This is a genomic window from Actinomyces sp. 565 (assembly GCF_010365615.1).
In the GTDB taxonomy this organism is placed as follows: Bacteria; Actinomycetota; Actinomycetes; order Actinomycetales; family Actinomycetaceae; genus Actinomyces.
In genome coordinates this window covers 135,449-192,465 of record NZ_PIZD01000022.1, presented here as the reverse complement: position 1 = coordinate 192,465, position 57,017 = coordinate 135,449, and the positions used below count along the sequence as shown (strand labels likewise).

The window sequence follows — 57,017 nt, the reverse complement described above, 5'->3', positions numbered from 1 at the left end:
ACGCTGCTAGAGGTCGGGTTGGCGCAGGTGATCGTCACCCAGTCCCCGCGCCCCATCGTCGAGGCGGTCGCCCACGCGCTCGGGGACGTGTTCGCCGGCCTGATAACTGGCGACGACGGCCTGCCCGGCAAGCCCGACCAGGCGCCCTACGCCGCCGGCATGCGCCTGCTGGGGCTGAGCGCGGACCAGTGCGTCGTCGTCGAGGACTCCGCCACCGGCGCCGCCTCCGCCCGCGCCAACGACCTGCGGGTGATCCAGATCGGCGGGCACAAGCACTTCCCGGCCGATCCCGGGCTCGTCGTCGTCCCGGACCTGAAGGCCGTCACGCCGCACCTGCTGCTGTGGGCCGAGCCCTGAGCGCCGCCGCGCCCCGGACCGACCGCGGGGTCACTCCCCGGAGAAGCGGTACACGTTCGTCTCGCGCAGCTTGAAACCGGCCCGGCGGTACAGGCGGTTGGCCGCCTCCCGGGAGGGACGCGAGGTGAGGTCGACGGTGCGGGCACCCAGTGACTGGGCGTACTCGACCGCCGCCTCCACCAGTGCCTGGCCGGCACCGTGGCCACGGGCATCGCCGTCGACGACGACGTCCTCCACCCAGGCGCGCAGACCGGTGGGGATGGTGAAGGTCGCCAGGGTCAGCATCCCCAGAATGGGGGTGGTGCCGTCTGCGAGCGGGGCGTCGGGGCGGAAGGCGAACAGGTACACGCCGGGCTGGTCGACCAGGGCCTCGCACTGCGCGGCGGTCAGGGCCGGGGCGCTGCGGGAGAGCTGGGGGATGAGGCGCTCCATTGCCTCGACCAGCTCGGGGGTGGACTGGGTGACGACGTCGACGCTCACGGGTACTCCTTACAGTCGTGGGAGGGGCTGCCGGGTAAGAGCGTAACCGTTCGGGTGGCCCTCGGGAGGCGCACGGCGGCGTGGTCCGGGTGGGAATTACCCGGTGGTCGCGGTCGGGTCCATGATGACGCCCTCGATCAGCACCAGGCCGGTCAACTGGTCGAGGATGCGGACCACGAACGGGTGGTCGACGATAAAGCTGACTGGGTTGTCTTCTTCGTCGGGTACGGCACTTTCGGTTATGGACACTTCGGTTAGGGCTCCAGCGACGGTGCCTTCTTCTTTGACCATGAGGCGGACCTGCTGGACCGCCTGGTCAACCTCCAGGTTCTCGCCGATGTGCTCCAGAGAGTCCAGTGTTATGCCCTGGGCCGTGAGGAAGGCGAGCAGATTCACGGGGCCGGGCGCTAGGTCGAAGGTGGGCAGGGCCAGCCGGACCTCGGCCATACGCTGCTGTCCATACGCGTTGGCGTCAAGCGCCGCCGAGGCCTCGGCCCAGGTGCCCTCGGGCAGGTCAGATGGGTTGGTGCCGACCTCGGGCAGGAACACGTCCATTACGGTGCGGCCGCTGCCCTCGGCGTACTGCAGGCGCACGGCCTGCCAGCCCTGGCCCTGCGCATAGGGGAGGCGGAGCTTGTCGCGCATGAGCCGGGCAGTGACTACCGTGCCGTCGGAAAGGGTGAAGTCCTCGTCGGCGGTGTCATTCGCGTCGAAGGGCCAGGCCCACCCGGCGGCGAACAGCAGGGCGTTTTGCAGGACGAGCCGCGTGTCCTCGGTGATCTCGATACCGGAGGACTTGATCAGCCCGCCAGTGTGTCTCTGCGCCCACGCGTCAAGGGTCGCCTTGGCATCGCTTAGGGCGGCGTGCTCGGTGGTAGCCGCGTACCACTGGCGGGCGGCATCCAGGTAGGCCTGGTCCACCGCCGGGTTGTCCCCGACCAGCAGCACCCGGTTGGCGATGTGCAGCAACGGAATCTCCGGGATCGCTTTGGGGTTGAAGTTCTCCAGCTGTGCCTCAGTGGGCTCGTAGATCAGCAGGCTGTTCTGCAGCGCCGACCAGGTCTGGTCACGGGCGTCATCCGCAGCGGCGCCCGAGCCATCGGCCGATGATGCCACTCCGAGCAGCTCCTCCACACCGTCGGCGGGAGCGTCGGAGCCCGCGTACAGCAGGGCTATGGTCAGGGCGGTTCCGACCGGGCAGGTCAAGGCGTTGGCCGCGGGGTTCTCACCCAGGCGGAAGCGCAATAGGGATTCGCTCAGGGCGGCGCAGGCGGCCGCGGCCTCCGCTGCCACGGGGGCGTCCTCCAGCGAGATCTCGCGGTGGACGGCGTCGGTGTCGTAGGCCTGTGCCCGCGCGGAGCCGCCGAACACTCCGCACCCGCCGAGGGCCACCAGCGCGGCGATGGCGGGCGGGAGCGCCAGCGCCCGGCGGCGGGACAGGCCGCGAGTCCCACGTCTCCGGGGCAGACTGCCCGGGGCCGTGGGGGCCGCGGGGCAGGTAGACGCGGAGGGAGTGGATGAAGAGGGACCGGGTGCGCCGTTGCTCGCCATGCGTCGAGGCTACGTGACGTGGCGGCGCCGATCTATGGGCCGTCGTGCCCAGAAGCGCCATATCAACCGGTCTCGATGCGTCACTAGTGCCGGTTTGGCTGTGTCACTAGTGCCGGTTTGGGTGTGTCACTAGTGCCGGTTTGGGTGTGTCACTAGTGCCGGTTTGGGTGTGTCATTCGGTCTCGGCGGAGGTCTACTAGGACCTCGGCGTGGTCGGTGTGGGGGAACATGTCGAACAGGCGCGCCCGCCCCGCCCGCAGCGATGGCATTCGCTCCAGGTCGCTCGCCAGGCTGACGGGGTTGCACGAGGAGTACAGCACCCGCTCCACCCCCGAGGCCTCGATGCGCGCGGCCAGCTCCGCGCCAATGCCACGCCGCGGCGGGTTGACCACCAGCAGGTCCGGCACGGCCCCGGCCCCCGGGTCCAGCACGGAGGCGTCGCCCGCCTCAAAGCGCACGGCGCCCTCCGGCAGCCGCATGAGTCGGGCCGCGGCTCGGGCGCCGTCGATCGCCGACGCCGACACCTCCACGCCCAGCACGCGCCGGCCCGGCCCGGCCAGCGTCAGGGCGAAGCCGCCGACGCCGCAGAACAGGTCCCACACCAGCCGCTCCCTTCCCACCGCCGCGCCGGGGGCGGCATCGGCCCAGTCGCGGGCGGTCGCGTACAACTGCTCGGCAATGGCCGTGTTGGTCTGGAAGAAGGAGCGCGTGGGCACGAACAGCGGCAGCTCCCGCATGCGCCTGCGGGCCATGCCCTCCTGGACGCCACCTACTGCGGCGCCGGGCGGCTCCGGCAGCTGTAGCCGCATGAGTAGGCGGTCCTCCTCGGTGAGCACGATCTCCTCCGGGCCCTCAATGATCGCCTGGTGCACCGGCTGAATGTTGGCGCTGAGCACCGCCAGCGTCGGCAGCCGCCGCTGCAGGTCGGGCAGGGCGGCTCGCAGGGCGGCGACGTGGCGGCGGCTGCGTAGCACGAAGCGCACCATCAGGTCCCCGTCCGGGGAGGCCGTCACCAGCAAGTACTTGAGCTCACCGCGCCTGGCTGAGACGTCGTAGGGCGTCAACCCGAGCTCCGTGATTGTGTGCGCGAGCACCGGCAGCGCAGCCGCGACCTGGGGCACGTGCAGGGGGCAGGAGCGCAGGTCGACGCCGCGTCCGCCCGGCCCGAGGATGATGCCCAGCAGCGGCTCCGCCGCCGTCCCGGAGACCACCATCTTGGCCTTGTTGCGGAATCGTTCCGGCGCGCTCGCCGCCGGCTCCTCCCACGCCCGCGGCGGCACGGGGTTCGCGCCGTCGGCCAGTAGCCGGGTGACACGCGCCTGCTTGCGTGCCAGCTGTGCGGTCAGCGGTGCTGACAGGTGCGGGCAGGACCGGCAGGTGCCGACGTCGTGCAGCGCGCACAGCGACGCCGCCATCCCCGGTGCGGTGGGGAGGTCGCTCATGTGCGTGCCTGCGCAAACCACAGGCGGCATTGTCTGATCCCGGCCCGCCCCCGCGTCAAGGCGGCTGGCAGGCGCAGCCGCTCAGGGTGCCTGGACGGCCCTGAATGGCGTCACGGCATACTTGATCCGGCGATCCGACGCGCGGGGGAACAGGAGGATGCATGGGTAACGGGCGGGTATACGGCAGACTGTCGCGCATGAGTGATGAACCTGAGACCGATGCCAGCACGCAGCGCACTGCCCGCCACTCCGCCGGCACCGCCACATTCACCGAGGCCGATGCTGCCGCCTATCGCGCGCAGATCGCCCAGTGGACGCCCCGCACGGGCATCGGCACCGATGTACACGCCTTCGCCGACGCCGATTCCGGCACCGAGCTGAACCTGGCGTGCCTGAACTGGCCGGACGAGGTTGGCCTGGAGGGGCACTCCGACGGTGACGTGGTGGCCCACGCCTGCTGCGACGCCCTGCTGTCTGCCGCTGGTCTGGGCGATCTCGGCACCAACTTCGGCACCGACGACCCCCAGTGGAAGGACGCCGCCGGGGCGGCGCTACTGACCGAGACCGCGGGGCGGGTGCGTGAAGCCGGATTCGAGATCGGGAATGTCGCCGTCCAGCTGATCGGCGCGCGCCCCCGCGTGGCCGACAGGCTTCAGGAGGCGACCGCGGCGTTGAGCGAGGCCGTCGGCGCTAATGTCGCCTTCTCCGCAACCACGACCGACGGCCTGGGCTTCCTCGGCCGTAAGGAGGGTCTGGCGGCCGTCGCCACCGCCCTGGTCTGGCCGGTGCCGCAGCCGTGACAGTAGCCGCCCGGGCGGTGCTGCAGCCGTGACGGCTGGCGCCCGGGCGGTGCGGGACTTGCCTCACCCGCTAGGCTGCGGGGGTGAGCACCTCCGTGAATGATGCGCGTCCCGCGCTGAACCTGCGCCTGTATGACACGGCGGCCCGCGCTGTTGTGCCCCTGGCGCCAACTGTCACCCCCGGCACGGTGACGATCTACCTGTGTGGTGCCACGGTCCAGGGCTCCCCGCACATCGGCCACATGCGCAGTGCCATCGCCTTCGACGTGCTGCGCCGCTGGCTGACCCGCTGCGGGCAGGACGTCGTACTGATCCGCAACGTAACCGACATCGATGACAAGATTCTGACCAAGTCCGCGGCGGCCGACCCGCCGGTGCCCTGGTGGGCGTGGGCGCAGCGCTATGAGCGCGAGTTCGACGCGGCCTACCGCGCCCTCGGCGTGCAGGCCCCCACCTACGAGCCGAGGGCCACCGGTCACATCCCGGCGATGATCGACCTGGTGCGCAGGCTGCTGGAGGCCGGGCACGCCTACACCGGCGAGTCGGGCAACGTCTACTTCGATGTGCGCTCCCTGCCGGATTACGGCTCGCTGACCAACCAGAACGTGGACGACCTGGCCACCACCGAGGACGACTCCCAGCTCGACGCCGAGGTGGAGGCGGACAAGCACGACCCGCGTGACTTCGCCCTGTGGAAGGCTGCCAAGCCGAGCGAGCCCGCGGACGCCTCCTGGGACGCGCCCTGGGGCAGGGGCCGTCCCGGCTGGCACCTGGAGTGCTCGGCCATGGCCCGGCGCTACCTCGGGGAGTCCTTCGACATTCACGGCGGCGGCATCGACCTGCGCTTCCCGCACCATGAGAACGAGCAGGCCCAGTCCCACGGCGCGGGCTGGGGCTTCGCCCGCCACTGGGTGCACAACGCCTGGGTGACCATTAAGGGCGAGAAGATGAGCAAGTCCCTGGGCAACTCGCTGGTGGTCTCCGAGCTGCTGAGGTCCTACGACCCGGCGGTGCTGCGCCTGGCGCTGGGGACCGTCCACCACCGCTCCACCGTGGAGTTCTCCGCGGAGACCCTGGCCGACGCCGCCTCCCTGTGGGAGCGGCTGTCCGGGGCGGTTCTGCGGGCGCTTGAGGTCACCGCGCCGGCCGACGGCGGCACTAGCCCGGTTGATGCTGGTGCCGCGGTGCTCAGGGACCGGGCCCTGCCTGCGCAGTACGTCGGCGCCATGGACGATGACCTGAACCTCGCGGGCGCGATGGCGGTGGTTCACGCCACCCTCAAGCGGCTCAACACCGCCCTGGCCGCCCCCGTTACTGACGCCGACGCCGTCGCGGCGGCCGCCCTGGATCTACGCGCCCAGCTGGATGTGCTTGGCCTCGACCCGCTCGCGGAACCGTGGCGCGCTCGGGTGATCGGCGCGGGGAGCGGTGCGGACGACGCCGCCATGCGTGCCCTGGACCGACTGGTCACGGGGCTGCTGGAGCAGCGCGCCCAGGCCCGCGCCGCCAAGGACTGGGCGCGGGCGGACGCGCTGCGTGAGGAGCTGGCCGCCGCCGGGGTCGTCGTCGAGGACGGCGCCGCGGGCTCGGGCGGCGGGGCCCGCTGGCACCTGGCCTGAGACCCCGTGCCCGGCGGACCGAAGCCGTATAGCAGGACACTTGTAACCGCGACCAAGCGGGACCAACGGACGCTAACCGAGGAACAGGATCTACACGATGCCAGGAAACGACCAGCGGCACGGCGCAATGCGCAAGTCGAGCAAGAAGAAGGGCCCGCTCAAGGGCTCCGGCGGGGTGCGCCGTCGGGGGCTGGAGGGACGGGGGCCCACGCCCAAGGCGGAGGACCGGGTCGGCCACCCCAAGGCGCGTGCGAAGGCCATTGCCGAGTCCCGCGCGGCCCAGCCCACCCACGCTGGGCGCCTGGAGGAGGCCAGGCGCCGCTTCGGGGTGCCGGCGGGCCACGAGATCGTCTGTGGCCGTAACGCAGTTGCGGAGGCGGCCCGTGCGCGTGTGCCCATCACCCGCGTGTTCATGGCCTCCTCCGCGCAGGACGACGACCGCCTGAACGCCGTGGTGCGCCGGGCGGCCCTCGTGGGGGCGCCCGTGGTGGAGGCCACCAGGCTCGACCTGGAGGCACTCACCGAGGGTGCCGTTCACCAGGGCATTGCCATTGAGGTACCCGCCTACGACTACGTCCTGGCCCGCGACCTGCTGGACCGCGCTCGCGAGGCCGGGCACACGCCGCTGCTGGTGGCGCTCGACCAGGTCACCGACCCGCACAACCTCGGCGCCGTGCTGCGCTCAGCCGGGGCCTTCGGTGCCGACGGCGTGATCATTCCGGAGCGCCGCTCGGCGGGCGTGAGTGCTGCCGCCTGGAAGGTTTCCGCGGGTGCCGCCGCGCGGGTGCCGGTGGCCCGGGAGACGAATCTTGTGCGGGCCCTGCAGGCGCTGAAGAAGGAGGGGTGCTTCGTCGTCGGCCTGGATGGGCGGGCGGATACGCCGGTGGAGGAGTTGAACCTGGCGGACTCCCCGCTGGTCGTGGTCACGGGCGCGGAGGGCAGTGGGCTGTCGCGGCTTGTGCGTGATACCTGCGACCTGCTGGTCTCCATTCCGATTGCCGGAACGGTGGAGTCCCTTAATGCCGCCGTCGCCACGGGCATCGCACTGTACGAGGTGGACCGGCTGCGTCGCCTGGCGGGTGCGGCCCGGTAGGCGACGGCAGCCGCGCTGCTGCTCGCGTATCGGGATCAGCGCGGCGCACGGGGCTGACCGGGAGGCTCTATGCTGACACAATGGTCGTGTACCCGCCCGTCGTGCGGACGGGTCGGCGGACAACGGTCGTCACCATCCGACTAGGAGGCCTCTATGGCTCAGGACCACGCACAGCGCTGGAACCGCACCGAGGGTGTGCTAGTCGTGCCCGGAACCCAGCCGGACGCGGTTGCCGCGCGCCTTGAGGCGGATCGCGTCGTCGCCCGCCTCGAGTGGTACCCGGCTACGCCCCACCTGCTGTCCCTAACCCTGCTGGCAGACGCCGACGGGCGCGTGGCGGTCACCCCGCCGTCGCGCGGCGGCGCGATCGCCGGGATCCGCATCAGTGAGCTGGTGGAGTCCCTAGCCCGCGAGTTCTCCGGTGATGTCACCATCGGGCCGGCCTCCTTCAACGCCCTGCCGGACGGTGTGGCGCTGCCGAGTGTGTCGGAGCAGACACCGGATGCCTCCCGCACCGTGGTTGTCTCCCCGCTCAGCGCCTACATGGTGCCGCTGCAGGCAACCCTGCTGGAGCGTCCGCTTGCGGTTGTCTCCTTGCCCGCCCTGGACCGGCGCGTCGTCATGTACGCCGGGGAGGGCAATGAGCTGGGCACCTTCGGCTGGGATGAGGAGTCCCTGCCGGCCCTGGTAATGAGCGTGGACACGCGTGATATCGCGGTGCGCGCCGTGGTCACCGGGGAGAGTGAGGATGACGCCGTCTTCTCCTGGGGCATGAGCTCGAAGTACGTGTGGGGCGGCGTGGCCACCCCGGGGCCGGCGCTGCGGCACCTGGTGGATGAGCTGCTGAAGGACTCCACCGACGTGTCACTGGTTGCCCAGACCGTGCCTGGCGCAGACGCGCAGGCCGTGGCCGAGGCCTTCTCCACCCCTGGGCTGGATGGCTTGGTGGCACTGGTGGACGCGCTCGGTATGCCCGACTGGGTGGCCTCGGTGCTGACTGGCCGGCTGGCGCCCGCAGAGGCGCCCGGGGCGGTGGTGCATGAGCCGCGCGGGTTGTCCAATGCCGTGGGGCGCTCGGTCGGGCTGATGCTGCAGGACCCTTCCGCGCCGGGTTCGGTGTTCTGGCAGACCTACATTGATACCGTCACTGAGCGGCCTTGGATCATGCGCGCCGGCGCACTACTGGAAGCGGGGATCGGCGGGGTGCTGATTGGGGCGGCGGTGCGCCGTCGCGGTCGCACCGGGTTGACTTCCCGCGGGCTGCTGGGCACAGGAGTGGTGCTGCTGGTGGACGCCGTGGCCGAGGTCTCGCTTGCGTCTTGGACCCGGCATCGTGAGCTGCGGCGCCGCGCGGATGAGGAGATGGCGCTGGTGGCCGAGGAACTCGGGGCCTGAGGCGGTCTGGCAGCTGTACGCTGCAAAACGCCCTGACACGGGCGCCCGTAACTGACGACTCGCTGCCTCGCTTGGCAGGCGCTTGGGAATTGCTGCCGCGCTCACAGGCGTGTTGGGGCCATCGCGCCCTAATCCTTTAGGAGGACCGCATGCATCGCAGTGCGGTGATGTCAACTGCGGTATCTCTTGCCCTCGTGTTTTTGTCGTTGCATTCGGCCGCGAGTGCTGCGGACTCGTCAACCGACAGTCAACTGAATTCTGCACAGGACTACATTCTTGCGGCGTCGAACGAAAACGCTCCGGGAGAAGAACTTCTAAGTGTCGAGTCCACCGGTGATTCGGCTGTCTGCATTGATGACGATGTCAGTACTTCTTTGCCGCTGGATCCCGGCGGCGCATTTCAGCTGACCGCTGGCGATGACCAACTGTCGATCAGATTACCAAATGAGAGTCAAATCGACATTCCAAATAAAGTGGTTGCGGCAACAAGGACTTTAATTTGCAAACCGTAAACCACTCGTCGCTATTGACACTCGAGATCGGCGTGCTCGGGCACCGCGAGGGCACAGCGGCCGGGGCGGCCAACCGTTCTGACGACGTAGCCTACGGTGCCCTGATCGGCGAGGCGGCGATCAGGGGTCTGAACCTGGTGCCTCCGGCCGACTGTGTGGGCCTGGCTATTGAGGAGGGCCGGTGGGACCCGCCACGCGGCGCAGCCGACGACTTCGTCGATGACGGCGCCGTCGGCTGGTTCCAGGTGGGGGTGTCGCGGGAGCTGACACCCGCCACCACCAGCCTGATCTGCGAATGCGCCTACGCCGCCTGCCGGGACGCCGGACCGTTCACGTTTCAGGGGCTGGCGCTGAGACTGCCCTCGGAGCGGGTCGCCTACGACCATTCCCTCGCCACTCATATTGCGGAGCGACTGCCGGTGCGCGGTGAGGTCTCATCGCGTTCGGTGGTTATCGCCGTGGAGGTGCGTGACGGCAGTCCCGGTGAGGTAGCGCGTGCCGTATTCGAAACTGCCGACGGCCTGCTGTCGCTGGTCGCCGGTGCCGCGGGTTGGGAGGCGCACCACTAGGCGGTGCGCCGCGCGTATCCGCGGGGCGAGCGCGTGCATGCGCGTGCCCTACTGGTCGCACACCATGGCGGCTTTTCTGTGCGCGCTGGTGCTGGCGGCTGACGACGTCGGAGTGCTCACCGGCGTGCGCGTGCAGCTGGGAGGCTGTTGCGGGGCACCAAGGCCGTGATTCGGCAGAAGCCTTATGGAGCCCTCGGTACAGTGTCAAAATCGATGACAAACGCCTTGCCGACACCCAGGGGTGAGCTCACGGGTTGTTGGAATTGCGCCGTTTCATGCAGCGCGGATCGCGGGCTGAGCGTCGTTTGTCATCAATCTGGACACTTGGCGCTACTCACCGGCCGCGTGGTGGCGCACCTGGTCGAGAAGGGCGGCTTGCAACGTGATCCGCGACGGCGCGCTGGCTACGCGCCATCCCGACGCCGACGGCCGCGACGCCGCGCCTCCCCGCTGATGGCGCGCCACTGCTTAGGATGCAGCGGGTGATCGGTGGGAAGAGTCTTCCAGGTGTTCCAGTTGGATGGCTTGGCCGGCCCCGCCAGCAGCAGGCCCGCTGCGTGCAGGGGCTCGGTCAAGCCCTCCATAACGTCAATGGTGAAGTGCTTGGGACGGTTCCACGGGGTTCCGGAATTGCGGGAGAAGTGCCAGCAGATGAGTTCGCTGGCCGCGCGGTCGCGCAGTGGGCGGGCCAGCACCGCCAGGCGCACGCGCCCGTGCTGGCGGCGTACCCAGGGGAGAATGAGCGCGAACGGAAATGCCTCGGCAAGGTACTCCGCCAAAAAGCTTCCGGCCTCACTGCCCTCGCGCAGGACCACGCCGGTCCACGGCCCTCGTGCGGCCAGCACGGAGTCCAGGTCCCAGGTCTCCAGGGAGAAGCCCCGCGGCCTCAGCTGATCAATGACGAAGCGCACTGCGTCCCGCGGCGGCGCCGCCACCTCGAAGCGGCGCATGGGCTGAGTCTCTAGCCATCCCATGGTCAGGGTCCTTGATGTCAATAATGCCGACGATGCTGCGCGCTCGTCGATGGTTTCCGGGGCGCTACTCGCCCTTGAACTTCATGCCGGCGGTGAAGCCCATGGGGTTGAGCTCGAAGGCGGCGGCGGTGGCCTCGTCGAGGGCGGCGAACTCCTCGTCGTCGGCGGGCACGGGCTCGTCGTCGCTGAAGATGGCCTCCATCTCCTGGGTGTCGCCCAGCGACAGGTACGCCTGCTCGTCCGGGCGCTGCGGCAGAACCGTGTTGACGTAGTCCGCCACGGCCTCCTCGGTGGTGACATCGCGCCTGCTCTGCTCGGACATGTACCAGCGGTGCTCGAGCACCTCGTGGAAGATCTCCGCCGGCTCCAGCTTGCGCCGTAGTTCCATCGGGACGGCGGAGATAGTGGGTTCGAACACCTCCGACAACCAGGCGTGCGCCACCTGCTCCACAGGCTCATCCTTACGGCCGGTGACCGTACGGAAGGTCTCCAGGTCGTTGAGCATCCGCTGACCCTGGCGCTCCTGTACATCCAGACCGGTCAGACGCATGATCCGGCGGTGGTAGTAGCCGGCGTCCACAACCTTCGGCTGAATGACCATGCGCGTGCCGGAGCCGTCCGCCTCGGTCTTCATGGTCAGCTCGCCGACGTCGAATCCCAACTTGTTCAGCTTCTCAATGCGTGAGCGCACTCGCCACCGCTCACCCAGGTCAAAGGCCTCCTCCGCAGTCAGCACGTCCCACAGCTCCGTGTACCGGCTGACGATCCGGTCACCCACCTCAATGGTGTCCACGCTGGGCTCCAGCAGGGCGCCGGCCTGCAAGTCCATGAGCTCGCCGATGATGTTTGTGCGGGCGATATCGATGTCGTACAACCGCTTGCCCTCGGTCAGGCCCTCGGTGTGCAGCTCACCGGTCTCGGCGTCCACCAGATAGGCGGCAAACGCGCCCGCATCACGGCGGAAAAGCGTGTTGGACAAGGACACGTCCCCCCAGTAGAAGCCCAGTAGGTGCAGGCGCACCAGCAGTACGGCGAGGGCGTCAATCAGGCGGGTGGCGGTCTCCGGGCGCATGTACTGGCTGAACAGCGCCCGGTAGGGCAGCGAGTAGGACAGGTGCTCGGTGACCAGCACCGAGTTGAGGATGGAGCCGTCCAGGCCCTTGCGTCCGGTGATGACCGCCGTCGGCGTCACGCAGGGCGCCCCGAGCCTGACCAGGTCCCGCAGCAGCTCGTACTCGCGGTAAGCGACCTCCTCGCCGATCTCCTTGACGGCGATGACCCGCTCGGACAGGTTCACGAAGCGCACAATGTGGCGCGACAGCCCCCGCGGGAGGGCGGCAAGCACGTCGGTCGGCCACTCCTCCAATGGGATTTCCCACGGGAGATCAAGCAGCGCCGGGTCAATCGTGGCCGCAGTGATCTGCATGGACTGGGGCATGAGCGCATTCTCTCAGGTCCGCCGTGGAGCGCTCCGCGACGGCGCCGGGTCGTTGCAGGCGAGGCCGCTCGCCTTGTGGTCATCGGATCATGGCGAACGATACATGTGGTTTCGTTGAAAACCGCCCCGTCAGGGAAGGCAGGCGGGTCGGACGGTGCCGGAGCGGTTGGACCCCGCCCCTCGCGCGGAGGAACGGGGCCCAACCGGTTGGTCTTCCCGCGCCTGCGGACGCGAACGCAACCCGCAGGCGGCCGGGCCGGCTCAGGCGGGCAGACGCTTGCCGGTGGAGGCGGAGAAGATGTGCTCCTCGCCCGGCTTGATGCGCACGTACACCGTCTCACCAGGCTCCGGCGCGGTACGCGGAGGCACGCGGACGATGATCTGGCTGGAGTCCTCGCCGGAACCGAGCTTGTCCTCTGAGCCCTCGGCGCCGACCAGCTCGCCGTAGATGTAGGCGTCGCTGCCCAGCTCCTCAACGAAGGACAGGCGCACCGGGATGGAGTGCTGGTCCTCAGCGGAGACAACCTCGAGGGACTCGGGGCGGAAGCCGATGACGACCTTGTTGTTGTCCTCCGGGACGAGGGCGTCGAGCGTGGCCCGGGATAGCGGGACGCGCGCGGCGCCGATGGAGGCAACGCCGTCGCTGACCGTGAACCGGCCCAGGTTCATGGCGGGGGAGCCGATGAAGCCCGCCACGAAGTCGTTGGCCGGCTTGTCGTACATCTCGCGCGGAGTGCCGACCTGCTGGAGCACGCCGTCCTTGAGGACCGCGATGCGGTCACCCATGGTCAGCGCCTCCGTCTGGTCGTGGGTGACGTAGACGGTGGTGACGCCGAGCGAGCGCTGCAGGGACGCGATCTGCGTACGCGTCTGCACGCGCAGCTTGGCGTCCAGGTTGGACAGCGGCTCGTCCATCAGGAAGACCTTGGGCTTGCGCACGATGGCGCGGCCCATGGCCACACGCTGGCGCTGACCACCGGACAGTGCCTTCGGCTTGCGGTCCAGGTACTCGGTCAGGCCGAGGATCTTGGCGGCCTCCTTGACGCGCCGGTCGATCTCATCCTTGGGAGTACCGGCGATCTTGAGGGCGAAGCCCATGTTGTCGTGCACAGACATGTGCGGGTACAGGGCGTAGTTCTGGAAGACCATGGCGATGTCACGGTCCTTGGGCTGGACGTCGGTCACGTCGCGGTCGCCGATGAGGATGCGGCCGGAGTTGACGTCCTCGAGCCCTGCGAGCATGCGCAGGGAGGTCGACTTTCCGCAGCCCGAGGGGCCTACGAGAACCAGGAACTCGCCGTCGGCGATCTCAAGGTTCAGGCTGTCCACCGACGGGGTGTCGTTCCCCGGGTAGATACGGGTGGCATGATCAAAAGTGACAGTTGCCATAAGGGGTATCCCTTCACCGGCAGGTACGTGCCGGACGATCCGTGGTGAAAGGTGCCGATGCGTGTCCGCATTGACACGGGCCGGGAGCGGTTTGCCCCCGGGCAGGACCAACTCTGTCATACGACGGCGCACTCCAGGTAGCCCGCGGCAGCTCAGAAAACTCTGAAAGGGCTGTGAATCCCCTCACGTCCGTGGTGGTTGTGGCGGCTGCCGGTACTGTGGCGCCATGACGCACAGCCCCGACAGCGCAACGCCCGCCTCCCTGGCAGGACTGCGCGCGGGAGCCGACGTCGGCGGTTACCGGCTCCTGCGCCGCCTGGGTGCGGGCGGCATGGGAGTGGTCTGGGAGGCCGTTGACGCAGACGGTCGGCACGTGGCCATGAAGATCCTCCACCCGCAGATCGCGGCCGACCCGATGGCCCGCAAGCGGCTGGACCGTGAGGCCGCCGTGCTCGCCCGGGTCAAGGACTCCCGCGTGGCCCGCATCCTCGACATTGAGACCGGCGACGGCGCGGATGGCGCCGGCGTCACCTTCGTCATCACCGAGCTCGTGGACGGGCCCACCCTGCAAAGCGAAGTCGACCACGAGGGCGTCTACCGGCTGGACACCGACATCCGTGACCTGTCCGATCTCGCGCACGGCCTGGTCGACTCCTTGTCCGCCGTGCACGCCGCCGGCGTGATTCACCGCGACCTGAAGCCCTCCAACGTGATGCTCGGGATGCAGGGGCCGGTGCTGATCGACTTCGGTATCGCGCAGGTGGCCGACGACGTCCGCCTCACCCAGACCGGTCAGGTCACCGGCACTCCCGGCTTCATCCCGCCCGAGATGCTCGACGGCGGTGAGCCCACCCCGGACGTGGACTGGTACGCCTGCGCGGGCGTGATCCTGTTCGCCATCACGGGCCGCTCGCCCTTCGGCGCCGGCCCTTGGCAGGCGGTGTTCCGCCGGGTCTATGCCGGCACCCCGGAGCTGGGGGACCTGGAGGAGACGCACCCCGCCCTCGCCCGTGCCTTCAAGCTGGCGCTGGCGCCCGACGTCGCCGACCGCCTGTCCGTGCCGGAGCTGCTGGAGGTTCTTGATGAGATCGCCGACGGCGGCACCGGGGAGAACGCCTTGTCGCGGGCGGTGCCGGATACGGCGGTGGACGAGTCGGACACCACGACCGGAACCTACGGGGCCGTAGCGGGCCCGGGGTACGGCGCGCCGGTCAGGCCCGCCGGTCCCTCGCTCCCCAGCAGCCCGACGGCCGCCGCAGCGGTGACCGCCGCGAGCTCAGAGAGCTCAGCCGGCACGGCCTCCGGGTACGGGGTGGTGTCCTCCGCCCCTCCAGGCGCATATGGATTCCTCTCCGCCCCGGCATCGCAGCCCGACACCGCCGGCGTGGAGGCCTCCGCCTCCGCGGCGGGGGCTGTGCGCCCTGCCCCGCACGCCGTCGCAGTCACCTCCGGCCCGGTGGACCGGGCGGTGCCGCCGTCGTACACGCCGGGCACCGGTGCGGTGCCCGTCCGGCAAGAGGCGGACTCGGGCGCGGTAGCGGTAAGGCCGCCCCAGGTGCAGCCGAGCCCGCCGCAGGTGCAGCCGAGCCCGCAGCCGGGGGCCGTCCCCGAATGGGCGCTCGAGCCCAGGCGGCACCGGTCGGTCGCAGCCGTCTTCTTCCTGATGCTGGTGGCGTTGTCGCTGCCCATTCCGGGGTGGATTGGGCTGGCGTTCTCCCTGCTGGTCGTGATTGCCGGCACCGTGGGGCGGGCGGATGACGCCCGTCGGTGGCGCCGTCTGAGGAACGGCTACGTGTCCGGCACCGACAACTCGCGCATGTGGGCGTCAATGCCGTGGTACCTGGTGCGGTCCCTGGCGGCGGCCGCAGCGTCCTGCGCCGTTGGTGCGCTGGTGGCCGTAGTGATCTTCTCCGTCACCGGCAACGCACTCGGATTCGGCCCGGCGGACAGCGCCACCGTGCTGGCCTCGTGGAGCGACTACCACCGGGTGGGCTTCTGCCTCGTGCCCGCCAGTGCCGCATACATGCTGGTGTCCTGGTTCATTCCCTGGGGGGCGCCTACCCGCCGGGGCGGCGCCCGCATGATCGACGTGCTGCTCAGCAGTCGCTCGAATCGGCTGATCGGCGCCGCGGTATTCGCGGCGATCGCCCTGGGCGTGGTGCTCCTGTTCGTCATGGGGGCGGTGCCGCTCGCCCGCATGACGCCCTTCGACTTCATCTAGCCCTCCATCTAGTTATCTGGCCTTCCTTCTGGTTCCCCTGTGCCGGGGTGCTGCGGGTGCGCCTGTCGGTGGCGTGAGGCAGGCCGCAGCCCCAGGGACGTGCCTTTCCGCCTGCTCCAAGGCACAATGCTTAAGCTGGTCGGCGCCGCAGGGTTCGCGGCGGCACCGCACCGAAGGATCCAGTCGAGGAGTTATTCGTGGCCTCTAATCAGCCCCGTCCCACCAAGGCCGAGCGTCGAGAGGCGGCCCGTGCCAAGGCGCGGGCACTGCGTGAAGAGCAGGAGCGCCGGGAGCGCCGCGCCCGGATCACGCGCCGCAGCTTCCTGGGCGTAGGCGGGCTGGCCGTAGCCGGAACCGTGGCCGCGGTAGTGATCGCCGGGCGCGATGAGGAAGCCCTGGGTGGGAAGATCGTGACGGACCTTGCCAGCGGTGACGGAATTCCGGCAACCATTCGTGCCGACGGGTCACTCGTCTTCGGTTCCGACCTCCAGCCCGGCACTAGCACGGACGGCGCCCAGAACCTGCACATCTACTTTGACTACTCCTGCCACCACTGTGCCAACTTCGAGGAACTCCACAAGACGGAGATCGAGACGCTACTGGGTGACGGCACGATCAACCTGGTGCTGCACACTTCGCGGTCCCTCGGGAACAGCTGGAGTGACATGGTGTGCAATGCCATGGGCGTGGTCCTGGATCAGGAGCCGACCTCCGCGTTCGCCTTCCACCATGCGGTCATGACTCGATTCTCAGAGATCTACGCCCGCGGGGACTTCTCGGCCATCAACGCCGAGTCGGTCACGCAGGCTGCGACAGAGGCGGGCGTCGGCGATGCCGTCGTCGAGCAGATCGCCTCCGCCATCACGGCGAACACCTATGGCGCCTGGCTCGACCTGTGTGACAAGACCTTCGCGGAGGCCGCGATCACCGGCACGCCGACAGTCGCCCTGGGAAGCGAGAAGCTTGAGCTGACCGATATCGCCACGGAGACCGGCATCACCGACCGCATCCGGGGAGGCTCCGGTTCCTCCGCGCAGTAGCCGCAGTAGTTACTGCCGTCCCGGCAATGCCCGCGCAGGGTCGTGTCCGGTGCCGTGCGGAGCAGTTGTGGGCGTTCCGGGCGGGACCGGGTAAGCTCACCCCGCATGCCGCGTTAGCTCAGTTGGTAGAGCAGCTGTCTTGTAAACAGCAGGTCGTCGGTTCGAGTCCGACACGCGGCTCCATGTTTTTCCGCGCAGTGGGCCGCCTGCTGAGACCCGCCTGCCGAACCGGAACGCGCGGCGATAAGGTGAGCCTTGCCTGAATACGGCTCGGCTTGCGGCCGGGCCCCGTCGACCTTAAGGAGAACCGCGGTGGCCAGCCCCTGGGAAGTCTATGAGGCCCTTATCGATGACCTCCCCGACGGCGTAACCGTCGCGGCATCCCGCCGCGGCCCGTGTTGGACCCGCGTGCTCAACTCCGCCGACGGGCTGGGCTCCGCCTGGTCGCTGAAGGCGGTATCGCGTCCGGCCGCCTCCGCCGACATCCCCGACGTCGGCCGGCCCCTGCGCGACGTCGCCGCCCTGGCCAGGAGCTGGAACCTCGCCGAGGCGAGTGTCGGGCTGGCCGCCATCAACTCCTGGTACTCGCGCCCCGAGGTCGCCGCCTCTCACGGCTTCGTTCCCACCGGTGACGGACTCACCTGGGGGCAGGTATTCGACCCGTATCAAGACGCCGTCGCCGGCCTGAAAGTGGCGGTCATCGGTCACTTCCCCTTCGCCCGCCGCGTGCTGTGGCGGGCGGGCGAACTGTGGACGCTGGAACGCGATCCCCGGCCCGGCGACTACCCGGACACCGCCTGCGAGTACCTGCTGCCACAGGCCGACTACGTGTTCATCTCCTCCTCAAGCCTGGTCAACAAGACCATGCCGCGGCTGGTCGACCTGGCGGTTGGCGGCGGGGCACATACGGTGCTCGTGGGCCCCTCCACCCCCATGCATCCGCTGTTCCTGGACCTAGGGGTCGCCACCGTCACGGGATTCGTGCCGGCGGCTGAGGTCCGCTCCGCCGCCGACCTGGAGGAGCTGGCCGCGTCCGGTGAGATCGGGCCCGGTGTGCGCATGCACCTGCACGCCGTCGGGGAGTGACCGGCGGCCCGCGGGGCTCAGGGCAGGCGCCAGTCGACCGGCGTCGCCCCCATGCGTTCCAGCTCTGCGTTGGCCCTGGAGAAGGGGTGGGAGCCGAAGAAGCCGCGAGAGGCACTCAGCGGTGAGGGGTGCGGAGAGGCGATGATCGGCGTCGCCCCCAGCATGGGGGACAGGGACTGGGCCGGGCGTCCCCACAGGATCGCCACCAGCGGCCGCTGCCGCGCCACCAGTGCCTCAATCGCGCGCTGCGTAACCGTCTCCCAGCCCCAGCCCCGGTGCGACGCCGGCGCGCCCGGCCGCACGGTGAGCACCCGGTTGAGCAGCATCACCCCCTGAAGCGACCACGGGGTCAGGTCGCCGGAGGTGGGGCGCGCGACGCCCAGGTCACTGACCAGCTCGGTGTAGATGTTCTCCAGGCTGCGGGGCGGGCGCACGCCCGGCTGCACCGAGAAGCTCAGCCCCATCGGGTGGCCCGGCGTGGGGTAGGGGTCCTGGCCGACGATCAGCACCTTGACATCGTCAAGCGGGTAGGTGAAGGCGCGCAGCACGTCAGTTCCCGCGGGCAGGTAGCCGCGGCCGGCCGCGACTTCCTCGCGCAGCCGGGCGCCGATCTCGTGGATCGCCGGCTCCACGGGGGCCAGGGCCTGGGCCCAGGAGGGGTGGATGAGCTCGGACAGTGGCTTCGGTTCGGTCACACCCAGAGCCTAATCGGCGGGCCCGGGCTCGGGGTGTCGGCGCGCATCTGCCGCTTTAGCGGCGTCCTGCCGGTATCCTCACCGTGTGAGCCGCTACGACTACCCCGACGACGAGTTCGACGCCGACGACGACGGTCCGGTGCCCGTCGGGGTGCATCGCGCCCAAGTTCCCGCCTGGCGCAGCTGGATCCCGCTGCTGGCCATCCTCATCATCGTGCCGCTGCTGGCCTGGGGCGTGGTCGGTCTGCTGGGCAGGCACGCGACCGGGGGAAGGGAGTCCACGGCCGCGGCCTCGGGCGGCGCTGCGACGGCGCAGGCGTCTGCCGACGGGCAGCGGGGCGCCCCGGAGGCCAGCGCCGAGGCCAGTTCGGAGGCGAGCGCCGAGGCCACTGGCAGCACCGATTTCACCACGGGGATAACGGTGCACAACGGCACCGACACCACTGGGCTGGCCACCCGCACCGGTGACAAGCTGGGCAATGTCGGCTTCACCTCTGTGACGGTGTCCCAGGGTGTCTACACCATGGAAGAGCCGACTGTTACGACCATTTACTATGCCTCCGCCGAGCTGGCGGCCACTGCCCAAGCGGTCGCCGACGCGCTCGGGTCGGGTGAAGTGGTGGAGTCCGCCGAGGAGGCCCAGTCCAACCCGATCGTGGTCGTGCTGCGCAGCGACTACCAGGAGTGACCCTCCCCGCCGCGACCGGCAAAACTGACCCGCCGCGGTCGGTAGATATGGCTGCTGAGACCGGCACAAGTGACACGCCGAGACCGGCACTTGTGACGTACGGAGAGTTCTTTCACACCCCGTTTCGGGCCGACGGCGAACCTGAGCGCCTTGCACTCAAGGGTCGAGAGTGCCAGCATTGCGGTTAGCACTCGGACCCGGAGAGTGACAAAGCCGCTCCCCGGTTCCGGTGAACGACCCAGGCCGGTAGGTGAGGGTCGGCGTCGGGCGGGACATGAACGTCCGGTGCCGTCCCGTCCGTCGCGGGCACCAGTCGGCCACCACCCAATACAGGAGCAGCAATGCCCAAGATCATCGCCTTCGACGAGGAGGCCCGCCGCGGAATGGAGCGGGGCCTGAACACCCTCGCCGACACCGTCAAGGTCACCCTCGGCCCCAAGGGCCGCAACGTCGTCCTCGACAAGAAGTGGGGCGCCCCGACCATCACCAACGACGGTGTGACCATCGCCAAGGAGATCGAGCTCGAGGACCCCTACGAGAAGATCGGCGCCGAGCTGGTCAAGGAGGTCGCCAAGAAGACCGACGACGTCGCCGGTGACGGCACCACCACCGCAACCGTCCTGGCCCAGGCGCTCGTGCGCGAGGGCCTGCGCAACGTAGCCGCCGGCGCCAACCCCATCGCCGTGCGCCGCGGCATCGACAAGGCCGTAGCCGCCGTCGTCGAGCGCCTGCTGGCCGACTCCAAGGAGGTCGAGACCCAGGACGAGATCGCGGCGACCGCCTCGATCTCCGCCGCCGACGAGCAGATCGGCGCCATGATCGCCGAGGCCCTGGAGAAGGTCGGCCACGACGGCGTCATCACCGTGGAGGAGTCCAACACCTTCGGCCTTGAGCTCGAGGTCACCGAGGGTATGCGCTTCGACAAGGGCTACATCTCCCCCTACTTCGTCACCGACGCCGACCGTCAGGAGGCCGTCCTGGAGGACGCCTACGTCCTGCTGGTCGAGTCCAAGATCTCCAACGTCAAGGACCTGCTGCCCCTGCTGGAGAAGGTCATGCAGTCCGGCAAGCCGCTGGCGATCGTCGCCGAGGACGTCGAGGCCGAGGCCCTGGCCACCCTGGTGGTCAACCGCATCCGCGGCACCTTCAAGTCCGTGGCCGTCAAGGCCCCCGGCTTCGGCGACCGCCGCAAGGCGATGCTGCAGGACATGGCCATCCTCACCGGCGGCACCGTCATCTCCGAGACCGTGGGTCTGAAGCTGGAGAACGCCACCCTGGAGGACCTGGGCCAGGCCCGCAAGGTGGTCGTCACCAAGGACGAGACCACGATCGTCGACGGCGCCGGGGACAAGGACGCCATTGACGCCCGCGTCGCTCAGATCCGCAACGAGATCGAGAACTCCGACTCCGAGTACGACCGCGAGAAGCTGTCCGAGCGCCTGGCCAAGCTGGCCGGTGGTGTGGCCGTCCTGAAGTCCGGTGCCGCCACCGAGGTGGAGCTCAAGGAGCGCAAGCACCGCATCGAGGACGCCGTGCGCAACGCCAAGGCCGCCGTCGAGGAGGGCATCGTCGCCGGTGGTGGCGTCTCGCTGCTGCAGGCCGCCACTGCCCTGGACGCCCTGGAGCTGTCCGACGACGAGGCCACCGGCGCCGCGATCGTGCGCGTCGCCCTGGAGGCCCCGCTCAAGCAGATCGCCGTTAACGCCGGCCTTGAGGGCGGCGTTGTGGCCGAGCGCGTGCGCAACCTGCCTACCGGTGAGGGCCTGAACGCCGCGACCGGCGAGTACACCAACCTGCTGGCCGCCGGCATCGCCGACCCGGTCAAGGTCACCCGCTCCGCGCTGCAGAATGCGGCGTCCATCGCGGGCCTGTTCCTGACCACCGAGGCCGTCGTCGCCGACAAGCCGGAGCCCCCGGCCCCGGCCGCCGCTGCGGGCGCCGGTGACGAGATGGGTGGCATGTACTGATCGGTCACCCGGTCGGTTCGGCCGACGCAGTTCGCCGGTAGGCGCGCCCCGCGCGGCTGCCTGGCGGGCCCCGGCCCCATCACGAAGACGGCGGGCCGTCTCTTGCAAGCGCAGGAGGCGGCCCGCCTGTCGTTTGCGCGAAGCCGTGCCACTCAGGCGTTCAGTGACGGGTCGATGGCGGCTCCCAGCTCACCCTTGCCGACGACATCGACGCGGTATTGGATGGGCGTATGAGTCGGACGGATGCCAACGCCCTTGCCGGGCGAGTACTCGCGGAGGTGCCGCCCTTCCTGCTGGTAGGGCTTGGAGGGCTCCTGCGGGTCTCGGGCGGTCCCCTGTGGGCGGCGAGTCTGCTGGTCGGCGGCGGAGTGCTGTGGCAGGTGCTGGCGCTCGCTCGCATCGGTGGCGCGGGTGACGCCGATGGGGCCCGGATCAACAACCTGGGGCGCCTGGCGGTGATCGGGCTGCTGCTCCTGCTCGGCAACTGGGGCGCCTTCACCGGTGGACTTGCGTTGTTGGCTTTGTTCCTGGGGGTGTGCGTGGCCCTGCGATGCGGGCGCTACCCCGACGGTCCGCAGCCCGTGCGCCGCCGCGAGTTCAATCCCCTGCGTGGTGTGTAGGCCCGCGTCGCCCGGACACGTCCGGCCGTACCTGCTGACGTGCCTCCGCGAAGCCGCTAGACAGGACCCCGGTCCCATCACGACGACGGCGGCGGGCCGCCCTCCCGCTTGCGGGGGAGGGGGCCACCCGCCGTCGTCGGGCGCGCCGCTCAGGCGGGCGGGGTCTGGTAGGTGAAGCGACCGGAGTTGGCAGTCTCGGCGTCGTCGTAGGAGGTGGCGGACTGGTCCAGGGCCTGGCTGATCGAATCCAGGCTCGCCTGCACCTGCAGGGCGGTGACGTGCCAGTCGGCGGCGCACGCGGCCATGGAGTCGGAGGCGCCGCCTGTCCAGGAGGACTGGAGCAGCGCGATGTCGCCCTTCATCCCGTCCACCTCGGTCTGGATGGTGGAGATGCGGGTGCGGGCGCGTGTGGCCGTGTCGGTGACGGCCTGGGTGTCAACGGCGAAGACGGGCATAGTGGGAGCCTTTCGGTGAGATGGTCCGGAGTCCCTGTGGCTCGGACATGTGGGCGGTGCCGCGGCCGCGGCGCCTGAAATCACCGTAGGGATTGAGTCGAGACGTCCGCATCCACCGCCGTCGAGCCCTGTGGATTCACCCTGCAGGAACCGTGCCTGTGGATACTGGTGGAGTGAGGGTCCTCACCGAGCTACTGCTTACGCGGGCACCTGAGATGAGTCTCGTCGGTGACTTGACGCGCATATTGATGCTTGTGCATACTGATCCTCAGCGGCAAACTCCCGCAGACAGAATGACGGTGGTCTTGTTGCTGCTTGATGCCCCCTGAGAAAGATAAGAGCATAACGATGCCCTTGTCCCGTACCTTGCGATCCGTCCTGAAGCGTCTGGTCGTCTCCCTAGTACTCGTCGTCACCCTGGTGGCAACTCCGGCCTCGGCCTGGGCGGTACGAGGTGACTACACCGCCAATGGGGTCAACATCCGTAACCGCACCGGATATAACTCAGTCGTTGTCGGTTCCGGCTACAAGGGGCAGGGGGCGAATGTCTACTGCTATGACTGGAACTTTCATGAAAACAACGGCGACTGGTATTATCACCGGAACCTTAGGACGGGAGTCAAGGGTTACTCCCTGCACCGGTACATGCGCACTAATGCAGAGCCTAGGCACGGTTGCTGACCGTCGTCCGCAGGAGTCTCCAGCGTGACGCGCACTCGATTTCTCACGGTGGCCACCAGGGCGCTGCTCGGCGCCCTGGTGGCCACGGGCCTGGTACTCCCGGCTGGCTGCGGGCAGGAAGCCTCGGACGAGGGGCTGTCCGCACAGGACGTCTACGGGAGGTCCGGGCCCGGGAGTGAACCCACCGCAGTGGCGACAACGGGCGCAACAACCGCCGATTCCCGCTCCCCCTTCGACGACTACTTCCTCGACGCCGAACAGCTGCGCACCGTCGAGCAGGCGCGCATCCAATTGACGACGCAGTGCATGGCGGGGAAGGGCTTCGAGTACTCCGAGGACATCAACGAGACCATGAGCGGCGTTAGCGACTCCACCGCAGGATTGGACGGCGCCACATGGGGGCCGATAGATCTGGATCAGGCTCGGCGCAACGGCTACCATGCGGAGCCCGAAGAAGACAGCGGGGCCCCAGGCGCAGCGACTTCCTCCGCCGAGCAGCAGCCGGGCTACATCGACGCACTCGTCAACGACGAGAACACCGGTTGCGACGATCTGGCATATGCCGAACTCGGCTACGACGACGAGTGGTACTCGCAGATCGCCACTTACGATACTGCGCGGGCCACGGCCAACGAGTCCGCCGTGGCGGATCCCGAAGCGGTCCAGCTCTTTGCGGACTGGTCCGCGTGCATGTCCCGAAAGGGCTATGACGCCGACGATCCCCGGTCGCTCGCCAGCAAATACCTGGATGGCTCACAGGGGACCCCGAGCGCAGAAGAACGGGAGACGGCGGTTGCCGACGCCGAATGCAAGGCGGATACCTCCTTCGCCACGACACTGACCGGTGTGATCAACCGTTATGAGACGCAGGCCGTCACTGACAACCAGGCGACGATGGACACGATCAAACGGCTGTCCTCCCAGATATACGAACGTGCCCAAGAGGTCCTGGGCTCGTGACCGCGACCGAGGCATCCGGACATCGCGGGACCGAAGAGGCTGAAGACACCGACGGTGCCGTATCTGCTCGTGATGGAATGCACCGCTCGTGGCCGCGGCGGCACTGGCTCGTTGTCCTCGTTGTTGTCGCCCTCGTGAGCGGTACAGCGGGAATAGCCACCGGCCTCCTGCTCAAGTCCCCGGCTGACCTTGCCGCCAGCGCCGAGGCCCCGACCCCGTCGCTCATTACGGCCGACGTCGACGAGCGGGTGCTGGTGGACTCCTTCGAGATTGACACTGAGCTTGTTTCCGAGCAGACCATTAGCGTCGGCCCCAACGGGCAGGCGCAGCAGGGCGGCGACAGCGATAAGGAAAGTGATGATGATGCGGGAGCCGGGGCAACGAGTGGAAACGGCTCCACGACGGCAGTCGTCACCAAGGTCCCGGTGAGTGTTGGAGACACGGTGTCGGCAGGGGCGGTCGTTCTCGAGCTCTCCGGTCGGCCGATCATTGCGCTCAAGGGGGACATCCCGTCGTATCGGGACTTGGCGCCCGGCGCGAGCGGGCCCGACGTGACCCAGCTTCAGCAGGCGCTCGTCGCCCAGGGGCTGCTTTCGGACTCCGCGGTCGATGGAACCTACGGTTCTGCCACCAGCGCCGCCGTGTCGCAGTTGTACAGCTATCTGGGGTACACGGCGGCGTCGACGGACGGCGGCAGCGGGGAGGACGCCAAGGCCCTGCGGAATGCGCGAGCGGCCGTTAGGCAGGCGCAGGATGCCGTTACCGCGGCGGAGCAGGAGGAAGGCCCCACCAGCGCAGACTCGACGTCATTGACCACGGCGCGGGCAGAACTCGCCGATGCGCAGGCCGACCTGGCCGATACCGAGGCTCGCATCGGCGTCGTCCTGCCGCGCTCCGAAGTTGTGTTCGTTCCCGAAGGCAGCGCGACCGTCCTGTCCGTATCGGGGCAGGTTGGACGGGAGGCCCAGCAGGCGGTTGTCTCCCTCGGATCGGGAGACCTGGTGCTGCGCGGCAAAACCGTGGCAGGTCAGGCGGCCGAACTGCGCGTCGGTGCGACGGCGAATGTCGATGCGCTCGGTGACGGTGCGGCCTGCAGCGTCACCGCGCTGGACGCCGCCGACTCCGGACGCACGCAGGTGACGGTCGGCTGCGACACGGACCTGGACCCCGCCGCCCTAGCCGGGACGGTAACCGCCCGTCTTATCCGTGAGAGCACCGGCACAAGCGTCCTGTGCGTTCCGATCGGGGCGGTTTCTGAACGCGCGGACGGGACGACGACGGTCATAACCCTCACCGGCACGGATACGCTGACCCGTGTAGAGGTCACCGTTGGCCTTGAGGCCGACGGCTACGTCGAAATCCGGCCGAACGACCCTGACGCGATCACCCGGGATAGCGTTGTCATCGTGGGAGGACAGTGATGACGCCGTGAGGGTCGGCGCTTCACCCGCCGCAACCGCCCCGGATGAGCCGAGGGGCGCGGAACGGCCGCTCATTCAACTGGAGGGCGTCAGCCGCCTCTATTCCGGCAGGGTCCCTACCCTCGCCCTAGACAATGTGACGACGACGGTGGCCCGTGGGGAGCTTGTGGCCGTTGTCGGCGCCTCCGGGTCCGGAAAGTCAACTCTCCTTAATATTCTCGGCACGCTTGACCGGCCGACCTCCGGGCGCTACCTGCTGGACGGGACGGATACCACCTCATTGGACGACGCGCACCTCGCGGCCCTGCGCTCGAAGAGCATCGGCTTCGTATTCCAGGCGTTCCACCTCATCGGTGAGCGCACCGCGCTTGACAACGTCGCCCTGGCCGGCCTGTATGCCGGCATCCCCCGGTCGGTGCGTCGGGACAGCGCCATGGCGGCGCTTGAACGTGTCGGTATGGCGCACAAGGCGGACGCACTGCCCAACGAACTCTCCGGCGGCGAGCAGCAACGTGTGGCGATCGCCAGAGCTGTCTGCACCCATCCGCCCCTCGTGCTGAGTGACGAGCCGACGGGCAACCTCGACTCCTCCCACGCCCAAGGCGTCCTCGACGTCTTTGCCTCCCTCAACGAGTCTGGGACCACGATCATCATGGTCACTCACAATGAGGAGCACGCTTCACGGGCGCCCCGTGTGCTGCGGGTCAGGGACGGCGCTCTCACGGAGGGGCTCGCATGAGACGCCGTATTGCCCCCGGCCGCGCCGCGTTCATTGACATTGTGCGCGAGGCCCTTGCCTCGGTCTCCGGCGGGCCCGGGCGCTCATTACTCACTCTGGCCTCCACCCTCATTGGAGTCGCCAGCCTCGTTGCTCTCATTGGGATCTCGCAGACGGCGGCAGGCCAGATCAACGTCGGCTTCTCCCTTCTGCAGACCACCCTGGTGACCGTCCGGATGGACCCTGAGCAGATGACCGACGCCGACCCGATGGGCTTCCCCGTGGATGGCGCCGATGCCGTCACCGCGCTTAACGGCGTGCAGTCGGCCTCACTGTATTGGCAGCTCGACGCCAATGCCCTCGACCTGGACGTGCGCACATCCTCATCTACACAGAACCTCGCCGACTCCCTCGCCGTATATGCCGCCGACGCCAGCGTGAACGACCTGGCGCCCTCGGTGCGTGCGGACGGCATCGGGTTCACGGGCTTCCTCGTCGCCTCTGGTGCGCGTACCGCGATCCTCGGCGAGCGCGCGGCCGACAAGCTCGGGATAGCCGACCTGCGGCTGCCCGCCACAATCAGCATCAACGGTGAGCACTTCACAATCATCGGTGTTCTGGGCAAAAGCGAGGCCGTCCCACAGCTCAACACCGCCATCATCATTCCGAACCAGACGGCCCTGAATCTATTCGGGCCACCAACCACCCAGCACCCCGCTCAAATGACGATCCGCACCGACGTCGGCGCGGCGGACCTCATTGCCCGCCAGGTTCGCTACGCCCTGCGCCCGGACGCGCCGTCGTTGTTCACGGTTACCGCGCCCCAGGACTGGTCGCGGGCCACAGAGGGCGTAGAGGACTCCATCAGCGGACTACTCCTCGCCGTCGCCGTCGTGATCCTTGTGATCTCGGCGCTTGCGATCGGTACCGCCACACTGTCCTCGGTCAATGAAAGGGCCGCGGAAATAGGGCTCAGGCGCGCGCTGGGGGCGCGTGTGCGTCACATCCATCTACAGGTTGTGATCGAGGCGGCGCTGCTGGGAGGAGTGGGCGCTCTTACGGGCGAATCAATTGGCGTGCTCGTAATCGTCATCGTCAGTGCCGTGCACGACTGGACGCCGGTCATGACCCCGGCGGTCCTCGGAGCTGGGCCTCTGATCGGGATAACGGCTGGCATTGCGGGAGGACTCATGGCTGCTCGCGTTGTGTCGCAGCTCGAGGCGGTGGACGCGCTGCGCCGATCCTGAAGGGGCACTTGGGACCGAGGAAAAAGCACGAATGCGGCCGGACTTCACAGGTCATCGGTTCGGTCGTGAATCGGGGTTGCGGCCGACAGTGGCAGACGGCATGGTCCCGCGGCGTCAGTCTGCGGAGGAGCCGAGTATCGGCTCGGTGATGGCGGCGAACTCGCCTGTGCGCGCCTCCCGCAGGGCCTTGGCCTCCTCGCACTTGGCGCGTAGCTTCTCGGCGAGCTTGGCGCGCTCCGCCTCCGCCGCGCTGGCGCGATCCGTGGGGCCCTCCTCGCCCGGACGTGGCTTGGACAACAGCTGGTCCAGCTCATCGGCGCACGACTCCAGGGACGTCGTGTGCGCATCGTCGGAGTCCTCCACCGTACGGGAGCGGCGTGCGCGCGCAGCCTCGGTGGGTGTCGGTGCGGACACGGGGGAGGTCCGTATCGCCGACGGGACGGCGTGTCGCACCTCGTCCTCCTCACCCGCGGCCTCCAGGCCACCGATCCAGGGATCCGTTTCCCTGTGAGCAGGCGGTTGCTGGGCGCCGTCAGCACCAGCGGGGGATTCCCCCGGCGCGGTGGCTCCCGTGCCCGCCGGCTCCGAAGGTGCGCCGACGACGGCGCCCTGCTCGGCAGCTGCTGCGCCGTCCGCCCCGGCCTCGGGGGCAGCAGGCTGTGCGGCCCGGCAGCAAGAGCACTCGGCGGCATCGGCCTGGGGCAAGCGCGCCAGCTTGTCCTCCAAGTGCTGCTTCTCCGCCTCCAGGTTCTCGCGCGCAGGCAGTTCCCAACGGGCGCCGAGCGGGGAGGAGAACAGTGACTCGCGGTCCAGCAGCCGGGTAATGATCGCCAGGCGCGCCCGCAGGTAGTCCTCCAGGGGGATGTGCGCGTACTCCTGGCGCACACCCATCCGGTAGCTCTTGTACTGCTGCGGCTCTACCGCAAGCGCCCCTAGATCGGCATCGTTGAGGGCCTGGGCGTCAATGTCGTTACTCGCCAGGTTGTGGCGCTTGAGGTTCAGGATCAGCGCGCACACACGGTCCACCGTCTTGTCGGGCACGCCGAGCGACTGCAGGCTCTTGGCCGCGTAGGCGGCGGAGGCGACCTCGTCCTCGCCGCCGTTGCGTCGGTAGGTGGATTCGCTGGCGGTGGAGAAGACGCAGCCGTGGTACCAGGTTGCCAGGCGCATCACGTCGGGGTTGTGGGACTCATCGGCAAGCTCATCGACGCGCGCCAGCATGTTGATGACGTGCTTGAGATTGTGGAAGTGCCGGTCCGGGGTCGTCCAGCGGGAGACGAGCTCCTCTCCGGCAGAGCGAATCTGCTCCACCGGTGCCGTGGCGCCGACCGCTTTGGTACAGCGGACGAAAGCGGGAAGCAGCCACTGGGGGGCGTCAACCACGTCCATAGGGCTCATGAGAAAGCCTCCGAGATGAGATGAAACGCAGCCATCGTAGGACTACTGGCGGCGAACTTGAAGCCCACGGGGTGTTCTACCCACCACCTTTCGCGGCTACGCGCATGCCAGGGAGGTCGCCGCGCGACCGAACTCGGCACGTAACGTCTACCGAACTCGGCATGTAACGTCTAGCGATCTCGGCGGGATTACTGGGCGTCGGGTGTGGGGGTGGCCTTGTCCACCGGGGTCACGAGGGCGGGCAGCTCGATGTGTACGGTGGCGCCGCCCCCCGGCGTCTGGTCCATCCGCACGGTGCCGCGGTGGCGGGCGATGATGGCCGCCACAATCGACAGTCCCAGCCCAGAGCCTCCGGTCTTGCGGTTGCGGGAGGTATCGGCCCGGTAGAAGCGCTGGAAGACCTTCTTCGCGTCGGCCGGGGCGACGCCCGGCCCGTGGTCGCGCACCTCGACTACAACGCTCGGCGCCCCCGGCGCGCCTGCGCCCGCGGGGTGCGGCACGGTGCCGACGGCGATCTCCACCGGCGTGCCCTCAGGCGTGTGCCGGGTGACGTTGCCCAGCAGGTTAGTCAGTACCTGGGACAGGCGGTCCCGGTCGCCCAGCACCATGGCGGGCTCGACCTCGTTGTCGGCGCCAGCGGCGTCGCCTAGCGGAATGAGGGCGCAGTCGCGGTCCGGGGCCAGCACCATCATGTCCGTCAGCGCCCCGGCGGCGATCTGGGTCAGGTCCACGGGGGCCATGCTCATCTCCCGGCCCTCATCCATCCGGGCCAGCTGCAGCAGGTCGTCCACCAGCCGACCCATGCGGGATGCCTCCGACTCGATCCGGCCCATCACCTCCGCGGTCCGCTCCGGCGGCACCCCGCCCATGCGGTACAGCTCGCCGTAGCCGCGAATGGCGGACAGGGGCGTACGCAGCTCGTGCGAGGCGTCGGAGACGAAGCGGGTCATGCGCTCCTGGGCGACTACCTGGACGTCGAAGGCCTGCTCGTTCTGCTGCAGCATGGTGTTCAGTGCCCGCTGCAAGGAGCCGACCTCCGTAGTCGGCGGCTCGGTCACGGGAACACGTGCGGACAGGTCGCCGCTGGCGATCTGCCCGGCCACGCCCTCGATCTGCCGCAGCGTGCGGAACGAGCGGCGCACCAGGTAGGTGGCGGCCATGGCTCCCAGCAGAATCAGCGAGACGTCGGTCAGGGCCACCGCCAGTCTGGTCTGCTCAACCGTCTCCATGACGTCGCTCAGCGGTAGGGCGATCGCAACCACGCCGACGTGCTCCCCGGAGGTGCGGTCATCGATCGGCAGGATGATGACCCGCCACGGGTGGTTCAGCTGGTTCGACTCGACGGTGAACAGCCTGGGGTCGGAGGCCTGCGCGACGGCGTCGTCCACCGACAGTATTCCGATCGCTGGGACCCCGTACTTGTTGGCGGTGTCCGAGGAGACCATTTGGCCGGTCTTGCCATCCAGGTACTGTGCCTCCACATAGTAGGTGGACGGCATGGAGGAGCTGGCGTCGGAGCTGTTGATGCGGCTGGAGCTGAGTGCGGTCAGCCCCTGGGTGCCGATGGCCTGCGCGGTGTTGCGCAGCTGGGCGTCCACCTGGCCGACCAGGTGGTTCTCAAGCAGCGAGGTTACTGACAGCGACGACGCGAACAGCCCGACGGTCAGCAGGCCGGTGGTGAGCAGCGCCAGGCGGGTGCGCAGCGGCTGGGTGCGCCAAGCCCGCTTGCAGGCGGTCAGCAGGTGCCAGCGGCCGCGTTTAATCGGCCGGTACTGGCGTCCCCGGGGTGGGCGGCGCACCGTGTTCCTCACGGTGGCGCGCACGCTCAGCTCGCCTTGGGTTCGCGCAGCATGTAGCCGACGCCGCGGCGCGTCTGGATCAGCGGGGCAACCGGGTTCCCGTCGGCGCCGGAGATCTGGTCCACCTTGCGGCGCAGGTAGGAGATGTAGGACTCGACGATGGCGGCGTCACCGTTCCAGTCGTACTCCCACACGTGGTCCAGGATTTGCGACTTGGACACCACGCGGCCGGCGTTGAGCATCAGGTAGCGCAGCAGCTTGAACTCGGTGGGGGACAGGTCCACCTCGACGCCGGCCCGGTGCACCTCGTGGGCGTCCTCATCCAGGACCAGGTCGGCCACCCGCACCATGCCGTCGTCCTCGCCCTCCAGGGCGCGGGTGCGGCGCAGGATGGCGCGGATGCGGGCCACGACCTCCTCCAGGCCGAAGGGCTTGGTGACGTAGTCGTCGCCGCCTACGGTCAGGCCCTGCACCTTGTCCGCCATGTCGTCGCGGGCGGTCAGAAACAGGATCGGGATGGTCACGTCGCGCTCGCGCAGGCGCCGGGCGACCGTGAACCCGTCCATGTCCGGCAGCATGACGTCCAGCACGATCAGGTCGGGGTCGGCGTCCTCGGCGCCGCGCAGAGCGCCGTTCCCGTCCGCTGCCGTAAGTACCTCGAAGCCGGCGAAGCGCAGCGATGATGCGAGCAGGTCGCGGATATTCGGCTCGTCGTCCACCACGAGGAGGCGAGCTTCATAAGACGTCTGCTGAGAATCGTGGGTTCGGTCCATGCCGCCACTGTGCACGGCGAGTCTGGGAGTCTGCTGAACCCTGGGTGGGAGTGGGGAATGTATTTCTCCGGGAGCTCGCCGGCGCCGCGGGGGCGGGCCGGTGTGGGGGACGGTGCGGCCGGCGCGGCGAGACCGGGCGAGCCGTTGCCGCGGGGGCGGGCCGGTGCGGCGGGACGGGGTAACGCCCCCGCCCCGCCTGCCGCCGACGGTGGCGGTTGGCCAGGGGGGTGTCCGATGCCGACGCAGTCGCCGGGCCTCAGATGAACTTGAGCGGGTCGAACTCGGTCAGCGGGATGATGCGGACGCGCGGCAGGGCGATGGTGAAGGCGTCCACGTCGGTCTCCAGGTCGTACACGGTCAGCCCGCGCGACTCCAGTGAGGCGAACTGGGCGTTGAGGAACTCCCGGAAGCACAGCACGTCGACCTGGGCGCCGGCATCCAGGAGGCGCTCGACCTGGGGGATGTAGTCGCCGTCGTGCGAGCCGAGCAGGACGTGAATCGCCTCGCCCTCCTCGACCCGCTTCGCCAGTGCCTCCAGGGTCCGCTGAATACCGATGTCGACGACCTTCTCCTCCTGGCTGCCGGAGCCGGCCAGGGGGATCGGGCGGTAGTCCATCGCAAGCAGGGCCTGGACGAAGCCCATGGGCATGTGCCCGGAGGTGGCATTGAGGAAGAACAGGGCGCGGGTCTCGGATCCGTCGGCCTTCTCATCGGCGAGATCGTCGCAGAAGGACAGCACGCGGTCCCACCGGGGCCGTTCGTCGGGATCGGGACGGCGTCCGAGCACGCTCATACCGAGAGTGGCGTCAATGTTCTCCCCGTCGACGAGGAGATAGGTGGGTGTGGTCATGGTGTCATGCTAACGGGACGTACCCATGCACTCGCCGGGCGAGTTGTGAACCGCATGCTAGCAAGTGGTCATGTAAGCGGGGCGGGTTGCCGTACCCGGGGTGGGTGCAGGCTGCAAAAATTAGGTAATCATAAGTGCATGAGACAGACGCAGCAGCCTGCCGATGGCCCGGCGGGCGCCGGTGGGGCCCGGCCGACGACGGCGGTTGCACCCAAGCCCGTACTCGGCTCTCGCGCGGGCGCCCGTGCGGGCGCGGCTGCGGCAGTGCTGACTGCCGCAGCCGCGTTGGCGCAGGGGTGGGCGCTGATCTCCCTCTCCCGCGCCCTGGCCGGCCTGACGGCCGCGGTGGTGCCGGCCGTGGTCGGAGTAGGTGCGGACCAAGTGCCCGGTGCGTGGCGGCATCACCTCGCCGTTGCGGCTGTGGCAGCACTCGTGTGCGCCCTGTGCGAAGCCGCCGTGCACGGCATCGCCCAGATCAGCGCGGCCAGTCAGGAAGGTGTGCTGCGCCGCCAGGTGCTCGCCCACCTGTTCGAGCTGGGACCGGCCCACGCCTCCGCGCGCTCCGGTGCCACCGTCACCCTGCTGACCGACGGCGCCGAACGCGTGGCCGCCTACAGGCAGACCTTCCTCGTGCCCACCATCGCCGCGATCGTCTCACCGCTGCTGGTGCTGGGACTCGTAGGCGCGGTGGTGGACCCGCTCTCGGCGGCGGTGCTGGCCGTCGCCTTCGTAGCCGTCCCCGCGCTGATCATCTTCCTGCACCGGCGGCTGCGCCGCTCCTCGGCCGCCTCACGCGCCCAGCGCATGCGGCTGAGCGCCGAGTACCTCGATGCGATTCAGGGGCTGACCACCCTGGTACTGGCCCGTGCCGCAGCGCGTCGCGCCACTGACCTGGAGGCCTTCGGTGAGGCCAATCGCCGCGCGGTGATGCGACTGCTGGCGGGAAATCAGCTGGTCATCCTCATTACCGACGGCTTGTTCTCCCTGTTCCTGGTCACCGCCTCCGCCGTGCTCGCCCTGGCTCGTCTGGGCTCCGGGGCAATCGGCCTTGATGGCGCCATCGCCCTGGTACTCATCGCCTTCGTCCTGCTGCAGCCCTTGGGGCGGGTAGGCGGATTCTTCTACGTCGGCATGGGTGGCATGGCCAACCAGCGGGCGCTGCGCCGCGTCCTGGCCCGACGCCGGGAGGAGGGCCCCGCAGGTCCGGTGGCTGCTAAGGAGCCGGGTGACACGGCGCTGGTGTCACTGCGCGGTGTCACCGCGGCCTGGCCGGCCCGCCCCGCCGGACCTGGCCGGCCCGGGCACCCCGGTGGTCATCCCGGTGGCTTCGGTGGACATCCCGGGCACCCCCGTGCCGGCGATCCGGCAGGCCCGCGTCGGGCTGCGCCCGTGGTCGTGCTACGCGACGTCAACCTGGACGTCGCCCCCGGCGAGCACCTGGCGGTCGCAGGACCCTCCGGCGCCGGCAAGTCCACCCTCATGGCCCTGATCGCGGGAGACCTGTTGCCCGTGGCAGGCTGGGTGCGCGTGGCCGGTACCGCCTCCACCGCGTCCGCTCAGCACGCCGTGCGCGCCGCTAGCGCAGTGGTCAGCCAGACCACCTGGCTGTTCACCGGCACCATCGCTGACAACCTGCGCCTGGCCGATCCCACCGCCACGGAGGAACGCATGTGGCAGGCACTGGCCGCCGCCAACCTGGCCGATGAGATTCACGCCCTGCCGGAGGGCCTGCACGCCGACGTCGGTGAGCACGGCTCGCGGCTGTCCGGCGGCCAGGCGCAGCGCTTGTCACTGGCCCGCGCCTTCCTTGCCGACCGGCCCCTGCTGCTGCTGGACGAGCCCACCAGCCAGGTGGACCTCGACAGTGAGGCCGCCATCATCGACGCCATTGCCCGCCTGTCCGCGGGCCGCACCGTAATCACCGTCTCCCACCGCGCCGGGGCGCTGTCCGCGTCCGAGCGGGTGGTCACGATCAGCGGGGGTGTCCTGCGATGAATCTGGCACGCGAGCCACGACCGGCCGGTAGCAGCCGCAGTGCGGCACCAGCAGGGCGGTCCACAGGCGCCGCCGACGCCGCCCCCGCCAAGGCGCGCAGGCCCCTGATCCGTTGGCTACTGGAGGTCACCCGCCCGGTCCTGCCGCCGCTGCTGGGCTCGGCCGCCTGCCGGGTGGCGGACCACCTGCTGGGAGTGGCCCTGTTCGCCCTGGCCGCCCACGCCGTCGTGGCTGGAGCCCTCAGTCTCGCCGCCGGAGGCCCCGCCCCGTCCGTCTGGCCGGTGGTGGGCGCCATGGCCGCCATTTCGGTACTGAAGGCGGCGCTTCGCTACGGGGAGCAGTTCCTCGGGCACACGGTTGCCTTCACCTCCCTGGAGCTGCTGCGCGCCGAGCTGTTCCGCGCCCTGGCCCGCCGTGCCCCGCGCGTGATGAGCACCGCCCGTTCCGGTGACCTGCTGGCCCGGTCCACCAAGGATGTGGACCGTGTCGAGGTGTTCTTCGCCCACACCTTCGCTCCCGCCGTCAGCGCCGCAGTTGTGCCCGTGACCGTGCTGGTGGTCATCGGGGTGAAGACCACCTGGGCGGTTGCCGCCGCTGCCGCCGCCACCTTGGCGGCGGCGATCGTGGTGGTCCCGCTCCTCGGGCACCGCGCAGCCACGCGCAGCGCCCGGCACACCGTGGCGGCCCGGGCGGAACTGACCCAGCATGTCACCGACTCCGTGCAGGGTCTGCCCGAGGTGGTCGGCTACGGCCGCGCCGCCGAGCGCCTGGAGCGCACGCGGGACCTGGACGACGCCGTGGCGGCCGCCGCCCGCCCGGCGGCCCTACTGGGGGCACTGCGCCGCGGCGGGGTGCAGCTGCTGGTGCTGGCGGGACCGATTGCCGTGGTTGCGGCCGGAGCCGGCCCGGTGCTGTCCGGGGCGGTGGGGCCCGCAGCGCTGGCAGCCGCGGCGGCGGCCGTTTTGCGCCTGGGCGAGACCGTGCGCGGGGTGGAGGAGCTGGCCGGCTCGCTCGCCACCGCGCTCGCGGCCGCCGAGAGGGTGCATCAGGTGGCCACCGCGCCCACTGAGCTGCCCGACGGCGCCTCCGCGCTGCCGGCCGGCCCGCTTGACGTCACCTGGGAGCACGTCGACTACACCTACCCGGGGGCGTCGCGCCCGTCGCTGCGCGGGGTGAGCGGACGCGCCGAGGCGGGGAGGTGGACCTGCCTGGTGGGGGCGTCCGGCTCCGGCAAGACGACGCTGGCGCGGCTGGTACTGCGCTTCGATGACCCGGCCGGCGGGCGGGTGACCGTGGGCGGGGTGGATGTGCGTGCGGCGGCGGCCGAGAATCTGCGTGCGCGAGTCGCCCTGGTCAGCCAGCAGGCGCACCTGTTCCGCCTGAGCGTGACCGACAACGTGCGCCTGGCCCGCCCGGAAGCCACCCGGGAGCAGGTGGCGGAGGCCTGCCGACTCGCCGGCGTGCACGCCGAGGTGGCGGCCATGCCCGACGGCTACAGCACTTTGCTCGGGGAACGGGGCGCCTCCGTGTCCGGGGGGCAGCGGCAGCGCTTCGCCCTGGCGCGCGCACTGCTCGCCGAGCCCGATGTGCTGGTACTGGACGAGTTCACCAGCCATCTTGACCCCGAGCTGGATGCCCGCGTGCGCGACGCCGTGCGCGCGTGGGCGGCCCGCCGCGGCACCACCGTGGTGGAGGTGACTCACCGGCTGCACCGGATTGAGCAGGCGGACCACGTCATCGTCGTCGACGGCGGGCGCGTGGTGCAGTCCGGCCCCCCGGCGCAGCTGCTGGCGCAGGCCGGCGGGCCGCTCGCCAGGCTGCGTGCCCGGCAGGAGTGAAGGCGCGCGGGCTGTGCCGATGCGCGCCGGTGCCAGGCGCGGCGAGATCCGGCGCGCCCTTAGACGTCCTCCACGTCGGCGTAGGAAAGCGGATCCTCAATCGGTTCCAGGTGGGCCGATACCCGCAGGCTCGGATCGGCGGCAACCAGCTCGTCGATCAGCGACTCGGTGTAGTCGTGCCCCCGCTTGACGGTCCATGTGCCCGGCACCAGCACGTGCAGGTGGGCGAAGCGGCGGCTGCCGGCCTCCCGCACACGCACCGCGTGGAAGTCCACAACCCCCTCGCGGCGGCGCTCGTCCAGGACCGCGTTGATGCGCTCCAGCGCCTCCCGGTCCGGGGCCACGTCCATGAGGCCGCCCACCGAGTCGCGGATCAGCTGGAATCCGGTCCACATGATGTTCAGGCCCGCCCCCAGGGCGACTACGGCGTCTAGCACGGGGGAGTGGAATACGGCTACGAGCCCCACCCCGGCCAGGACGGCCGCGGAGGTGACTACGTCGGTCAGCAGGTGCTTGGCGTCGGCTACCAGCGCGGCCGAGTGCTCGGCCCGGCCCCGGCGCAGCAGCACCCACGCCACGATCCCGTTCACCAGGGAGGCACCCACCGAGATCACTAGGCCCAGGCTCAGGCGCTCCGGCATGACCGGGGTGATGATGCGCTCAACCGCGGAGAAGATGATGAAGGCGGCGGCCACGAAGATCATGATCCCCTCGCACACCGAGGAGAAGTACTCCGCCTTGGAATGGCCGAACTGGTGGTCGGCGTCGGCCGGGCGGATCGCGATCTTCAGCACGATCACCGCCACTAGCGCGGCCACCAGGTTGACCAGTGACTCGGCCGCGTCGGACAGCAGCCCGACCGAGCCTGTCAGCCACCAGGCCAGCGCCTTCAGGGTGATGGTGGCCAGGGCCGCGCCCACGGAGAGCCAGGCGTAGCCGGACAGGTCCTTGGGCGGGGCGTAGCGCGGAGAGGGCACCCCCAGAGTATGGCCGCAGCGGCCGACCCGGCAAAAGCCGCGTCAGCTCCCGGTCCGCGCGAGGCGACCTGGCGGTCAGCCGGGCTGGTCGACCGGGCGGACCTCGGCGTCGTCGACGGTGACCGAGGGGGCCGGGGCGGCCTGCGGGCCCGGCGTGCCGAACAGGCGTTCCTTGACGGCGTCGGCGACCTTGTCGGTGACGGCCTCACCCTGCTCGCGCACGAAGCTGGAGGCGCGCGTGGATGCGGTGGCTACCTTGTCGCGCACGAAGGGCTGGTCCACCAGCCTGGTGGCCGAGGCCTTGATGCGCTCGTACTGCGCCCGGCCCGCGCGCGTCCCGAGGACGTATCCGGCACCGAGTCCGATGATGAAGGGGAGCTTGCTAGCCATGGGTTCCTCCTGCTCGGGGGTGCCGCCCGGCGCGGCCCCTGCCCGCAACCCTACCGGCATCCACCTGGGGCAAGGCTGGGCGTAGGCCCGGTGAAGGTCGATGCCGGCGCTCCCGCTGAAGCGGGATGATAGGTAAACCTATCTTTGCTATACAGATGAATTAATCCGATTTACCTTCGAAGCATGAGCCTGCAGCACAGCGCCTGCCCATCCCGCGCGCACCGCCTCATCGACCCGGGCGAGCGGGGCGCGGGTTCTGGAGTCGCGGGGCAGGCCACCGACCACTCGGCGCCGGAGGCCTGCCCGACGGCGCTGTGGCTCACCGCCCGCCCGCAGCGGTCCCGGCCTGTGCCCGGCGGCTCCGACACCGCATCGTCTCTGGCTTCACGCCTTAACTGGCTGCGTGCCGGGGTCCTGGGCGCCAACGACGGCATCGTCAGCGTGGCGGGACTGGTAATTGGTGTCGCCGCCGCCGCGCCCACGGACACGGGCGCCATATTGGCCGCCGGGGTGGCCGGGGTGCTGGCCGGCGCCGTATCCATGGCGGCGGGCGAGTACGTGTCTGTATCCACCCAGTCGGACACCGAGCGCGCCTACGTGGCCCGCACCCGCAGCCAGCTGGCCGCCGACCCGGCCTCCGGCGTGGACTCCCTCGCGGCGCACTACCGCGGCAAGGGCCTGACGCAGGAGACCGCGCGGCGAGTGGCCCGGGAGCTGACGGTGTACGACGCCGTGGGGGCGCACCTGGAGGCGGAGCTGGGCCTGCGCGAGGACGACTACACCAACCCCTGGCACGCTGCGCTGTCCAGCGCGGTCGCCTTCGTGATCGGCTCCATGCTGCCGATGCTCGCCATTTTGCTGCTGCCCGTGGGTATCAAGATCCCCCTGACCTTCGCCTCCGTGCTGGTGGGGCTGGCGATTACCGGGGTGGTGTCCGCGCGCCTGGGCGCCGCCCCGATCCGGCCGGCGGTGACTCGCAACGTCCTGGGCGGCGCCATCGCGATGACTGTCACCTGGGGTATCGGCCACCTGATCGGCGTCGCCGTCTGATGCGCGCCGCCGCTCGCGCCGCCGCTCGCGGCGCCGCACGGCTGCTACGCGGTGAACAGCTCCGGCGGCAGGGCGTGTGCCAGCTCGAAGCCGTCCATCCCCGCCGCCACCGGCACGCCGGACTCGGCCAGGGCCTGCGCCTCCGGTGCCAGACCCGCCGGATGGGTCAGTTGCGTGCCGGCGAGCACCTGCTCGGTGGGTGACAGCCGCCGGATCGCCACCGCGGCCACACGATCGGAGTGCTCGCGCGCAGCCTCGCCGTAGATCAGCGGGTCATGCTGGCCGTCGTCGCCGACCAGCAGCCACTTCACCTCCGGCAGGTCAATCATGAGCCGACGCAGCCCGGTGCGCTTGTGCTCGATTCCGCTGCGGAACAGGCCGGTGTTCGTGGGCCCCCAGTCCGTCATCAGCATCGGGCCCTCGGGGAAGCCGTTGCGCTCGAAGAAGGAGCGGTAGGTCGGCACCACGTTCCACGCGCCCGTGGACAGGTAGATCACCGGCGCACCCGGGTGCGCCTGGCGCACCCGCGTGAGCAGTTGCGCCATGCCCGGCACGCTCTCACGGGAGGAGGTGTGCTTGACCAGCTGGTTCCAGGCGGCCACGAACATGCGGGGCACATGTGAGACCATGACGGTGTCGTCGATGTCGCACACGATGCCCAGCCGTGGCCCGGGAGCCACCACGAGCACCCGGGTGGTGACCGCCCGCGTGCCCGCCGCCTCCAGGGTCGCCTCGTGCCAGCCGGAGCTCAGGCCGTGTCCGCGCACGACGACGTCGACATACCCCTCACGGTCCGCGCGGGTGCGCACGCTCACCCCGCCGAGCCTGACAGTGACCGGCAGGTGCGGCACGGGCACGTCAATGAACATGCGCCAGCCGCGCTGCGCCTCAAGCAGGTTCTCGGCCGCCAGCTTGCGGGCCGCCTGCGGCGTCGTGGGCAGCTCCTCGGGGAGTCTTTGGAACAGTGGCCCCTCGCTGGGGGCGTTCGGCGGGCGCATGACCATGCGGGCCAGAACCCGCGCCATGTCCCGTGGCGGGGCGCCGTCCTGGTGCGCAGCCGGTGCCGCCGACCCGTAGCCGGTGTAGGGGATCACCCGCGGCCGCCAGCCGCGGCGCTTGAGCACGGGGATCGAGTCGCGGTGGAACTGGTCCTCGGCGGCGCGGACGAGGTCGGAAAACGGCACGGGGACATCCTATGGGCGATCATCGCGCCCCGGCGGCTCCGGGCGCGGGAGCCGGCGGGGAGTCCTCCCCGTCCCCCGCCCCTCACCGAGGTCGGTAGACGTTACGTGCTGAGTTCGGTCGATATGGCGTCCGGCCACGCGCCACATCACGACTCCTGTGGCCAGCGCCCACCACGTGTAGGACGAGCCCACCACCGTCGCCCAGAAGGGCCAGTCCTGTTCCACGTGATTCTGCTCGGGGAACCACCACTGCATCGCCAGCCCGAACACGGCCGCGCCGGCGGCCGCCACCTGCAGCAGCGCCGCGGAGTCCCATGCCAGGCCCGCCGCAACCAGTCCCATGAGGGCGGGCAGGCACCATACCCAGTGGTGCGACCACGATATTGGGGAGATCAGTAGTCCCAGCGTCATTGCCACCACGGTCTGCAGCACCAGGACGACGCCGTCGGCCGGCGGACCACCGGGGGCGCGGCGGGAGCCTGCGGCAGCGGTTACGCGCAGGCGATTCAGCCGCACCAGCAGCAACCAGGCCAGGACGACGCCGACCGCGGCCAGCCCCGCCCAGACCGCGTCCCAGGCCGCGGGCGGCAGCCAGCGGGCCACCAGCCCCTTGAGGTTCTGGTTGCCGGAGTAGTCCGTGAAGCCGGCGCGGGAGGAGTCCCACATGGCGGAGAAGAAGAACCGGGCGGACTCATCGGGCGAGGCCGCCCAGCTCAGCGCCGTCACCGCCAGGGCGGAGCCGACCATGGTGGCTGCGGCCCGCCACTCGCGCCGGGCCGCGAGGACCAGTACCGCGATCGCCGGGGTCAGCTTGAATGCCGCCGCCAGTCCGGCGGACACGCCGCGCAGCCGCGAGCTGCTGGGAACCACCAGCAGGTCGAGAGCCACCAGCGCCATGAGCACGGCGTTGACCTGCCCGTACTCCATGGTCTTGGGCACCGGCTCCAGTAGCAGCACGGCGGCCAGTGCCAGCCACGGGGCCGCGCCCCGGGTGATGCGGCCAGGTACTCCCAGGGCGTGCAGCACCGCCCAGGCGGTCACTGCGGTAGCAACCGGTGTTGCGGCAACCAGGGCCACCTGGGTCGCCCGGTCCGGCCACCAGGTCAGGGGAGTCATGGCCCAGGCGGCGAAGGGCGGGTAGGTGAAGGGCCAAAGCTGCTGGTCGGGGTTGGCGTACCAGTCGTACAGGCTGCCGCCGGCGTGCCACTGCGCGACCGCGTGATGGTAGATCCAGGCGTCGAGCTTGAAGACACCCGCGCCGTCCTTGCCCCAAAGGGTCGGATAGACGGACAGGGCGAGTGCGGCCCAGCCAAGCAGGGCGGTGGCCGGCGATGCGAGCGCGCGTTTGAGGGACTCCACGCCGGCAGTCTATGGGTGGGGGTGGCGCGGGTAATCCGCTTACGCCCCGCCGACGCCGACCGTATCCGTGCCGACTGGCTCCGCGCCGTCGTGCAGGCTGCGGTGGGGGCGGGCTTGCCGCAGCATGCGCAATCCGCACAGGCACATGCCGACGGCGAGCCAGCCCATGGCGGCAACCAGCAGGTAGCCGCCATGGCTGCCGGCTGCATCCACCGCGTACCCACCGAACATGGAGCCCAGTGAAATGCCGATGTTCATCGCGGTGCCGACCCACGCCAGCCCCTCGGTGAGCTGCGACGGCGCCACCGACACCTGGGTAATCGAGTTACCGGTGGTGACTGTTGGGGCGATCGCCATGCCGGTCAGTGCCATGAGCACCCCCAGCACCACCAGGTTGGGGGCGAGCACAAGGGTCGAGGCCCCCAGGGCCAGCGCCGTCGTGCCCAGCAGGAACTGCTGCCACAACGGCCGGTGCCAGGGGCGCGACCCGTAGACGAGCGCGGCCGTGAACGACCCTACGCCCCAAGCCGCCAGCACCGTCCCGGCGGCCGACTTCATGCCCAGCTCCGTGGCGAAGGCAACAGCGGCGACGTCGTTGGCGCCGAACATGGCACCGGACGCCAGGAACACGGCGATCACGGCCACGACGGCGCCGTGCCGCAGCACTGGCCGCGTCTGGGCGCGGCGCTGATCCCGCACCGGTGCAGCAGGCTCGCCCGGCTCCGTGGCGGGCTTGCGTCCGCCCGGCCGCGGTCCCGGCCGCTGGCTCGCTTCTGCAGCTGTGCTGGCTGGCACGCGCCGATGCGGCGTCGGCTCCGTGGCGCGCTGGCTGAAGAACCACAGGCCACCGCCCACTTGCAGCGCGACGGCGGCGATCCACCCACTAGTGGCCGGCAGCGGCGGGGAGGTGCACAGCACCGTGGCCAGCACCGGACCGATGATGAAGGCGACCTCGTCGAAGGCGGCCTCCAGGGAGAAGGCCGTGTGCACCTGCTCCGGGGTGTCCAGGATGTAAGTCCAGCGCGAGCGCACCAGGGAGCCGAAGGAGCCCGCCAGCAGCCCGGCCAGCGCCGAGAGCACAAGCAGCACCCCGAGCGGGGCGCGCAGCTGCGTGGCCGCTGCCAGCCCGATGAGCGCTGCGGCTGAGCCGAGCGTGGCCGGCAGCATGACGCGGGACTGCCCCTGGGCGTCGACGAGCCGGGCCAGTACGGGGGCGCCAACGGCCACGGCGACCACGTTCACGGCGGAGACCGTGCCCGCCGTCGAGTAGCTGCCGTAAAGCTCCTGGATCGCCAGGATTGTGGAGATGCCCACCATGGACATGGGGAAGCGGGCTATCAGGCCCGCGGCCGAGAAGCCGAGAGCACCGGGCCGGCGCAGGATGGTGGCGTAGCTGCTGGACATTCAGTTCTGCTGGTTACGGACGGGCCCACCGGGGCGGGCATGGGCGGTGCGGGCGCGCCGGGGTCAGCGGTTGGCGGCCTCGGAGTTGGAGCGTGAGAGCCGGAAGCCCTTGCCGGACACCTGGCTCCAGCACTCGATCCCGGACTCATTGGAGGTGCAGGCGAAGGAGTCGTTCTTCGCCGACGCGCCATAGTTCAGGGAGGCGCCGGCGGAGGAGAAGGCGAGTCCGCAGCTGCCCTGCGCCTCACCCTCGGTGGTCACGCTCACCGTGAAGGCCTGGTCACTGGAGTTGTTGCAGGAGGCGTCGGCGGGTACGAAGTCGTGCTCATCGACCGTGCAGGAGACCGCGTCCTCGCCCAGCACGCAACTGATGTTCCCCGACGGCGTGGTGAAGGCGCTCATCTCTAGCGCGCCGTCCGGCGCGGGGGCGACCAGGTTCTGGGTGGAGGTTGGGCTGGGGGTCGGCGACGGCGTCGGGCCGGCCTGCGCCGGCGCGGTCGCGGGCGCCTGCGTGGCCACGGCCTGGGCCGGTGCGGTAGCCGGGTCGGAGCTGCTGGCGCCGTGGTCAGAGCTCAGGTACCACACGATCAGGGCAACCACGAGCACGAGGGCGATGCCGCCCAGGATCCACAGCCAGAGGTTGCTGCGGCGGGGCTGCGCCTCGACCTCGGGGGTGCCGACGCCGAATACCCCCTGGCTGCCGGCGGCAGCCTGGGTGCCCGTGGCCTGGGGGCCGGCCTGCTGGTAGGCGCTCGGCTGCTGGTAGGCCGTCTGCTGCGGGGGCTGCTGGTAGGCCGTCTGCTGCGGCTGCTGGTAGCCGTAGGCGGCGGTGGGGGCGGTCGGACTGGCCGCTGCGGCCTGCCTGCCCTCCATGATCGGGCGCCGCTCGGGAGCGGCTGGGCGCGCCACCTCGGCCTGGGAGATGGCCTGCGTGGGCGCCACCGGATCGACGACCTGCCCCTGGCCGCCCAGGCCGCCGGTGGGCAGGGCCTGCGTCAGGCCCGCGGAGTCGTCTGCGGGCAGCTGACCGGTGGCTCCGCCCTGGGCTGGTGCCGAGTCGGCCGCGGCCGCCCGGGCGGCCGCCTGTGCCTGCTCCACGCTGATCGCCTGAGTTGCAGCCGCAGCGTTGCGGCGCGCCAGGGCGGCGTCGACGGCGGGGTCCCCCAAAGCGGCGAGCCACTCCAGCAGCGCCGGGTAGGTGCGGGGATTCTCCGCAATGTAGGGGCGTAGGCCGGGGTAGTTGTTCGCGAGCTCGTGCAGGGTCTTGAGTTCCGCATTGGGGTCACTCGCCCGTGCGACGAGATCGTCCTGAGGCTGAGGCATGCTGGATCCTTTGTAACTGCGTGGGCCCGGTCCGGGCGGGTTTTCGCGGACCGCCGGCGGGTACCGGCAGTTAAGAGCCTACCTGAGAGCACGCTGTAGTGGCCCGGCCGGTATCGTCGGAGCAACGAAAGCCCGTCCCGCCCCGCACCTTTAGGAGACGCCGATGCGTGAGGACACCGAACCGGCCGCAGGATCCGAGCCCGCTGGCCGGACCGGCCCCAGCGCTTCCACGACCCCCGCGCTCGTGGCACCGCAGTCGCCGGCGGAGCCGTCCCCGCAGGCGGCGACGGTGGCCGGCGCGGCGACCGACATCGGCCGCCTGCGCAGCGTCAATGAGGACGGCTACCTGGCGCTCGCCCCCGCCTTCATCGTGGTGGACGGGATGGGCGGTCACGCCTCCGGCCGCGCCGCCGCCCGGGCGGCGCTCAGTGCGCTGGTGCCATTGGCCGGCAGCCGGGTGATTGACCAGGCGCAGGTGGTCGACGCCGTCGTTGCGGCCGGCGAGGCGGTTTCGGCGATTCCCTCCCAGGCCGCCAACCCTCCCGGTGCCACCATCGCCGGAGCGGTGCTCGCCGACCTGCCGGAGGGCCGCACGTGGATCGTGTTCAACATTGGTGACTCGCGCGTCTACCTGCTGCGCGAGGACCTGCTGTCCCAGCTGTCCCACGACCACTCTCAGGTACAGGACCTGGTGGATGCCGGCCAGCTCACGCGCGCGCAGGCGCACCGGGATTCGCGGCGCAACGTGGTCACCCGGGCGCTGGGCGCCGGACTGGACCAGGCCGCCTACCCCGAGGTCCGCCTGGTGCCGGCGCGTCTGGGCGACCGCATCCTGGTGTGCTCGGACGGCCTGAGCGACGAATTGGATGACGGCGAGCTGGCCACTGTGCTCGGTTCTGGGCTGGGGCCGCAGCGCACCGCGGAGATGGCGGTTGCCGCCGCGCTTGAGGCCGGCGGGCATGACAACGTCACTGCGCTCGTGGTGGACCTGCCGGAGCGGGAGACGTCGTGACAGACGCCGTGAAAGACGCCCCGAGCGACACCCCGAGCGACACCGATACCGGGGCCCTGGATGCGGCGCGTCCCGGCGTGCCGGTCGGGGCTGGCGGGCTGACGGACGAGATCGTCAGTGGTCGGTTCGGCACAGCGGTCCTGCGGGCGCCGGTGCCCGCAGGTGTGCGTGAGCAGGTGCTCGCCGCCCTGGGCGGGACGGCGGCTGCTGTCGGCCCGGCCGTGGAGGAGCCCGGAGCCGCCTATGCCGCCACCGCCGACGAGCCGGACGACTCGGGCCGGGGCGAGCCGACCGCGGAGCGCCCCGACGGCACCGGCCTGGTTGAGACCGGGGTGTGGATTGATCCGGATTATGCGCCCGCGCCGCCCCAAACCGGCGTGTGGATGGATACCGCCGACGAGGCCCCTGAGGAGGCGCCTCCGCCCGCCGGGGCCGTGCCCGAGCCCGGCTCCGGTAGACGCCGCCGGACCGGTGGCTCCGGCGCGGGCGTGCCCGCCGGCGCGACTGCGGAGGCGCCCGCGGACGGTGGTGACGGCGCTGCAGGCCAGGGCGCAGGCGCCGTCGGCCCCGCAGCGGAGCAGCCGGACGCCGCCCAAAGCACCCTGGCGCTGCAGGATGCGGGGGGCGCCCCTGCGCCGGAGCCGCCGGTGCCACTGATTCCGGCGGCCATGTGCGCCGCCGGGCACCCCAACCCCCTGGACGCCGTCGCCTGCCAGGCGTGCGCGGCGCCGCTGACCGGCGAGGTCCGGCAGGTGCCGCGGCCCGTGCTGGCGGTGCTGACCTTCTCCACGGGGCAGACCGTGCCAGTGCGGGGAGACGTCGTCGTCGGGCGCGCGCCCAGGCCCCGCCCGGGCCAGGAGGCCGCTACCCAGCTGGTAACCGTGCCCAGCGCCGATCACTTCGTATCGCGCTCGCACCTGGAGATCACCGTGGCCGGGTGGAGCCTGCTCGCCCGCGACCTGGGCTCCGCCAACGGAACGGTTCTAGTGCGCCCGGGCGCGGCCCCGGTGCTCTTGGCCACAGCCCTGCCGACCCCGTTGCAAGTCGGGGACCTGCTCGACGTCGGCGACGGCGTTACCCTGCGTGTTGAGCCGCCGCTGTGAGCGCGCGAGCTGCGGCGGGGCACGCAGCCCGCCCGGGCGCCGGGACGGGAATCCGTTACGCTGCTGTTAGTCAGTCCGGTCGGCCGCTCCGGTCGGCCGGTCCAGCGGAGCATGCGGCGCAGCCGGGGGCAAGGGCCGTGGCGGTGCCGCAACGCCGCGGTGAGCAGCGCATTCAGAGTACATTCAGCTATCACGCGAGGAAGCGGGGACCCAATGAGTGACCTTACCTGGACCGACCTGCCGGAGGTCGACCCCGACCGCCCGGAGGAGCTGGTTGTCGACTTCTCCGGGGAGGTTTACCGCGTGGGGACGGAGGAGACCTTCGTCATCGGGCGCGGCGGAGACCTCGACATCGATGACAACCCCTACCTGCACCGCCGCTTCCTGGTGCTGCGCCACGACTCGGGCCTGTGGTGGATCGCCAACGAGGGCTCGCACCTGTCAGCCACACTCACCGACGGCGACGGACTGGTGCAGTCCCGGCTCGCCCCCGGCGCCAGCATGCCGCTGGTGTTCTCCCGCGTCATCCTGACCTTCTCCGCCGGGCCCACCACCTACGAGATCGACCTGATCACCGCAGAGGCGGGGCGCTTCACCGGCATTGACGGAACGCGCGAGTCGCGGGGGCAGACCACCATCGGCGCCACCCCCATGACTCGGTCGCAGCGGCTGCTGGTACTCGCCCTGGCGGAGCCGGTGCTTAAGCGCGCCGGTACCGGCTCCGCCGAGATCCCCTCCTCGGCCTCGGCGGCCGCCCGGCTGGGCTGGTCGCTGACTAAGTTCAACCGCAAGCTCGACAATGTATGCGAGAAACTCGATCGCGTGGGAGTGCGGGGCCTGCGCGGTGGGCGCGCCGGCGGCGTCGCCTCCAACCGCCGGGCCGCCCTGGTGGAGCATGCGGTGTCCACACTGATGGTTACGGCGGAGGACCTGCCGCTGTTGGATGAGGAGTACCAGGCGAATCAGGCGGCGCAGGCGGGCAGCGGATCCCGCGTGGATACCGCCCCGGTCCCACCGTCCCGCGGCGCCGCCCAGGCGGGGGAGGCGGAGTGACCGCTAACGCCGCGACTCCCGACCTGGCATCCACAGCCGGGCCGGATGACGCGCAGGGCGCCGCGGCCACCGCGGCTGGGCGGCAGGAGGGCGCGCGGTCTGAACTCCGGCGGCACGGTCGGCAGCGCTGGCGGCGGCGTGGGCTGGCGGCGCTGCTGGTGCTGGTGTGCGTGGCGGCCGGCGGTCTGGTCGGCGCGGAGCGTTATGCGCGCGGACAGGTCGAGCAGACCGTGCGCGCGGCCCTGCCGGGTCTTGCCGCCGATGCCAGCATCACCACGGACGGCATCGTGCTGCCGCAGTTGCTCCGGCACGAGCTGAAGACACTGAGCCTGAGGTCGGAGAGCCTGGTGATTGAAACCGGATCCGGCGGGGATGACGCCTCGGCCGACCCGACTGATGCGCCCACCGACGCCGGGGGGACGGGGGACGACCCGGCGGGGGCGGGCCTGGCTGCGGTGGCCAGCCTGGAGTTCACGAATGTGACCGCGAACCTCACGGAGGTCGGTACCCGTGACCCCTACCGGGCCGGCGAGGTCTACGCCTCCGCGGCGATTGGCTTCGACGAGTTGGAGCGGCTCGTGGCGGCGGCTGCGCCTGATGTGCCCGAGCTGACGATCACCCCTGACGTTTACGGTTCGACTACTGAGCCCGGGCGGGTTACTGCCCTCGCAACCGTGCTCGGAGTCGACGCGTCGCTGACGTTTGAGCCCGTGGTCACCGACGCGGGCGGGCTGAAGTTCTCGGTGGTCTCCTTGAATGTGTTCGGCGTGGATATCGACGTGGATGACCCGGCAGGCGGGGATGATACGGATGGCGCCGGCGGCATCAGCGCGTTGTCCCTGGGGACCGCGCTGGAGTACTTCGGCCTGGACAAACCGGAGATTGAGATCGGTCCCGAGGTGCTGCCGGAGGGACTGACACTGTCCCAGGCCTACGTTGCGCGTGACGGAGTGCGGCTGACGCTGTCCGGCTCTGACGTCAGCCTCGCCAGCTGGTAGCGGGGGGCGAGCCCGCGCGGGGGAGTGGATCTGTCATGGAATGCACCACTTTCGGGTGTGGTGCATCCTTGGGATCGGGGCGATCGGCGTGATTCTGCGCCTGGTTTCCCGGCTTGTGGGCCGAGGCGGCGTGAACGACGTGAATGTGGTGCATCCAGTGACACCGGGGCCGGTATCTGCGGATGGGGCGGGTTGGCGGGAGCGTGCGGGCCACGCGCTGCCCCGAAGGCGCGCCGGGTGGCGGTGGCGGGAAGTACTTCCCACCACAGTGCGATGAAACCTTCAGGGGGCTCGTGTAGCCTCCCCGAGACAATATGCTTGCCGCAGCGCCAGGCGCGAGGCGGGCGACGCGCGGAGAACCAGAGGAGTGCCATGACCATGCAGCCCGATCCGCCGGGAGCCGGTACCAGTAGCTCAGGTACGGGCTCCGCGTGGTCTGGCGCCAGTGTCGCCGGCGGGGCCGCCGGCGGCACGATCCCCCCTGCGGTCCCCCCGTCCGTACCCCCGTCTGTGCCCGCGGCACCCAGCCAGCCGAACCCGTCCGGATCGGGGCGCCGCTCTCGCCGTGCCGGAGGCGTCACGGGCGCGGCAGCCACCGCGGCCTCCGCGCCCGAGGGCGGATACCCCGGTACCCAGTCCCTGCCGTCCTCCGCCGAGCTTGAGCGTGAGGCCGAGCGGAACTCCCGCTCCAACGCCTCCCCGCGCGCCGACGTTGAACGCGCCGGGGAGCTGCTGGGCCGCGTCACCCAGATCTTCTCCCAGCGCGTGGTCGGCCAGGAGCAGCTGCGCCTGGCCCTGGTGTCAACCATGATCGCCGGCGGGCACATCCTGCTGGAGTCCGTGCCCGGGCTGGCCAAGACCACTGCCGCCCAGACGCTGGCCGCCGCGGTGTCCGGCACCTTCCACCGCATCCAGTGCACCCCCGACCTGATGCCCAACGACATCGTCGGCACCCAGGTGCTCAACTACGCCACCGGTGAGATGACCACCCAGCTCGGCCCGGTCCACGCCAATATCGTGCTGCTCGATGAGATCAACCGCTCCAGCGCCAAGACCCAGTCGGCCATGCTGGAGGCCATGCAGGAGCGGCAGACCTCCATCGGCGGCGTCGTCTACCCCCTGCCCCACCCCTTCATGGTGCTGGCCACTCAGAACCCGATCGAGGAGGAGGGCACCTACGTCCTGCCGGAGGCGCAGATGGACCGCTTCCTCATGAAGGAGGTGCTCACCTACCCCCGGCCGGCGGAGGAGGCCGACGTCCTGGACCGCATCTCCAACGGTGCCTTCGAGGAGCCCATCCACGCCCGGCCGATCTCCACCGATGCGGTTGAATGGCTGCAGGGCGCGGTCGAGCGCGTGTACGTCGACCCGGTCATCAAGCACTACATCGTGGCCCTGGTCAACACCTCCCGCGGCGGCGGCCCCCGGCCCGTGCCCGGGCTGGAGCGGCACGTGCGCGTGGGCGCCTCCCCGCGCGGGGGCATCGCCCTGATGAAGATCGCCCAGGCCGTTGCCCTGCAGGCCGGCCGCACCTACGTCACGCCCGACGACGTCCGCCTACTCCGCCACGCGGTTCTGCGCCACCGCCTGGTGCTGACCTATGACGCCCTGGCCGACGACATCGCGCCGGAGTCCATCATCGATGCGATCTTCGCCGCTGTCCCGACCCCCTGACCGGCTCCGCGACCATGACCAGCCCCGACCCCGCCTCCACGCAGGAGCCGACCGCCCCCGGCCGGCGCCGGTCCGGCCCTCGGGTGGCGCGCGTGCGCGGCCGCCTGTCACTGCCCACCCTGCGCCGCTCCACCAGCCTGCTTGACGGGCGCCACCGCTCCGTGTTCGTCGGTCACGGGCAGGACTTCGATGACCTGTCCGTCTACCGGCCCGGGGATGACGTCACCGACATCGACTGGAAGGCCTCCGCCCGCACCGGCCAGCCGGTGATCAAGCGCTACCAGCGCGAGTCGAACCTGCCGCTAGTGCTTGCCGTCGACACCAGCCGCACGATGGCCGCCCAGGCTCCCAGTGGCGAGGACAAGCGCGATCTTGCCCTTGCCGTCGCCGAGGTCTTCGCCTACCTGGCGCGCCTGCGGGGTGACACGGTGGCGCTGGTCGCCGCCGACGCCGCCCGCGTGATCACCCGCCCGGCGCGCTCAGGCGGTGAGCACGCCGAGATGATTCTGTCCCTGCTAGAGCACCAGTTCGAGTCCCTGACCCACGGCAATGCACTCGCGCCCGACGCCCCCGGTGCGGCCCTGTCCACCCTGCTTGAGCGGGTCGGAACCTGGCACCGTCGGCGCAGCCTGGTGGTTCTCATCACCGATACCTTCCACCCCGATGCCGAAACCGACCCGGCGGTGGTGGACCGGTTGCGCCGCCTGTCCGCTCAGCACGAGCTGATCGCGGTCCAGATCGCCGACGATACCCCGCTGGCTCCTGGCCGCGGCCGCACCCGAGATGTTGAGCTGGACGGTGAGATCCCCGCGTTCCTGCGTGAGGACGCCGCCCTGGCGGCCAAGCTCAGTGCCGCCGCCGACGCCCGGCGCGCCGCTGTGACCGCCCTGCTGGACGCCCGCCGCATTGAGCACACCGCCATCCGCTCCGACGCGTCCATGGTGGACTCCATCGCTGCCCTGCTGGCCCGCCAGCGGCTGGCATCGAGCCGCAGCCGCCGGGGGAGGCGCTGAGATGGTCGTCAACCCACCGGTACTGATGCCCCTGTGGATGCCACTGATCGGCGTGGTCGCCCTGATCGCGGCAGCCGCCTTCATCCTGCGCGCCTTCCTAGTCACCCGCCGCGACACGGCCCTGTCGGTCGGCGATATCCCCATGGCGGCCTCGGAACGCAGCCAGTGGGCCCGCCGGGTGGATGAGGCCGCCGCCCGCTATCAGCGCAACGAGCTGGACCTGCGCGGCCTGCACCTGGAACTGGCCGGCACGCTGCGGGGCTTTGCGACTGCCCGCAGCGGCGAGGACATTGTCTCCGCCACTGTCCTGGAGATCCTGGACATGGCGGACACCGCCGGCCCCCGCTCCATCACGGAGCGGCTGCGTCGGGTGCGCGCCAGCCGCCGTCCCCTGGACACCAACCCGCTCGGGCACGTGGGTGAGCTGCTGGCTGTGTGGGAGCAGCCCTCCTTCGACCGCGACCCCGACGCCGCCGCAGATGCCGCTATTGCGCGGGCCCGGGAGGTGGTCAACCGATGGTGATGCCCTGGCTCGTCTGGGTCGTCATCCTAACCGCCGTGGCCGTGGCAGCGGCGGCGGCCACGGGCGGCCTCGGGGACGGTTCCCGGCGCCGCCACGGGGAGGCGGCGCGCCGGGTGGCGAACTCCGCCTCCCTGCTGGGCAGTCCCATGCTGCGTGAGCGGCTGGCCCGGCGCCGTATGCTGCACGCGCTCCTGGGAGCGGCGCTCGTCGTCGCCCTGTGCGCGGCCGCCGCCATGGCCGGGCGCCCCATCGAGCGCACCGTGCGCAATGAGTCCCTGGCCAGCCGGGACATCGTGCTGTGCCTGGACGTCTCCACCTCCATGGTGACCACTGACTCCAAGATCCTGGATACCTTCGCCAAGCTGCTGGACACCTTCGAGGGCGAGCGGGTGGCGCTGGTCGCCTGGAACTCCACCGCGCAGACGATCGTGCCGCTGACCGACGACTACGAGCTGCTGCAGGATCAGTTCAACGAGATCGCCGACGTCCTCGACTTCCTGCCCTATCGGGGCAATCCCGCGCTGGAACGCTACTACCAGACCTTCTCCGGGACCCTCGCCGAGGAGGTCACCGGGTCCTCCCTGGCCGGGGACGGGCTCGCCTCCTGCACCCTCGCCTTTGACAATCCGGTAGCCGACCGCTCCCGCTCCATCATCCTGGCGACCGACAACCAGATACTCGACCCCTTCCACGAGCAGATCTACTCCGTGTCCCAGGCCGCCGACCTCGCCCAGGAGGAGTCCATCCGCCTGTTCTCCCTGTTCGGAGCGGACCCGGAGCTGGCCGACCCTGACGTCTCCGGCAAGGATGTGGATGCGGCCCGCGAGGACCTGCGCGAGATCACCACCGCCCACGACGGACTCTTTTACGAGGTGGACGACGCCGACACGGCCGGCCAGATCGTCCGGGAGCTGGAGGCCGATCAGGTGGACGAGCTCGATACCAACACCCAGGTGCGCGTGACGGATGTGCCCGAGCAGGCCGCTGCGGTTCTTGCCGTGTTCGTCCTGGGATTCCTGGCGGTATCCGCCTGGAGGCGCGCATGAGACTGGTGCCCCTGTTCGGCTGGCCGCTCACCCTGCTGGCTGCCGTTGCTGTGGCCGCAGTGCTGGCCGCCTCCGCACGTTGGCTGCTGCGCAGCGGTGCCGACCCTGGCGCGCGCTCGACCTGGTGGCGGCGGGTGGCGCTGGGCGCCGCCGTCGTACTGATCCTGGCGGGACCCAGTGTGCCGGTGACCGAGGCGGTGGCCGTCTCCAACGTTGAGGTCTACCTGGTGGTGGACCGCACCGGATCGATGGCGGCGGAGGACTGGGCGGGCGGGCCCGAGGCCGGGGGTGGCACCCGCCTGGACGGGGTGCGCGCCGACCTGACCACCATTCGTGACGCCTACCCCGATGCCCGCTTCAGCATCATCGCCCTGGACTCCACTGCCGCCCGGGAACTGCCCTTGACGAGTGACATTGACGCGGTCACCTCCTGGATCGGCTCCTTGCAGCAGGAGGTCACCAACCGCTCCGAGGGATCCTCCCTTGAGCGCGCGCTGCCGCTGCTGTCTCAGACCCTGACCGGCGCCGCCGAGTCCGCCCCCGAGAACGCCCGCCTGGTGTTCATCCTCTCCGACGGCGAGGCGACCGATGACGGCCGCGGCGCGGGCACGGCCGACGCCGCCGGGGTCAGCTGGCAGCAGTTGGGGGAAGTCGTGGACGGCGGCGCGGTGCTCGGCTACGGTACTGAGGGCGGTGGACGCATGCGCGCCTTCGGCGGTTCGGCCGACCCCGACGCCGACTACATCACCGATCCAAGCACCGGCGAGCCCGCGGTTTCCGTGCCTGACACCGCCGAGCTGCAGGCGGTGGCCGACGCCCTGGGCGTCACCTACCTCCAGCGCACGGGCACCGGTGACGACCCCGGTGAGGCCTTCACCGACCAGGACGTGGAGCAGGTGTTGTCGGACGGGCGGGAGCGCAAGCGCTACACCCACTACGTCATCTGGCCACTCGGGCTGGTAGCCGCCGTCCTACTGGTGTGGGAGGGAGTGGCGCTGATACGCGCCGACCGCGCCGTGCAAAGACTGACGCTCCCCGCCGTCGGTGGCCGCCCGGGGGCGCAGGCAGGAGGACCCCGATGACCTACTCCGGCGCAGCCGGTCCCCAAGACCCGCAGGCGGGCTCCGCCGGGCTTCCCGGCGAGAATGACGCCTACCGCCCCGGGGCCCGTAGTACTGCCGAAGCCCACGATTACGCCGTGCGTGCCGGCATAGCCGACACCAAAGGGCCCGAGGCGGAGTCGCCCCAGCACCGACGTGCCCGGCTGGCGCGTCGGCGGCGGCTGCTGGCCTGGCAGGGGGTGCCGGCTGTCGTCGTCGCAGTGATCGCGGTGTGGATGCTGGTGGTATCCGGTCTGACCTTCGCCGCCAACCATGCCGCCGTCTCCGGGAACTACGCCGCCGCGGTGGACCGCTACGGTGCGGTGGTGCGCCTGAACCCCTGGCTGGAGCAGTGGCGCGTCCACTACAACTTGGGTACCGCCCAGCTACTGGATGACCGGCTGGATGCCGCGGTGGGCGAGCTGGAGGAGGCGCTGGTGACCGCGCCCGCCGCCGGCACCGTGCAGGTGAAGGATGAAGCGGGGAACACGGTGACGGTCCTTGATCCGCAGGCGCCTGAGTGCCTGGTGCGCGTGAATCTTTACACCGCCCACGCATCCCTCGCGGACGTAGCCCAGGACGGGGGCGACTCGGCCACTGCGGAGGCACAGTGGGATGCGGCGATGCAAGCCGCGGGCCAGTGCGAAGTGCCGCCTCCGCCCGATCCTGCGTCCGAGCCGGACCCCAGCGCCCAGTCAGATCCCAGCTCCACGGCCACTGCGTCCGCGAGCGGCGAGTCGACGCCTTCGGGAGGCTCGACGGGTACTCCCACTCCCGAGCCGACCGGCACCGGGCAGTCCAGCCAGCAGGCCACGCCGCCGTCGAGCCCGTCGCCCACTCCCGGCGATTCTCGGCGCCGGGAACTGGAGGAGCGCAATGGAGAGGCCAACTCCACCGGTCACTCCGGCCTTAGCGGCGGTGACGGGCGGCGCTGGTAGTACGTCTTGTTTGCAGTGCGAGCAAGCGCAAGTACGGGCGGCAGTGGGTGGTTAGGGGCGGCTACCCTACGGCGCGAGCCGGGGGCGCCGTCGGCTCCGTCGCCTGCGTAGGCGGCACGTTGGGGATGGCATGGTCCGGTGCCGACGCCCCCACGGCGCGCAGTACGAACACGTCCAGGGACTCCAGGTAGGCGGCGCGGGCGTGCGGCTCGGCGGGCGCGGGCCGCCCCCCGAGCACGCAGGCGTGGATCAGTGGGATCAGCAGGGCCGGGTCCTGGCGGGGGATGGCGCCGGCGTCCATGGCGTCGGTGAGTATGCGGGTCAGCATTCGTGCCATGTGCCCGGCGTGGGCGTGCAGGCGGCCGGCGGTGTCACGGGAAACGGAGCTGGCCAGCGGGCCGCCGGAGGGGAAGTGGTAGTGGCGCTTGATGAGGGCCTGCTGGCGTACGTAGATGCGCAGGCGGTCGATGGGGTCGGCGACGTCTGCGAGGATGCGGGTCAGCTCCTTGGCGTAGCGGCCCGTCTCGTACTCCATGAAGGCCAGGAGGAGGTCTTCCTTGTCCGTGAAGTGGTTGTATACGGCGGTGCGGCCCACGCCCGCCCGGGCTGCGACGTCGGACAGGGTGATCTTGTCGAAGGGCCGTTGGGCGAGCAGGTCGGACAGGGCATCGAACAGGGCGCGGCGGGTGCGCTCGCGGTGCTCGGCGAGGGAACTACCCAAGATCTTCGGCATGAGGACACCCTAACCCTTAAGGTGACGGAGCGGCGAGAAGTGTCAGCAAGTGGACCCCCATACCGCCGAGGTCGGTAGTAGTTACGTGCCGAGATCGGTAGAAGTGGCTCGATGCCTGCGTCAGGCCGCTCCGGGAACAGCGAATTCGGGCGGAGCGTCCTGACACTGAGCAGTCAGCGCGTGTGCGCGAGTAGGCAGCGGATCGCCTCCAGGATCGGTCGGTCGGCGGGTAGCCAGGGCAGGGCTCCGACCTCGTCCAAGGGGACCCACCTCAGCGCGGCGTGCGCATCGCCGAGGTGGGGCGGTGTTCCGACGGGTTCGGCGAGCCACACGCGCATGCGGTAGCCGTGCATCGCCGGCCAGGCCGGGCGGTCGTCACCGGGGAAGGCGGCGACAGCGGCTTCGGCGCCGGTCTGTACGTGCCCGTTGGCAACGCGGTCGGAGCAGCGGTTGCCCCCGGGAGGAGCGCCCGGGGGCATTACTGCTCGCGTCGGCGGAACCGCCAGGTCGGGTGAGGGGAGCACCTCGGCGCCTAGGCGCACGCGCAGGTTGAGCTCCTCCGCCAGTTCCCGCATCAACGCGGCCGTCGGTGTTTCGCCCGGTTCGACCTTCCCACCGGGAAACTCGTACTGGCCGGCGTGCTCGGCCGGGTAGGAGCGGGCCGCGCACAGCAGCGTTCTTGGCGAAGCGTGCGTGGAGCTGAGGACAGGTGTTGCGGCTGACTGCGGGGCCGTTGCGGGTGAGAACGCGGTCGATGCGCGGTCTGCATCCGTCTTAGCCGCGTTCGGCAGTCGGTCCAGAACGGCGGCCGCCACCACCAGGCGGCCGGGGCGGGCGCGACGCGTTTCGAGCATGGACCGACCCTAGGCCACGCGCGCCTAGACCGGCCGGGTGCGCACAGCTGTCATGAAATGCACCACTTTCAACCCACCCGGCGGTTGGCCCATCTTCAAATCCGCGTAGTCATGCGGCCCGGCGATGTTACAGGGAGCGCTCCGGTCATAAAGTGGTGCATTCTGTGACAGTGTTCGCCCGATTAAGGGCAGGAGCACCGGTCCAGGCACCGGTCCAGGCTGCGCATCGACAACACCCGCACAGAAGTGCCTGGCAGACTGCGGCGGGTGATCGTGACTAGCGCGCCCACAATCAGTGCCGCCCTGCCCGCCGGGGTGCGTTCGACCTCCGGATGGGCGGCGGCGGACGTGCCGGTAGCAGCTGTGGCTCTCCCGGGAGCCGGCACGCTCTGGGAGGAGGTGCTTTCACGCATGGCCGCCTCCCCGGCGCCCGACCCGCGTCTGCTCTGGCCGGCTGCCGTAGTGCTGGTCCTGGCCTGGGCGCTGCCGGGAGTGCGGCGCTGGTGCCGCGCGTTGACAACGCTCGTACACGAGGCCGGACACGCCGCTATCGGCATGCTGGTTGGACGCCGCTTCCACGGCTTCGTCATCGCGGGCGACCTGTCCGGGCGGGCGGTCACCTCCGGCCGCAGCCGCGGGTCCGGCCGCTGCATCACGGCCTGGGCCGGCTACCCGATGCCGGCGGTCATCGGCGCGGGCGCAGTGCTCGCCGCCCTGTCAGGCTGGGCGGGCACGGTGCTGGCGGCGGCGCTGGTGGTGCTGGTCGCGCTGCTGGCGATGAGCCGGTCCGTGCGCACCGCAGCACTGGTGACGTTTAGCGCCGCGGCGGTGGCGGTCCTGTGGTGGTGGGGTGACACCGCCGCTGCCATGCCTGTGCGCGCAGGTGTGGTGGCCGGCGTTGGACTGCTGCTGCTCGCCGGGGCGTGGGAGTCTCTCGGTGCCGTCGCCCGCTCGCGAGACGGCGGTGCCGATCACCGTACGCTGGCCGCGCTGACCCCGTTACCTGCAGGATTCTGGTGGCTGACCTGGGTGCTGGTCGACGCCGGAGTCACTTGGCTGGTGGTGCGCGCCGTCGCCGGGCTGTGGTGAGGGACGCGGTTCAGGAATCCGCGGGCCATCGGTGGAGCGGGTGACGGGAATCGAACCCGCGCTGTCAGCTTGGGAAGCTGAAGTTCTACCATTGAACTACACCCGCGCGCCTCATATCTGGAT

General features: G+C 70.2%; 51 protein-coding genes and 2 tRNA genes (1 of these 53 cut by a window edge). 32 read left to right on the top strand and 21 right to left on the bottom strand.

Annotation, left to right across the window (positions count from 1 at the left end; translation table 11 throughout):
• On the top strand, positions 1 to 357 hold the 3' portion of the coding sequence (locus tag GZ997_RS04890; RefSeq protein ID WP_162679056.1) for an HAD family phosphatase. 315 nt of this gene lie to the left of the window's left edge; 357 of the gene's 672 nt are visible here — the last part of the coding sequence; its start codon lies beyond the left edge, outside the window; the stop codon is at positions 355 to 357.
• 30 nt (positions 358 to 387) lie between these two features.
• Here the strand turns inward: GZ997_RS04890 and GZ997_RS04885 are convergent, their stop codons facing one another.
• The 3 genes from GZ997_RS04885 to GZ997_RS04875 form a co-directional block, all read right to left on the bottom strand.
• A complete protein-coding gene (locus GZ997_RS04885) occupies positions 388 to 837 on the bottom strand; it encodes a GNAT family N-acetyltransferase (RefSeq protein WP_161925084.1) in 450 nt (149 codons plus the stop codon).
• A gap of 96 nt (positions 838 to 933) precedes the next feature.
• A complete protein-coding gene (locus GZ997_RS04880; RefSeq protein ID WP_162679055.1) occupies positions 934 to 2,388 on the bottom strand; it encodes a serpin family protein in 1,455 nt (484 codons plus the stop codon).
• A gap of 152 nt (positions 2,389 to 2,540) precedes the next feature.
• Positions 2,541 to 3,830 carry a methyltransferase domain-containing protein gene (locus GZ997_RS04875; protein WP_162679054.1) on the bottom strand — a complete coding sequence of 430 codons (1,290 nt, stop codon included), beginning with the start codon at positions 3,828 to 3,830 and terminating at the stop codon, positions 2,541 to 2,543.
• Between the two features lie 197 nt (positions 3,831 to 4,027).
• On the opposite strand from GZ997_RS04875, the gene ispF reads away from it, so the two are divergent.
• From ispF to GZ997_RS04845, 6 genes are all read left to right on the top strand, one after another.
• A complete protein-coding gene (ispF, locus tag GZ997_RS04870; protein ID WP_161925081.1) occupies positions 4,028 to 4,630 on the top strand; it encodes a 2-C-methyl-D-erythritol 2,4-cyclodiphosphate synthase in 603 nt (200 codons plus the stop codon).
• A gap of 83 nt (positions 4,631 to 4,713) precedes the next feature.
• Entirely contained in the window at positions 4,714 to 6,249 is a 1,536-nt protein-coding gene (cysS, locus tag GZ997_RS04865; protein ID WP_162679053.1) for a cysteine--tRNA ligase, read from the top strand.
• Positions 6,250 to 6,346: 97 nt separating this feature from the next.
• On the top strand, positions 6,347 to 7,342 hold the full coding sequence (gene rlmB, locus GZ997_RS04860; RefSeq protein ID WP_161925079.1) for a 23S rRNA (guanosine(2251)-2'-O)-methyltransferase RlmB: 996 nt from the start codon (positions 6,347 to 6,349) through the stop codon (positions 7,340 to 7,342).
• Between the two features lie 153 nt (positions 7,343 to 7,495).
• Positions 7,496 to 8,737, top strand: a complete 1,242-nt coding sequence (locus tag GZ997_RS04855; protein ID WP_161925078.1) for a hypothetical protein — start codon at positions 7,496 to 7,498, stop codon at positions 8,735 to 8,737.
• A 149-nt stretch (positions 8,738 to 8,886) separates the two neighbouring features.
• Positions 8,887 to 9,249, top strand: a complete 363-nt coding sequence (locus tag GZ997_RS04850; protein WP_162679052.1) for a hypothetical protein — start codon at positions 8,887 to 8,889, stop codon at positions 9,247 to 9,249.
• A 14-nt stretch (positions 9,250 to 9,263) separates the two neighbouring features.
• A complete protein-coding gene (locus tag GZ997_RS04845) occupies positions 9,264 to 9,818 on the top strand; it encodes a hypothetical protein (RefSeq protein WP_162679051.1) in 555 nt (184 codons plus the stop codon).
• A gap of 404 nt (positions 9,819 to 10,222) precedes the next feature.
• Here the strand turns inward: GZ997_RS04845 and GZ997_RS04840 are convergent, their stop codons facing one another.
• From GZ997_RS04840 to ugpC, 3 genes are all read right to left on the bottom strand, one after another.
• On the bottom strand, positions 10,223 to 10,768 hold the full coding sequence (locus tag GZ997_RS04840) for a hypothetical protein (protein ID WP_162679050.1): 546 nt from the start codon (positions 10,766 to 10,768) through the stop codon (positions 10,223 to 10,225).
• 88 nt (positions 10,769 to 10,856) lie between these two features.
• Positions 10,857 to 12,230 (bottom strand): DUF4032 domain-containing protein, encoded by a 1,374-nt coding sequence (locus GZ997_RS04835; protein WP_161925074.1) that lies wholly within the window; start codon positions 12,228 to 12,230, stop codon positions 10,857 to 10,859.
• Between the two features lie 261 nt (positions 12,231 to 12,491).
• Complete coding sequence (gene ugpC, locus GZ997_RS04830; RefSeq protein ID WP_161925073.1) at positions 12,492 to 13,619, bottom strand: sn-glycerol-3-phosphate ABC transporter ATP-binding protein UgpC; 1,128 nt, start codon at positions 13,617 to 13,619, stop codon at positions 12,492 to 12,494.
• A gap of 226 nt (positions 13,620 to 13,845) precedes the next feature.
• Here ugpC and GZ997_RS04825 point away from each other — a divergent pair, with 226 nt between their 5' ends.
• From GZ997_RS04825 to GZ997_RS04810, 4 genes are all read left to right on the top strand, one after another.
• Positions 13,846 to 15,840, top strand: a complete 1,995-nt coding sequence (locus GZ997_RS04825; protein ID WP_162679049.1) for a serine/threonine-protein kinase — start codon at positions 13,846 to 13,848, stop codon at positions 15,838 to 15,840.
• A gap of 197 nt (positions 15,841 to 16,037) precedes the next feature.
• Positions 16,038 to 16,880, top strand: a complete 843-nt coding sequence (locus tag GZ997_RS13025; protein ID WP_161925072.1) for a thioredoxin domain-containing protein — start codon at positions 16,038 to 16,040, stop codon at positions 16,878 to 16,880.
• 107 nt (positions 16,881 to 16,987) lie between these two features.
• Positions 16,988 to 17,063 (top strand) — tRNA-Thr (locus GZ997_RS04815).
• Between the two features lie 129 nt (positions 17,064 to 17,192).
• The gene (locus GZ997_RS04810) at positions 17,193 to 17,966 is read left to right on the top strand and encodes a DUF364 domain-containing protein (RefSeq protein ID WP_162679048.1); all 774 of its coding nucleotides are present in this window, start codon (positions 17,193 to 17,195) and stop codon (positions 17,964 to 17,966) included.
• A gap of 17 nt (positions 17,967 to 17,983) precedes the next feature.
• Here the strand turns inward: GZ997_RS04810 and GZ997_RS04805 are convergent, their stop codons facing one another.
• On the bottom strand, positions 17,984 to 18,661 hold the full coding sequence (locus GZ997_RS04805) for a uracil-DNA glycosylase (RefSeq protein WP_162679047.1): 678 nt from the start codon (positions 18,659 to 18,661) through the stop codon (positions 17,984 to 17,986).
• An 85-nt stretch (positions 18,662 to 18,746) separates the two neighbouring features.
• Here GZ997_RS04805 and GZ997_RS04800 point away from each other — a divergent pair, with 85 nt between their 5' ends.
• The 3 genes from GZ997_RS04800 to GZ997_RS04790 all read left to right on the top strand — a co-directional run bounded on the left by GZ997_RS04800 (position 18,747) and on the right by GZ997_RS04790 (position 21,936).
• Positions 18,747 to 19,349: a LytR C-terminal domain-containing protein gene (locus GZ997_RS04800; protein WP_162679046.1), complete on the top strand. Its 603-nt coding sequence runs from the start codon at positions 18,747 to 18,749 to the stop codon at positions 19,347 to 19,349.
• 341 nt (positions 19,350 to 19,690) lie between these two features.
• The gene (gene groL / locus GZ997_RS04795; protein ID WP_161925007.1) at positions 19,691 to 21,316 is read left to right on the top strand and encodes a chaperonin GroEL; all 1,626 of its coding nucleotides are present in this window, start codon (positions 19,691 to 19,693) and stop codon (positions 21,314 to 21,316) included.
• 230 nt (positions 21,317 to 21,546) lie between these two features.
• Complete coding sequence (locus GZ997_RS04790; RefSeq protein ID WP_162678951.1) at positions 21,547 to 21,936, top strand: hypothetical protein; 390 nt, start codon at positions 21,547 to 21,549, stop codon at positions 21,934 to 21,936.
• Positions 21,937 to 22,085: 149 nt separating this feature from the next.
• On the opposite strand, the gene GZ997_RS04785 is transcribed toward GZ997_RS04790, so the two are convergent.
• Entirely contained in the window at positions 22,086 to 22,391 is a 306-nt protein-coding gene (locus tag GZ997_RS04785; RefSeq protein WP_161925006.1) for a WXG100 family type VII secretion target, read from the bottom strand.
• Between the two features lie 705 nt (positions 22,392 to 23,096).
• On the opposite strand from GZ997_RS04785, the gene GZ997_RS04780 reads away from it, so the two are divergent.
• From GZ997_RS04780 to GZ997_RS04765, 4 genes are all read left to right on the top strand, one after another.
• Positions 23,097 to 24,032 (top strand): hypothetical protein, encoded by a 936-nt coding sequence (locus tag GZ997_RS04780; protein ID WP_162679045.1) that lies wholly within the window; start codon positions 23,097 to 23,099, stop codon positions 24,030 to 24,032.
• Between the two features lie 134 nt (positions 24,033 to 24,166).
• Complete coding sequence (locus tag GZ997_RS04775; RefSeq protein WP_162679044.1) at positions 24,167 to 25,453, top strand: peptidoglycan-binding domain-containing protein; 1,287 nt, start codon at positions 24,167 to 24,169, stop codon at positions 25,451 to 25,453.
• Positions 25,454 to 25,589: 136 nt separating this feature from the next.
• Complete coding sequence (locus GZ997_RS04770) at positions 25,590 to 26,192, top strand: ABC transporter ATP-binding protein (protein WP_343212274.1); 603 nt, start codon at positions 25,590 to 25,592, stop codon at positions 26,190 to 26,192.
• Positions 26,189 to 27,418 carry an ABC transporter permease gene (locus GZ997_RS04765; protein ID WP_162679042.1) on the top strand — a complete coding sequence of 410 codons (1,230 nt, stop codon included), beginning with the start codon at positions 26,189 to 26,191 and terminating at the stop codon, positions 27,416 to 27,418. Before GZ997_RS04770 ends, GZ997_RS04765 begins: the two co-directional genes overlap by 4 nt.
• Before the next feature lie 114 nt (positions 27,419 to 27,532).
• Here the strand turns inward: GZ997_RS04765 and GZ997_RS04760 are convergent, their stop codons facing one another.
• From GZ997_RS04760 to GZ997_RS04745, 4 genes are all read right to left on the bottom strand, one after another.
• Positions 27,533 to 28,807 (bottom strand): hypothetical protein, encoded by a 1,275-nt coding sequence (locus tag GZ997_RS04760; protein WP_161925488.1) that lies wholly within the window; start codon positions 28,805 to 28,807, stop codon positions 27,533 to 27,535.
• Between the two features lie 197 nt (positions 28,808 to 29,004).
• The gene (locus tag GZ997_RS04755; protein ID WP_162679077.1) at positions 29,005 to 30,555 is read right to left on the bottom strand and encodes a HAMP domain-containing sensor histidine kinase; all 1,551 of its coding nucleotides are present in this window, start codon (positions 30,553 to 30,555) and stop codon (positions 29,005 to 29,007) included.
• An 86-nt stretch (positions 30,556 to 30,641) separates the two neighbouring features.
• Complete coding sequence (locus GZ997_RS04750) at positions 30,642 to 31,388, bottom strand: response regulator transcription factor (RefSeq protein WP_161924999.1); 747 nt, start codon at positions 31,386 to 31,388, stop codon at positions 30,642 to 30,644.
• A gap of 256 nt (positions 31,389 to 31,644) precedes the next feature.
• Entirely contained in the window at positions 31,645 to 32,238 is a 594-nt protein-coding gene (locus GZ997_RS04745; protein WP_161924998.1) for an NYN domain-containing protein, read from the bottom strand.
• Positions 32,239 to 32,376: 138 nt separating this feature from the next.
• Between GZ997_RS04745 and GZ997_RS04740 the strand changes: the two genes are divergently transcribed.
• Both GZ997_RS04740 and cydC read left to right on the top strand, forming a co-directional pair.
• Positions 32,377 to 34,233, top strand: a complete 1,857-nt coding sequence (locus tag GZ997_RS04740; RefSeq protein ID WP_162679041.1) for an ATP-binding cassette domain-containing protein — start codon at positions 32,377 to 32,379, stop codon at positions 34,231 to 34,233.
• A complete protein-coding gene (gene cydC, locus GZ997_RS04735; protein ID WP_162679040.1) occupies positions 34,230 to 36,071 on the top strand; it encodes a thiol reductant ABC exporter subunit CydC in 1,842 nt (613 codons plus the stop codon). The genes GZ997_RS04740 and cydC overlap by 4 nt, the downstream gene beginning before the upstream one ends.
• A gap of 59 nt (positions 36,072 to 36,130) precedes the next feature.
• Here cydC and GZ997_RS04730 read toward each other — a convergent pair whose 3' ends face one another.
• Entirely contained in the window at positions 36,131 to 37,048 is a 918-nt protein-coding gene (locus tag GZ997_RS04730; protein WP_161924995.1) for a cation diffusion facilitator family transporter, read from the bottom strand.
• Between the two features lie 75 nt (positions 37,049 to 37,123).
• Positions 37,124 to 37,438, bottom strand: coding sequence for a YtxH domain-containing protein (locus GZ997_RS04725; protein WP_161924994.1), 315 nt, complete (start codon positions 37,436 to 37,438; stop codon positions 37,124 to 37,126).
• A 183-nt stretch (positions 37,439 to 37,621) separates the two neighbouring features.
• Here GZ997_RS04725 and GZ997_RS04720 point away from each other — a divergent pair, with 183 nt between their 5' ends.
• Entirely contained in the window at positions 37,622 to 38,488 is an 867-nt protein-coding gene (locus tag GZ997_RS04720; protein ID WP_162679039.1) for a VIT family protein, read from the top strand.
• Positions 38,489 to 38,532: 44 nt separating this feature from the next.
• On the opposite strand, the gene GZ997_RS04715 is transcribed toward GZ997_RS04720, so the two are convergent.
• From GZ997_RS04715 to GZ997_RS04700, 4 genes are all read right to left on the bottom strand, one after another.
• Positions 38,533 to 39,672, bottom strand: coding sequence for a phosphatase domain-containing protein (locus GZ997_RS04715; RefSeq protein WP_161924992.1), 1,140 nt, complete (start codon positions 39,670 to 39,672; stop codon positions 38,533 to 38,535).
• A gap of 9 nt (positions 39,673 to 39,681) precedes the next feature.
• Positions 39,682 to 41,031 (bottom strand): glycosyltransferase 87 family protein, encoded by a 1,350-nt coding sequence (locus GZ997_RS04710; protein ID WP_162679038.1) that lies wholly within the window; start codon positions 41,029 to 41,031, stop codon positions 39,682 to 39,684.
• A gap of 39 nt (positions 41,032 to 41,070) precedes the next feature.
• A complete protein-coding gene (locus GZ997_RS04705; protein WP_162679037.1) occupies positions 41,071 to 42,435 on the bottom strand; it encodes an MFS transporter in 1,365 nt (454 codons plus the stop codon).
• Between the two features lie 63 nt (positions 42,436 to 42,498).
• The gene (locus tag GZ997_RS04700) at positions 42,499 to 43,758 is read right to left on the bottom strand and encodes a hypothetical protein (RefSeq protein WP_162679036.1); all 1,260 of its coding nucleotides are present in this window, start codon (positions 43,756 to 43,758) and stop codon (positions 42,499 to 42,501) included.
• A 163-nt stretch (positions 43,759 to 43,921) separates the two neighbouring features.
• Between GZ997_RS04700 and GZ997_RS04695 the strand changes: the two genes are divergently transcribed.
• From GZ997_RS04695 to GZ997_RS04650, 10 genes are all read left to right on the top strand, one after another.
• Positions 43,922 to 44,770, top strand: a complete 849-nt coding sequence (locus GZ997_RS04695) for a protein phosphatase 2C domain-containing protein (RefSeq protein ID WP_162679035.1) — start codon at positions 43,922 to 43,924, stop codon at positions 44,768 to 44,770.
• Positions 44,767 to 45,873 carry an FHA domain-containing protein gene (locus tag GZ997_RS13020; RefSeq protein ID WP_162679034.1) on the top strand — a complete coding sequence of 369 codons (1,107 nt, stop codon included), beginning with the start codon at positions 44,767 to 44,769 and terminating at the stop codon, positions 45,871 to 45,873. The genes GZ997_RS04695 and GZ997_RS13020 overlap by 4 nt, the downstream gene beginning before the upstream one ends.
• Positions 45,874 to 46,086: 213 nt before the next feature.
• Positions 46,087 to 46,926: a hypothetical protein gene (locus tag GZ997_RS04685; RefSeq protein WP_238994256.1), complete on the top strand. Its 840-nt coding sequence runs from the start codon at positions 46,087 to 46,089 to the stop codon at positions 46,924 to 46,926.
• Positions 46,923 to 47,924 carry an LmeA family phospholipid-binding protein gene (locus GZ997_RS04680; protein ID WP_162679033.1) on the top strand — a complete coding sequence of 334 codons (1,002 nt, stop codon included), beginning with the start codon at positions 46,923 to 46,925 and terminating at the stop codon, positions 47,922 to 47,924. Before GZ997_RS04685 ends, GZ997_RS04680 begins: the two co-directional genes overlap by 4 nt.
• 372 nt (positions 47,925 to 48,296) lie before the next feature.
• The gene (locus GZ997_RS04675; RefSeq protein ID WP_238994255.1) at positions 48,297 to 49,598 is read left to right on the top strand and encodes a MoxR family ATPase; all 1,302 of its coding nucleotides are present in this window, start codon (positions 48,297 to 48,299) and stop codon (positions 49,596 to 49,598) included.
• Between the two features lie 14 nt (positions 49,599 to 49,612).
• Complete coding sequence (locus GZ997_RS04670; RefSeq protein WP_161924985.1) at positions 49,613 to 50,611, top strand: DUF58 domain-containing protein; 999 nt, start codon at positions 49,613 to 49,615, stop codon at positions 50,609 to 50,611.
• Between the two features lies 1 nt (position 50,612).
• Entirely contained in the window at positions 50,613 to 51,134 is a 522-nt protein-coding gene (locus GZ997_RS04665) for an alpha-amylase (protein ID WP_161924984.1), read from the top strand.
• The gene (locus tag GZ997_RS04660) at positions 51,134 to 52,180 is read left to right on the top strand and encodes a VWA domain-containing protein (protein ID WP_343212273.1); all 1,047 of its coding nucleotides are present in this window, start codon (positions 51,134 to 51,136) and stop codon (positions 52,178 to 52,180) included. Before GZ997_RS04665 ends, GZ997_RS04660 begins: the two co-directional genes overlap by 1 nt.
• A complete protein-coding gene (locus tag GZ997_RS04655; RefSeq protein ID WP_162679031.1) occupies positions 52,177 to 53,262 on the top strand; it encodes a VWA domain-containing protein in 1,086 nt (361 codons plus the stop codon). The genes GZ997_RS04660 and GZ997_RS04655 overlap by 4 nt, the downstream gene beginning before the upstream one ends.
• Positions 53,259 to 54,218: a tetratricopeptide repeat protein gene (locus GZ997_RS04650; RefSeq protein ID WP_162679030.1), complete on the top strand. Its 960-nt coding sequence runs from the start codon at positions 53,259 to 53,261 to the stop codon at positions 54,216 to 54,218. Before GZ997_RS04655 ends, GZ997_RS04650 begins: the two co-directional genes overlap by 4 nt.
• Before the next feature lie 61 nt (positions 54,219 to 54,279).
• Here GZ997_RS04650 and GZ997_RS04645 read toward each other — a convergent pair whose 3' ends face one another.
• Complete coding sequence (locus GZ997_RS04645; protein ID WP_162679029.1) at positions 54,280 to 54,951, bottom strand: TetR/AcrR family transcriptional regulator; 672 nt, start codon at positions 54,949 to 54,951, stop codon at positions 54,280 to 54,282.
• Positions 54,952 to 55,124: 173 nt separating this feature from the next.
• Entirely contained in the window at positions 55,125 to 55,805 is a 681-nt protein-coding gene (locus GZ997_RS04640) for an NUDIX domain-containing protein (RefSeq protein ID WP_162679028.1), read from the bottom strand.
• A gap of 267 nt (positions 55,806 to 56,072) precedes the next feature.
• On the opposite strand from GZ997_RS04640, the gene GZ997_RS04635 reads away from it, so the two are divergent.
• Entirely contained in the window at positions 56,073 to 56,894 is an 822-nt protein-coding gene (locus GZ997_RS04635; RefSeq protein ID WP_343212272.1) for a M50 family metallopeptidase, read from the top strand.
• Positions 56,895 to 56,926: 32 nt separating this feature from the next.
• Here the strand turns inward: GZ997_RS04635 and GZ997_RS04630 are convergent.
• Positions 56,927 to 57,000, bottom strand: a tRNA-Gly gene (locus GZ997_RS04630).
• Positions 57,001 to 57,017: the final 17 nt, after the last annotated feature.

Excerpts from the sequence above, each read along its gene's own strand:
- GZ997_RS04650 (WP_162679030.1), top strand. The coding sequence starts at position 53,259 with ATGACCTACTCCGGCGCAGCCGGTCCCCAAGACCCGCAGGCGGGCTCC.
- rlmB (WP_161925079.1), top strand. The coding sequence starts at position 6,347 with ATGCCAGGAAACGACCAGCGGCACGGCGCAATGCGCAAGTCGAGCAAG.
- GZ997_RS04875 (WP_162679054.1), bottom strand. The coding sequence starts at position 3,830 with ATGAGCGACCTCCCCACCGCACCGGGGATGGCGGCGTCGCTGTGCGCG.
- GZ997_RS04750 (WP_161924999.1), bottom strand. The coding sequence starts at position 31,388 with ATGGACCGAACCCACGATTCTCAGCAGACGTCTTATGAAGCTCGCCTC.
- ispF (WP_161925081.1), top strand. The coding sequence starts at position 4,028 with ATGAGTGATGAACCTGAGACCGATGCCAGCACGCAGCGCACTGCCCGC.
- GZ997_RS04705 (WP_162679037.1), bottom strand. The coding sequence starts at position 42,435 with ATGTCCAGCAGCTACGCCACCATCCTGCGCCGGCCCGGTGCTCTCGGC.
- GZ997_RS04655 (WP_162679031.1), top strand. The coding sequence starts at position 52,177 with ATGAGACTGGTGCCCCTGTTCGGCTGGCCGCTCACCCTGCTGGCTGCC.
- GZ997_RS04740 (WP_162679041.1), top strand. The coding sequence starts at position 32,377 with ATGAGACAGACGCAGCAGCCTGCCGATGGCCCGGCGGGCGCCGGTGGG.
- GZ997_RS04880 (WP_162679055.1), bottom strand. The coding sequence starts at position 2,388 with ATGGCGAGCAACGGCGCACCCGGTCCCTCTTCATCCACTCCCTCCGCG.
- GZ997_RS04685 (WP_238994256.1), top strand. The coding sequence starts at position 46,087 with ATGAGTGACCTTACCTGGACCGACCTGCCGGAGGTCGACCCCGACCGC.
- groL (WP_161925007.1), top strand. The coding sequence starts at position 19,691 with ATGCCCAAGATCATCGCCTTCGACGAGGAGGCCCGCCGCGGAATGGAG.
- GZ997_RS04840 (WP_162679050.1), bottom strand. The coding sequence starts at position 10,768 with ATGCGCCGCTTCGAGGTGGCGGCGCCGCCGCGGGACGCAGTGCGCTTC.
- GZ997_RS04855 (WP_161925078.1), top strand. The coding sequence starts at position 7,496 with ATGGCTCAGGACCACGCACAGCGCTGGAACCGCACCGAGGGTGTGCTA.
- GZ997_RS04640 (WP_162679028.1), bottom strand. The coding sequence starts at position 55,805 with ATGCTCGAAACGCGTCGCGCCCGCCCCGGCCGCCTGGTGGTGGCGGCC.
- GZ997_RS04745 (WP_161924998.1), bottom strand. The coding sequence starts at position 32,238 with ATGACCACACCCACCTATCTCCTCGTCGACGGGGAGAACATTGACGCC.
- GZ997_RS04660 (WP_343212273.1), top strand. The coding sequence starts at position 51,134 with ATGCCCTGGCTCGTCTGGGTCGTCATCCTAACCGCCGTGGCCGTGGCA.
- GZ997_RS04675 (WP_238994255.1), top strand. The coding sequence starts at position 48,297 with ATGACCATGCAGCCCGATCCGCCGGGAGCCGGTACCAGTAGCTCAGGT.
- GZ997_RS04760 (WP_161925488.1), bottom strand. The coding sequence starts at position 28,807 with ATGGACGTGGTTGACGCCCCCCAGTGGCTGCTTCCCGCTTTCGTCCGC.
- ugpC (WP_161925073.1), bottom strand. The coding sequence starts at position 13,619 with ATGGCAACTGTCACTTTTGATCATGCCACCCGTATCTACCCGGGGAAC.
- GZ997_RS04790 (WP_162678951.1), top strand. The coding sequence starts at position 21,547 with ATGAGTCGGACGGATGCCAACGCCCTTGCCGGGCGAGTACTCGCGGAG.
- GZ997_RS04670 (WP_161924985.1), top strand. The coding sequence starts at position 49,613 with ATGACCAGCCCCGACCCCGCCTCCACGCAGGAGCCGACCGCCCCCGGC.
- GZ997_RS04835 (WP_161925074.1), bottom strand. The coding sequence starts at position 12,230 with ATGCCCCAGTCCATGCAGATCACTGCGGCCACGATTGACCCGGCGCTG.
- GZ997_RS04665 (WP_161924984.1), top strand. The coding sequence starts at position 50,613 with ATGGTCGTCAACCCACCGGTACTGATGCCCCTGTGGATGCCACTGATC.
- cydC (WP_162679040.1), top strand. The coding sequence starts at position 34,230 with ATGAATCTGGCACGCGAGCCACGACCGGCCGGTAGCAGCCGCAGTGCG.
- GZ997_RS04720 (WP_162679039.1), top strand. The coding sequence starts at position 37,622 with ATGAGCCTGCAGCACAGCGCCTGCCCATCCCGCGCGCACCGCCTCATC.
- GZ997_RS04700 (WP_162679036.1), bottom strand. The coding sequence starts at position 43,758 with ATGCCTCAGCCTCAGGACGATCTCGTCGCACGGGCGAGTGACCCCAAT.
- GZ997_RS04725 (WP_161924994.1), bottom strand. The coding sequence starts at position 37,438 with ATGGCTAGCAAGCTCCCCTTCATCATCGGACTCGGTGCCGGATACGTC.
- GZ997_RS04850 (WP_162679052.1), top strand. The coding sequence starts at position 8,887 with ATGCATCGCAGTGCGGTGATGTCAACTGCGGTATCTCTTGCCCTCGTG.
- GZ997_RS04695 (WP_162679035.1), top strand. The coding sequence starts at position 43,922 with ATGCGTGAGGACACCGAACCGGCCGCAGGATCCGAGCCCGCTGGCCGG.
- GZ997_RS04825 (WP_162679049.1), top strand. The coding sequence starts at position 13,846 with ATGACGCACAGCCCCGACAGCGCAACGCCCGCCTCCCTGGCAGGACTG.
- GZ997_RS04645 (WP_162679029.1), bottom strand. The coding sequence starts at position 54,951 with ATGCCGAAGATCTTGGGTAGTTCCCTCGCCGAGCACCGCGAGCGCACC.
- GZ997_RS04765 (WP_162679042.1), top strand. The coding sequence starts at position 26,189 with ATGAGACGCCGTATTGCCCCCGGCCGCGCCGCGTTCATTGACATTGTG.
- GZ997_RS04785 (WP_161925006.1), bottom strand. The coding sequence starts at position 22,391 with ATGCCCGTCTTCGCCGTTGACACCCAGGCCGTCACCGACACGGCCACA.